Origin of the sequence: [Mycoplasma] cavipharyngis, from assembly GCF_042984175.1 — a bacterium.
In the GTDB taxonomy this organism is placed as follows: domain Bacteria; phylum Bacillota_I; class Bacilli_A; order Mycoplasmatales; family Mycoplasmoidaceae; genus Mycoplasma_N; species Mycoplasma_N cavipharyngis.
In genome coordinates, this window is the sequence record NZ_CP155569.1 from 576,715 (window position 1) to 634,385 (window position 57,671).

The window sequence follows — 57,671 nt, forward strand, 5'->3', positions numbered from 1 at the left end:
TTGATAAAGATCTAATCGATCAATTTGAAAAAGTGGATTTTGTTTAAGATCATTAAGTTTAACTTGATCTTTAGTTGTTATTAATGGTTGATTAAAAATTTCACCAGACTCATTGTTATCCAAAATTTGTTGAAGATCACTTTTTAATTTACCACCACTTGGATCAAAAATTCCTAAACAAAAACGATCTTCAATTACTAATTTTTGATATTTTCTTTCAATATCAGTTGTTGATTCGCGAATAAAAGCTAAATCACTATTAGGATCGATTTCTAAAGATTCTTTTAGTGTAACTTCTTCGATTTGTTTTTTAATATCATTAATTGTGTTATAAACTTTAAAATCAGAAATTGATTTATTTTGAATTTCAGAATCTTTTTGTAAAAAAACAATTAATTTTTCATTTAAATCATTATTTTCATTAATTTTTTTGATAACAATAGTGCGACCAACAAAAACAATTTCGACTTGATATAAAATTAAAGGAGCATTAATTGCTTCTTTTTTATAAGGAGTAATACCTTTAAGAAAATAACGTGCTAAATATAAGTTTCAAGTCCCACGATCTTTTTCAATTTCTTGGGCTTTTTTATTTAATGATTTAAATTTTTTTTCTAAATCTTGTGAAGTCTTTTTAATCGAATTAATAACTTCTGCTTTATCAATAGCACTAAACTTTCTTTCTAATTTTTTTAATCGATATTTAGCAACATCAATTTGATATTTATCAAGAACACTAAGAAAAGATTGAAAATCTCTAGCGGCTTTAAGTTCACTTTCTAATTTAGTAGTATTAGGTAAAGAAGTGATTTTAACTTCTGATTTATCTGTTTCAAAAAAAGCAATAAGTTCTTCTTTTGATGCAAATTGCACCATTGAAAAATGTGTTGAATTAAATGGTGTAAAAATTGAAGAATCTCTTCTATCTACACTAACTAAATTGATTAATTTATTTTTTAAACTTGAATTCTTTGCAGTGGTATTCATTAGTTTATTTTTCTTACTAAAATTTTTGATCAAATTAAAATTTATTAAAAACGCTTTAAATCTTCTAATAAGATAATCTTTAAATTATAAATTTATTTATTGATTTTTTTATATTTAATGTTAATAAAACAACGACCATTTTAAAAAGCAAATAGTCGTTGTTTAAGAGTTCGTTTTATTGTTATAATTGCTACATTATAAACAATACGATCAATATTATTGAGTTTAAAGACCCAATTTCATCATTAGATGCTAGTATTTGTTTTATTTCATTGATATGTACTTATCATCTTACACTAATAAAATATTAATAAAAAAATTATCTTTTTTCATCCAAAATAAAAACCAATTTGTATTGCTAAATAATTCTGCTTTAAGACAGTATCTAATAAAACTAATTTCAAACGAATTATAACTATTATTAATATTATAAGTATATGATTTAACTAAACTTAAATCATTTGATGAAAAACTAACAATTAAATTTTGATAATCAAATTTTAATTTTAATTTTTGTTCACTACTATTAATTGAAAAATCAATATTAAATAAAAAATTTAAATGTTTTAATATATTATCTTTTGATAATTTTTTGATTCAAATTCAATTTCTTCTTCTGCAGCATTGTAAATATCAATTTTATTTTGAACATCGATTTTTTCAACGAACCAACCTCTAGATAAACATTATTGGATAAATTCTTGTATTCTATTTTGACCATTTACTTCTTTTAGAGTGATTATGATGCCAAACTTAAGATTTGCACCATCACCAAAATTTAATCTTTCTTTAGTTTTAATACTTACACCCCATAAACCTTCTTCTTTGATTTTTTTGGTTTTTTTATTCGACCTGAAGATGTCGCTATATTTTCGCGAATATGTTTTACATTGTCTCATTTTCTATATTGTTTACGTGCTGCTTTTTCATGTAATCAAAATTCATCTTCATTCATCGAGTTAATTTGTTTATTATCATTGATTGTATTAATAATAATATTGCCATTTCTTATTACTTAATCTTCCAAAATAAATATCCATTTCAGTGTTTGTATAATCCACTCCTTGATTTAAAGAACATTTAAGAAAATAACATAAAATCGCTTTTGAAATAAATGGTTGTCTTTCTTTGTGGATAGGAATAGGAATATTGTAATTATAAGTATCATATTTTTCAGAAATTCCACTAATAACAAATTTTATTTCATCAAATGAAGTTTTAATTATTTAATTAATATGTTTAAGAACAACGCCATATCCTATTAATTGTGGATTGTGTTCATTATTCTCTCAACCTGTGGTTGAATCGATTATAACTGCTTTTGCTGACTCTCTTTGTAAATCCTAATACTTCAATAAAATAAGCAACTTTTCTTGTAATCCATGGAGCAGCAAATGATGTTTCTGAAATTCAAGTTTCTCCAAGTGGTAAACAAGCTCTTATTTTATTAGAATCATCTCCACCATAATAACTTACATCAGGTTTAAGAAAAAAAGATAATACTAAACCCTTTCTTGAATAATCAACAAGTTTATTGTTAAAATCTACTGAATTAACAACTAGTGAATTAATAGAATCTGCTGGTGATCCAATTTTCTCAATTTTTGAATTTTTAAGTTTATTTGTATCAGCTGTAATAAATATGATGTCATTTTCATATTGAAGTTGATCTAAAAGCGCTGCTTCAGGAGAAATAAAATTAGAATTAATTTCCATTGAAGAACCCAATGATAAATTTCAAACTTTAATATCTCTATTAGTTTTAATTATTTCTTCAATAGCTCTTAAAACTGTAAATGAACTAAATTTATCAGCCTTTGCAACACTAAAATATTTGATTTTAAATCGATCACATCCATCATCAAGATCAGGGTTTAAATTTGGTCCATCAACAATAATAGATGATACCATTGTTCTATGTTCATAATCTTTGTCAGATAATTGAATTTGTTGATCAAGCATATTTTTAAACTCAACTCATTTTGAAAAATATACACTATTATCAAACATAGTGTCTATGACACCAATAGTTGGTTCATTATGAGGGTCTGAAATAGAAAAAGTTACATCTTTTCCTTTAGGTGATTGATAATTTTCAATGAGTGAAATATCACTTAGAGCCATTGAAATTAAGTAAGGAGCTTTTAATTTAAGTATGCTATATTGATCAGGAGTAAGCAAAAGAGTAGTTTCACTAATAGTTCTAATACTTGAAAAATTTATATTTAATTGTTTCATTATTTCACTAGTTTTAGTACCTGTGTTATAGATAGTTATAATAGCATTATCTTCTAAATCTCTAACCTCTTTTTCAACATCAATTTTTTCTAAATAATATCCATCTACAACAATATTAACAAATCTAGTTTTTGAAATTTTTAACTCACTTTGGTTTTTGAAAAGTTCCTTATATTTATTGTTATTAATATCAGATAAAATATCACAAGTAATCTTTTCACCAAAATTTTTAGTGATGATTCAAATAACTATTTCAATATTTTTTATTGCATTATTTAAAACTTCAGAATTTAGACAATAACTTATAATATGTTTTTTAATTTTATCTGGTGCAAATTTTACTCCAACAATCGCACATTATTATTAGTCTTAAGCGTCTTTTTCAATAATTCCTTTGATTCTATTACTTTTAGCTACAACATCTTTATGATATGCACTTACAAGTGGCTTTATTAATAACTTTTCTTTCTTTCAAAAATTATTAACCTTTTTCAAATCTTCTTTTAATTTAATTAAATGTTCAACACTAACATATTTATCTTTTGAGATATTTGAAGGACCAGGTATTACTTGAACTTTTTTATTCAAATTTTTCTCTTAATTGAAGAATTTGATTCAATATCAATTATTCTTTCAAATCTCTTGATACCTTGCTTTTAGAAACACCTGTTATTATTTCAATTTCTCTGATTGTAAAACCTTGGTTTTGTAAAGTTTTAAGATCTTTAATGTTATCTTTAGATACGTTTGTATATAATCTTTTTATATAATCATATCCATCTTTAGGATTACTAAATGCTAGTGATATTTTTATAAGATTTTTTAAATCTCTTGGATAAGGAATAGTTTCCATTAAGGTAAAGCAATAATTTTTTAAATAAACGAATATTTCTAAGTAGTGTTTTTAAATTTAGATAGATAATTACTTAAAATAATTTCTAATATATCTATTTAAATCTTTACGTGAGTATCGATTAAAATCAATAACATAATCAAATCGACGTACTAATGCCTTTGCAAAATGTTGATAAAATCAGTTGTGGCTATAAGAATGATATTGTTATTTAATGAATCTAAACCTTTTAATACTGAAGTAGTTGCTCTTCTCATTTCTCTATGATCTTTTGAATTAGTTCTATTTAGAAGTTAATGAATCAATTTCATCAAATAAGATCACTACTTTTTCAGGAGTAATTAAATTATTAATTTCATTAAATAATTGAGTTATATTTTTTGCTGTTTGACCTAGTTTACTATCAATTAATAATGAAAAATCAACAATAAAAAGATCACTTCGCAATAAACGTGCTATATGTTTAGCACTTTTAGTTTTTCCAGTTACAGGGGCTACTTGAAATAAAAATTTATTTACTCCTACTTTATGTCCAACAACATTAATAATTCCTAAAATATTTGATTTTATCATTTCAAGAATCAACAATGATTCTCCATTAACTTGTGTTTTTTTATTAAATGTTAAATTTTGTTCATTTATTTGTCGTACAAAAGTATTTGCACTAGAAAATAGTGACATTACATATTCTGCTAATTGATAATCACCTGATTTATAAAATGATTCTACAATTTTGTATGCTTCATTTCTAAATCCAAAATCATTATCTTCAGTATGGTATTTGATTAAATTAATCACATTAGCTTATTTCATTTAAATCCACTCTTTATTGTTTTATTTTATTAATATATTCATATTGGAGAAAAAAAATAAATTTTGGGACAAATTTAAAAATAAAATTATTAAAAACATTTTTTTAACAACATTAATATGAAGATAAGATAATTATCATTTTTTAATAAAAATAATTATGCTAATTTAATTGTTTTAATTTTCTTCTACTAAAATCACATCTATAAATTGTATGTTTTTAACAATACACTTTTTTCTATCAAAGTGTTTTAAAGACAAAATAAACAAATAATAAAATTTAATCTAATTATGATAAATCGCTTAAAAAATAATTCAGATTCATCAATTGTTTAAGAAAAAATTTTCTGCTTTAATTTAATCTCGACATTTAAGAAATATCTTATTTGAATATAATAAAGTTTATGGTTAAATTATTGACAAATTTAGATCAAGCAAAACCAAAAAAAATCTTAAGAAATTTTTTAACAAATGTAATTAAACTCTTTACTAACTTTAAAAGCAATTACTAAAATAGAAGAAATTGTGTATTTAATTTATCTTCAATTTAAAATAATTTCTAAATTTATAAAAAACTAAATAAATAATTGTTGCAAAAATTTATTTTTTTTCAAATGAAATTAATTTGATTTTTCTTTTAAAATCTTAATTAAAAAATTTCAATTATTTATTACTCATTCTAAAATAAACTTATTTTGTTGTTGATAATTTTTCTTATTAGTTTTATTAATAAAACGATAATCAAACATTTTAGCAATTAATAATTTCAGATTGTAGTTAAAATTTTTAGATTTAATGATTTTATCCAAATCATTATCAGTTATTTCGTGATTAAAAAGATAAAAATTTTCTTTACCAATTGCAGTTAAGGCTTGAATATATTGTTGTAAAAATCTTTTTGGATTTTTCTTAATATTTTTTAATAAATAATGATTTAATTCATGATTAACTTGAAAAAAATTAAAAAAAATTCTTGATCGATTTTCAGTTCAATATTTATTATTTCTAAAATTAGATATTGCTTGAATCAGATATTTTAAAGTTTGACTATTTAGATTATTAATTTTAAATAAATTAAAACTATTAGATAAATTTTTAGAACGGGACTGATGAAAATTATTTTTTGAATTATTATAAATATTACCTAAAAACTTAGGGTTATCATACAACCAATAAGAGAGATTTTTAAAATTATCATCTTTTTCAAGAAAACGATTAAATCGATGCAATCGTCCTAAACCAAATCAATATTTTAAAAAGATTTTATAAAAAGAAAAATTTCCTACTGAAATAAAATCAATAAAAGCTTCTGCTTTATTAGCATTCATTTTGATTCGATTTAAAAGACGATCACCTAAAATTTGTTTTTGATTAACAATTTTAAAATGATCGTTTTCATTTTCGACTTGATTAATTAATTCTTGATTTGATCAATTAATATCAAAAATTCTACTATACCGACCATAATCATTTAATAAATGATCAAAATTTCATGAAGGATTTAATGATATTCATTCATTAATGACTTTCTCTTTAGTAAAAGAATTAGCTTTTAATGATAATTTTAAAAAAAGATCTTGAGCAATTTTTTTCTGACCATAAACTGTTGGATGAATGTCAAATAAATTTTCAGCATATTTTTTAGCATGAAACATTCAATCTTTTGTATCATTAATATCAATCCAACTAACATTAGTGTTTTCAGCAGTATTTCTAATGATTTCAAAATTCAATTTATCAAGAAAAAATTGTACAATTGGTTTTTGATTGGTAAAACGATAAATTAAAGCGTTATTTTGAATTAAATCTCTTTGTAAATAAGGATCTAAATAATTAATTGTAGAATTAAAATATTGACTAATTTTTTGATTAATTAAATTATTAATTACTTGATTTATCCCATTAAGAATTTGTAATAAAGGTAGTGGATAATCAACTAAAACAATTCTAGCATTCTTATTAATTTTTTGAATGTTAGTAATTAATCGTTCATAATTTTTTTGAATTAAAACAAATGTATTATTAATTTTTTTAAATAAAGCATTAATACTATTAATTCTAGCTAATTGATCTAATTTAAAATAATGAGTTAAATCATTCGCACCTAAAGAAATAGTAATTAAATTAGCCTCACTAATCTTTTCAATTAATTGAGTAAAATCGTCTTTTTGAAATCTTTTAAAATATGTTGCAATTCTTTTATGGTATGGATTGGCTTTAAAATTATTTTTATTTTTAACTCGATTAAAAAAATCTAACCGTCTTTGTAAATTGTAATTTAAAGGTTTATCGTTTAAAAAATATAATCAATCATTAATTTGTGATCCAGAAATTGCTAAATTTGTAAAATCTTCTAAAACTAATGAAGGAGTATTATTTAAATAATTTGCTAAAAATGATGGATAACTTCATCCAGTTACTGTTTTAGTTTCACGATTAAACGCACCACTAGCTTCAACCCCATTTAAATCAGCATTATATCCTGAAGCAATTGAATCACCAATTGCAACATATTTAATACGTGTTAATAATGGTTTTTGATTAACTTGGTTTGCTGAGTGAACAATTAATTGATTACTATTTTTTAAAGTTTGATTAATTTTAGGTAAGTAATTGTCAACAACAACACCTAAAATTATTCGTGAAAACATCAAAAAAAGATTAAAACTTAATGACAAAAACAAAGTTGCTAAACTGATTAGAATAGCAATTATTGACAATTTTTTCTTTGATTTAATTTTTGACATTTTTAAATAATTATAACTATTTTATCTATTAAATATTTGATTGCATCATTTATTATTACATTATTACTAAATTAATTGTTGAGAAAATATTTTTTAATTTTAAAATTTTATTATATAATTAGAATTTGATTTATTATCTAAATTTACTATTAATTAATAAATAATTGAAGTGGTTCAATAGACCCCCCATATTAGTTGAAAAATACCGTTATGGGTTATTTTAAATTGTTAAATATTTTTTTAAAATAGATTTTTAAAAGAATTTTAGCTATTGTTTAATATTGAAATACTTCTACTGTTTTCTAATCAAACAGTAGATTTTCTTTTTTAATAAAGTAATTTAGATCAATAACAAGAAAATTAATTTAAATTTGAATCAAATGGAGTCAATTTGGCCCTACCAATATCGATTAAAAAAAACATCCCACCAAAAAAACGTGCATTAACTAACAATCAGATTTATCATAAAAGATTGATTTTGATTAATTCTAATGGTGAAAAGATTGGTGAAATAGCAACTAGTGAAGCTTTAGAAATGGCACAAGCTCAAGATTTGGACTTAGTTGTCATTAATGAAAGATCAAATCCAGTAATTGCTAAAATTATGGATTATGGTAAATATTTATACGAACAAAAACAAAAATTACAAGAATCTAAAAGAAAATCTAATTCTATAAAAGTTAAATCGATCAATATTAAACCACAAATTAGCAATCATGATTTGTTATGAAAGTCTAATCAAGCAATTAATTGACTTAAAAATGGCGATCGAGTTCAGTTTGTTATTAAAACTTATGGTCGAATTGCAACTAAAACTGAGCTAATTTATCAAACATATGAAAAGTTTGCTAAAGCTTTAGAAGAATATGGTGTAGCCCAATCAGAACTAAAACGCATTAGTCCAGTTATGTATGAAGTGTATTTTGTTCCAATTAAAAATAATGTAAATAAGAAAGAGAAAAATAATGTCTAATTACAAAATGAAAACTAAAAAAGCATTTGCAAAACGTGTTTTAGTTACTGGTAGTGGCAAATTAAAACGAAAACAGTCATTTCGTAGTCATTTAGCCCCTAATAAAACTACAAAACAAAAACGACAATCACGTAAATATGAAATTTTAAATAAACCACAAATGAAACGTGCTTATCAATTGTTACAAAAATAATTTCTATTAATCTAATCAATTTAATTTTAAAAAAAGGATATTTTATGCGTGTTAAAGGCGGATATAAAACAAGAAGAAGACGAAAAGCTGTTTTAAAACAAGCAGAGGGTTTTTGAGGGAATCGACATCTAAGTTTTAGAAATGCTCACCAATCATTAATTAAAGCAGCACAATATGCTTATCGTGATCGTAGGGTGAATCGTCGTAATTTAAGAAGATTATGAATTCAAAGAATTAATGCTTCAGTTCGTAGTTTGGGATATTCATATTCTCAGTTTATTAATGAATTAAAAATTCAAAATATTGAATTAAACCGCAAAACTTTATCAGAATGAGCAATTAATGATTTTGCAGCATTTTCTGCTTTTGTAAAAAATGTGATGGAAAAAAAATCGATTTAAATTAATAGTTTTTTAAAATAAAATGTCAAAAATTATTACTTGAGATTTAAGTCCTTTATTAATAGAACAAAGTAAATTAGATTTGTATATTCATACTAAAAAAAATACTAATTATCAAATTACATGACACCAAAGATTAGTTGCTTTATTTGTTGAATTAAACGAATTAGCTAATGAAACTAAATGTTTTAAATATTGATCTAATAATAAAAAAATTGATCTAACTAAAGTTTTAGAAGAGTATATTGATAGTTTGCATTTTTGTTTGTCACTAATTTTATATTATCAATTACCTTCTCAAATAAGTTTTCAATTAGTAGAAAAATTAGATGATTCACAATTATCTGAAAAATTTTTAGAACTTAATTTGTCATTGCAAAAAACTACTTGTGCAACTACTTTTAATAGTTGATTGCAAAAATTTTTAGAATTATCATATCAATTAGGTTTTGATCAAAAAAAAGTATTTGATAAATACTATGAAAAATGTCAAATTAATTTTTCAAGACAAGATAATAATTACTAATTAATTATCAAAATATGTCAAAAAATAATTTAGATGATTTAACACCAAAAGTTTGATATAAAAGTTTGATATATAAAGAAGATATTATCGAATATAAAGTAATTTCATCAATTAAGTATAAAAAAATTACAATTAAACATGATGAAAATTTTCAATTATTAGTTCTTAGTCCTTATCATGTTCATGAAAATTATTTAGAAAACTTTGTTAAATGCAACATTGATAAAATGATGCGAGCAATTGATAATGCTAGAAAAACTCATTTGCTTGATTTAAATCATAATCAAATGTATATCTTTGGCAAACGTTATAAATTAATCAGGCAATTAACTAATAAAAAAAGTAAAATTATTTTAAAAAATTTAAATAGTGATCAAATCTTTTTTTATGTTGGACAAGCAATAGGTAATAATCTAAAAAAACAACGTCAATACATTTATCAACAAGTTAAAATTTTTAGTTCAGATTATTTAAAAAAAAGAGTTTATTATTTTTGTGATAAATTTAATTTAGAAGTTAGTGATGTTAAGATAAAAATTTTAAAACGCAAGTGAGGTTGGTGTTCTGCTAAAAAAGTCATTGCTCTTAATGCTTTATTGATTGCTTTTGATCTTGATGTGATTGATCATGTCATTTGTCATGAACTAGCACACTTAACTCATTTAAATCATTCTAAAGAATTTCAAACATTATTACGTCAATATGATCCTAATACTGATAAAATATTAAAAAAAATTAAATTTCAATTGGATTAAAAATTAAAAAAATATGGCAAATTACATTAACGCTAAAGACTTACGTGCAGGTCATACTATTATTTGAAAAAAAGAACTTTATCAAATTTTAGATCACAGTTTTAATAAGACAGCAATGCGGGGTGGGATTGTTAAGTGTAAAATTAAAAACTTAATGACTAATGCAATTACTGTTCAAGAATTTACTGGTGAAAAATTAGAACAAGCAATAATTGAAAAATTCAAAGCGATTTATTCTTATGAAAGTGATCGTGATTATGTTTTTTATAAAAGTGATAACTATGAAGAATTAGCTGTTCCAAAAAACTTATTAGAATGAGAAAAAAATTTTTTATCAGATAATTTAGAAGTTAATGTCACTACTTTTGAAAACAAAATTTTAGGAATTAATTTACCTGAAGTTGTTCCTGTAGTTGTTGTTGAAGCTGAAAGTGCTGTTCGTGGTGATACTGCAACTGATCTTACCAAAAAAGCTTGATTAGCTTCTGGTTTAGAAATTATTGTGCCTCAATTTATTAAATCAGGTGACATCATTAATATTTCAACAACTGATGGTAAATACAAATCACGTTAATAATTGAATAAATAGAAATTAAAATTTTTAAAAAAAGAAGGCAACATTAATGAAAACAAAGATTTTAAAATTTTTAAAAATTTTAATTGCACCACTAATCTTACTTTATATTTTTTTCAGTCTTGTTTTTGCTGTTATTAGTGGAAGAAGATATGTCATTAAATTTAATAAGGGTGATCAACAAAACACTTCTAAGCAAGTAACAAAACGTTATAGCACTGTTTATAAAATTATTAATTCAATATTATTTTTTAAAAACATTGAAGTTGAAGTGCAAAATCTTGATGTTGTTCCTAAAACTCCTGTAGTTTTTTTAGCTAATCATAAATCTAAGAGTGATCCTTTAGTTTTATATAAAATAATTTATGAAAATAAAAAATATCCCTTAAATACTTTTGTTGCCAAAATAGAATTAGCAAAATCAAAAATTGGTTATATTCTTGATTTAATCGATGTTGTTTTTGTTGATCGCAAAAACCCTAGACAAGCATTAAAACAATTAGAAGAAGTTGCACCTAGAATTTTAAAAAACAATCGTTCTTTATGTATTTTCCCAGAAGCAACTCGTGTTCCTGGAGATCAGTTAGGAACTTTTAATCCTGGAGCAACATTACCTGCTTATCAAGCGTTTGTACCAATTGTCCCTGTTACGATCTATAATAGTGAAGGTCAATTTTTAGATAAATCAACCCAAAAGCAAACTTTTAGAAAACCTAAATCTAATAAAATTATTGTTTATTTTCATAAACCGATTTCTACACAAAAATTTATTAATTTAAATAACCAAAAATGTATTGAAATTGTTAAACAACAAATTCAAAAACAGTATAACAAAATTGCATCAAGTCAAAAACAGCATCAATCTAAAGCCAAAAAATCAGATCATCAAGAAGTTATTGATGATTTTAAAAAATTAATTAAATCCAAGAAAAAAAAGTAATTATTTGATCATTTCATGAAACAATATTTAGATTTAATTAGAAAAGTTTTAAATGAGGGAACTTTAGTTACTAATCGAACTGATATTAAAACATATGCTACATTTGGTGGTCAAATCGAAATTGATTTAAATCAAGGTTTTCCTTTACTAACAACAAAAGAAGTGCATTTTCATTCAATCTTAGTTGAATTATTATGATTTATTAAGGGTGATACTAACATTAAATATTTAGTAGATCATAATGTTCGTATCTGAAATGAATGACCTTATCAACAATATTGTCAAAAAACTAATTTAGAAAAACTAACATTAAAAGAATTTGTTGCAAAAATTAAAAATGATCCAAAATTTGCTGCTCAATATGGTGATCTAGGTCCAGTTTATGGTAAACAATGACGTAATTTTAATAATGTTGATCAACTGCAAAAAATAATTGATACAATTAAAACTCAACCGAATTCACGAAGAATGATTGTTTCTTCATGAAATCCAAGTGAAGTTGATCAAATGGCATTACCACCATGTCATTGTTTATTTCAATTTTCAGTGATTAATAATAAATTATCATGTCATTTATACCAACGTAGTGCTGATGTCTTTTTAGGTGTACCATTTAATATTGCATCATATGCTCTTTTAACTCATATTATTGCTAATATTTGCGGATTAGAAGTTAATAAGTTAATTCATAGTTTTGGTGATTTACATATTTATCAAAATCATCTAGAACAATGTGAAATTCAATTAACACGAAAACCAAAAAAATTATCCCGATTAGTAATTAATCGCAAAATTAAAAATTTATCTGATTTAAATATTGATGATTTTAAAATTGAAGATTATCAACATCATCCTAAATTAATCGGAAAAGTAGCTATTTAAATGTCAATTAAATTAATTTGATGTCAAGATTTACAATTTGGTATTGGTAAAAATAATCAATTGCCTTGAAAAATTCCAGCCGAAATGGAACATTTTCGATCTACTACTTTAAACCAAATTGTTGTTATGGGACGAAAAACCTTTCAATCAATTGGCCAAGCATTAAAAAATCGCACTAATATTGTTTTAACTCGTGATCCAAATTTTATTGCTGAAAATGTTGAAGTTTTTCATGACATTCAATCGGTCTTAAAAAAATATCATAAACAAGATTTATATATTATTGGTGGAAAAGAAATTTATCAAAATTTTTTCAATTTTGCTGATGAATTAATTATTTCTTGTTTACCTGATGCTTATCAATGTGATACTTTCATTGATTTTGATCTTAGTTCCTTTAGTTTATCACATACAAAAAACTATGATGGTTTTAGTGTTAATTATTATCATTATGCTAAAAAAAATAATGTTTTAGAACTAACTTTAAATGATTTTCATGGTCCATTAGATTTATTGTGAAGTTTGATTCGTGAAAAAAAATATGATATTTTTGATCTTGATCTAAAAAAATTAATTGAACAATATATTACATTTATTAAAAATCAACTAAATTACATTAATTTAGACATTGCTGCTGATTATTTATTAACTGCTACTGAATTAATTAGTTTAAAAACTAAAATTATTTTTGCTAATGATCCTGATGCTACCTTAGCAGATATTGATGATTTTTTAAAAGAAAAAGATTTATTAATTGCTAGGTTATTAGAATATAAAAAAATTCGTAAAGGAATTAGTTGATTACGTAAAAAACAACGTGATCGAATTAATGTTTTTATTAAAAAGCCTGATTTTATTAATCAATCAGAAGAAATAATTAATGAAAATTTGTATTTACCAAAAAATCTTGATGTCTATCGTTTAAAAAAAAGTTTAGAAATTGCTCTTGAAAAAATGCAAATGCGTAATTTTAAAAAACGACAATTAAAGATTCAAGAACTTTCAATTGATCAAATTACTTTAGAACTAGAAAAATGATTAATTAATAACAAATTATCCCAATCAACTTTTCATACTTATTTAAATAGTTTATCTGAAAATAAACGCAATTTAAAATATACCATTGTTGTTTTTTTAGTCATTTTAACTCAAGTGAAAAATCAGTGTATTACAATTGATTTAATTGATAATGACATTCATTTTACACTTACTGAAAAATGGGATTTAAAATATGAATAAAAAAAAATCAAAAAAAAATCAGTTTGATCCAAATAATGGTGAAATCTCATTAGAAGAATTAATTAGAAAAAAATTTGAAACAACTGATTTAGAAATTATTGATCATATTAAACCATTAAATGATCGATTAGATGCTATCACAAATGATTCAGCAATGAATCAAGCAAATGATAATTGTGATCAAGCAACAATTGATCAAACTGATCATCAAAATAATCTTAGTGCAGAAGCAGAATTAAATAATCAAGTATCTAATTCGATTGTTTTTAGTTTAGAAGAAACTAATTTGCATCAAAAAATTGTTGAAGCAGCTTTGTTTACAGTTGGTTCATCTGGATTAAAAATATCTGATCTTAAAAGAATTTTAAATAATCAATCAATTAATAGTGATTATTTACATGATTTAATTAAAACAATGCGTCAAAATTATTTAACAAATCCAACTTCAGGAATTACAATCGAAAAATTTGATGATGTTTATAAAATGACAACTAAATCAGATTTACATTATAATTTGAGTAAATTAATTAAAACTAAATTACACTCTGCTTTAACTAATAGTTTAATGGAAGTGTTAGCAATTATTGCTTATAATGAGCCTTGTTCTAAAAGTTTAATTTTTAAAGTGCGCAACATTGATCCAAGTAGTAGTATTGATAAATTAATTAAATTAGGCTTGATTTATCAGTACAAACGAAGTGATACACCTGGAAAACCGTGGTTATATAAATTAACAAATAATTTTTTTGATGTATTTGGGATTAAATCAAGAAATCAATTGCCTAAAATTAATAATAACTTAATTCAAACATTAGATCAAGATTTGATTGAAAATAGTGAAATTGAAACAAATGAAAAATTTTTTGATATTAATCGAAAAACTAATTTTAATATTAACAATAATTAATTTTAACTTATAAATTATAATTAATATTATTGTAAAATTATAAGTTAATAAAAGTCAAGACGAAATAATATGAACATCATTGATAAAACTAAAGTTGAAATTGTATTAAATAAAGACGAAAATAAACCAATTAACTCAGAAGCTAAATTATCAGCAACCAATTCTGATTTAACAAATAAACCTGAAAAAAAAGGATTTTTTAGTCGTCTTAAAGAAAGGTTCAGTAAACTTTATAATGATCAAATTCCTGGACCCATTTCTGATGCTGATACAATTAAAACTAATAAAAAAGATTATGAAGATAATTCTAAATTACAAGAAATTCTCGATGATCGCAGTAGTTCACAACGTTTTAATAAAGAAATTGTTCAACGCAATAAAAAACGAGTTAATGATAGTTTAAAAGATACACAATCAACTAGTCAAAAAAATAATTCAAATGAAACTTATCAAATTGGTGGTCATGGTGTTCAAAGTGAAAATTTAGATGAAATTATTGATGAGTATGAAGAAGTTCAAAATCAGAATAAACAAACTTTAGATTCCAAAGAATTTTTTGAAAAAGATCCTGATGTAATTCCTTCATTAGAAGTGAAAAATGATAATGTTTCATCTATGGAAACTGATAATTTTGATATTGAACCAAATAGTTCAAGTGATAATTTATCTTCTGTTAGTGATCAAAATGCTGATCCAATTAGTTCTATTAGTTTTGAACCTGAAGATGATTATTCAGATCTTTTAGATAATTTAGAACCTGAAACAACTGAACCAGTTAAATTAAATCCAGATCAAAACTTAGTTAAACAATCTTTAAAACATGATTTGATCGATGATAATGTTGAAAAAATTCAAGAAACAGTTTTTGAACCAGAAACTAATGATGATTTTCTAACATCAGATCAGCTACTTTCTGATACAACTGTAATTGATCAAGAACCAACAATTGAAATCCAAAACGCTCTAGTAAGTTCAAATGAACCTAATAAATCTGATGATCATGTTTTAAAAAATCAAAAAGAAATTGATTTATCTCATAAAAAAGATGCTACTAATGAAGAGATGCAATTAAAAGCTGATTTATTAAAATTAGAACAAGAAATTAAAAAAATTAAACTAGAATTGCAAGCTGCAGAAAGTCAAACAAATTCTAAACCTAAAGAAAAAAAATTATTTGATGATTTAGAAAATATTACAGATTCATCTTTAAATCCTGATGATCAAAAAGGAAATTTAGATTTTATTCAAGATAGTGTTACTCAAAATTTATTAGATGGTGATCAATTGTTAGAAAATTTTGATGTTCAAAAATTAGAAGCACAAGAAAATCAAGAAATTGATCATAAAAATCGTCTTTATGATCAAGAAAATGATTTTAATTTAGTGCAAACTTTGAAATTAAATCAAAATAAAGGTCCAGTTGAACCTAAAGAACCTGCTATTAATTCAAATTTAAAAGCACATTCTAATTTAAAAACAGTTCAAAATACTAATACAAAATTATTAATTAAAATTAAAAAACGTTTAAATGTTACTTAATTAATTCGTTTTTAGAAAAAAATCTTGTGGATAAATTAGCCTTTATTATTGATGATAGTATTATTAGCAGTGAAAATCCACTGCCTGAACATCATTATTCCATTGCAATTACATTAACTGAAAATAATGCTGAATCAACTGAATATAATTATCATAATCCTATTAGTTTTGCAACAATGAAAACGAAAATTAGTAATAATGTGCAATTTAAAACTAATGCCATCATTCCTGGGGATGGTTATAAATTGTTGCAACAGTTAATCAAGAAATATGAAAAAATTGTCATTTGTGGTATTTCTTCAGAAATTTCTTCATCTTATCAATCGTGATTGCAAATATTAGAAAATTTTGATCAAAATAAAAATCAAATTTTACTACTAAAAAATCAAGTAATTGGTGAAACTTTATATGATTACACATTAGAAGCCTTAAAACAAGTTGAAATTAATGATGATTGAAATATCATTAAATCAGTTTTAAATCCAGTTTTAAATTTTAGTGGCATTTTATTAATTCAAGAATTAGATACACTTTATCGTGGTGGTCGAATTTCATTAATTAAATCAAAATTAACCAGTTTATTAAATTTTAAAATTTTAATTCAATATACTAATGGTAAAATTTCTTATTTTAATAAAGCTAAATCATGAGATAAAACATTTAAAAAAATTCATCAGTTTATTACAAATAATCTTTCAGTTAATTTATCTAAACCTAATAAATTACATATTTTAAGTAGTTTTTTAGATTTAGAAGAATTTAATAAAATTAAACAACAATTAATCGTTTATTTTCCAAATACAACTTTTAAAATTAGTGAAATGCCTAAACCAATTTTAGCTCATGTTGGTATAAATGCACTAGCAATTACTCAATAAAAATTTAAACTAATTTAGTAAATTAAAATCAACTTTTTTTAAAGTTAATTGCATTTAATATTTTTCATGAACTAATAAGATTTTTACAACAATACAAATCACAAATTCGCAATATTTTTTTAAAAAATTATTGCGATCTTTTTTTTTTTTTTTTTTTTTGTAAATAATTGAAATTATCTAATCTTAAACAATGATTTTTCTAATTTTAAACTAAAGCATAAATTATCATAACAATTTAAAGATCAATTGTATTTCGTGAAATCCAAATATAATTTAACAAATTAAAAAATTTTGAGATTAAAAAGGGCTCAATAGTTGAAATTATTGGTTCTTTAAAATCAAATAATTACATTTGTGATAAAAACTATAAAATATGATTATGAAATAGTTGTTAGTAAAATTTTAACGATTAATGATAAGTTTAACTAAAATATTATGAAAATTTCAACTCGTAAGCTATGAAAAAGACGATTTAGGTTTATTACTGATAGTTTTGTTTATAAAGTAGTTAAAGATTATATTTGATTTTTCCAATATTGCTTTCATGTTTTATTCTTTACAGCTTCTCTTAATATTCCAGTTTTTGAAGAAGATATAGACTATACCAACAGATATGTTAAACGTTATCGTTATCGTATGATAATTAGAAAATGAATTAAAATGAAATATTCACCAAAATTACTTTTTAAGTTAGTTTGAGCAATAAAACCAAAAACTTTAGATATTTGAAGACGTTATTTGTATTCTTCAGAACAGTTTATTAACGATTATGAGGACGATAATATTAAAAAAACAATCTATTATCAAATTTTTATGACTTTTAAAACCGAGTATCGTGTTTTAAAGTATTTAGAAAGTTTTGGCTGAGAAGTTAGTAAAGCTAGAAGTTTTTATGACCAGTTTCACCAAATCGACTTATTTGCCTTGAATAAAAACAATCAAGATTGTGTAATTCAAGTGAAAACTAAGTTATATCAGGATTTAAAAGTGGATAAAATGTTAAAATATGCTAAAAAACACAATTGTATCCCTTATTTAGCGATTGTTAGTGCTGATCAAATCATAATAGAAAAACTAGATTGTTAAAATAATTTGTTTACTTGAAATCAAAATTAATATCTATTATCTGCACGAATTTCAAAAAGAGTAATTGATGTGTATTTTGCTTGTTGACCTTTAGGATAAGTAATAATAAATTCTTTAACAAAATCTCTAATATGAAATGTTCATGCTACTTTACCATTTTTAAGTTCACTAGGACGAGGACTTAATGTTATTCTTTTACCATCTTTATCAATATAACTTGGTTTTAGATTGGCATTTTGATAATAATCTTTTTCATTTTTTGTAAAAACAGTTATGTAATCAACATATCGTGTTTTTTTAGAAATTAATTTATAAACAATATCTTTGTTTTGTCTATTAGCATATCAATAGTTACGTCCATTACCATCTAATGCTCATGAAGCATTATATGTATATGGAAATGAATAGCCTTCTGAACTAGCTTTAGCAGTTCAAAAATTTCGAAGATCATAACTAACAATTACATCTTGAACTTTATCAAGTATTGTTGTAAATCTTTCTTCTTTATTATTATATTGAGCATAATAATGAAGATATATTACATCTTTTCTATTTCTACTACCACTAACAAAGCGATCTAATCTTAAATTATGAGTTGCAAACATTTGTTGAATTTGAGAATCGTTCATAGTGATTCTAGCAATATAATCTGCTGGTAAACCATTTAATTTAGTAATTGCTGGATCAGTTTTAATAATATTATCTAGTTTTTTAGCATAGTTTTCTTTACTTAAAATACTAACTTCTTTTTTAGTCATTACTTCATTACTAAAATTATGATCATCAGCAACTACTAATCATGATTGATCTGGTTTTTGCACTTCTAATTTTTTTAAAATTAATGTTTGATCTTTAGTTTCATCTAATCCAGATTGGCTATTACTAATTGTATATAAAACACTATTATCATTTTGTACAGTTTGATTAAAAGTTTGATAAATTTTTTCAATTACATTTGAATTAGATAAGTTGTTTTTTTGTCAAAAAGTAATTCTGTATTTTAAATTATTTTGATTAACAAAATTTTGTTCAACTACAAAAGAAGCTTGAAATGTTGCTTCATTAAAATTATCAAATTTAACTAATTTAGCTTTTAGAGCAAAATTAAAAGGAAATGAAGTTTTATTTTTAGTAGTTGAATCTAAATCAATACCACTAGTGTTAATTTCTTGATTGTAATTTAATGAGATATTTTTAGAATCTAAAATTGAATTATCATTAATGTTTTGTTGTAAATCAATAATTTGATAATTAGTATTTAAATTCAAATCACTAATTACAAATTCTAAATTTTTACTTGTTTGATTATTAATAGTAATTTTTTTAATTGATGAATCATTTAAAGAATTAGTTTCAGTTTCATTATCATTAATATTTGTTTGATGATTGTTTTCTTTGTATAGCAAACTATAAGAAGTGTTTTTAGTTTCATCATGAGCAATTTTTTTCAAACTAACTTTAACTTTAGCACTACCAACATATTTTTCAACTATGATGTGATCTATTAAACTAAACTCAACTACTAATTGTTCTTTTTGTTTTTGTGAGAAAACTAGTTGATCATGATCATCATTTAAAACAGTGTTTTTAGTTTTTAATTGATTATTTTCACTATCTAATGAATCAATTTTAGTATCAGTAAAAACAATTTTTTCTAAAAAATAAGATTGATTCACATCTAAATTTTTTAAGTTAAATTGATATTGTGTTTGATTAATTGTAATTTTTTGTTCACCATGAACTACTAATTGTGACTGATCATTTTTTTGTTGTTGACTAATTGCAAGTGGTTCTTGATCAGTAGTAACATAATATAAGGTTGGATACTTATTTTCAATTTTTCTAAAAAAAGCATTAGTTTTAGCATTATTAGTAAAATCAAGTGTTAATTTAACATTTTTAATATTAGTTTTATCAAGAGTTGCATGAACCATCTCTGCTAAACTTGTAGTAGAATCAACTAAATTTGGAGTTGGATCTAGTGATGAGTTTGCAGGTTTTGGTTCATTAGAATCTGATTGAGTTGGTGAATCTATTTTAACTGGTGGTTCAGGTTTAGGTTTTTTAGATTTTGATTGTGTTGGTGGATTTAGTTTAGGTTGGGCTTGAGATTTAGTTTGATTGCTTTTATTATTAGCATTTTGATTTTTACTATCAACTACTGCTGTAGTAGATGGTGAATTTATGGTTGATGAATTTTCAGGTTCAATAACAAAACTTAAAAAAGGAGAACTTGGAGCTTTATTAATATTTTGGCCTTCTTTAACATATTGAACTTTATATTTTTTATTAATAATTAAATTTTTAATATTAAGATTATAAGTTTTTTGACCGTTTTTTAAATTAATTTCATTAGTCACTAATTGACCACCAGTTTCTGGAATAAAAGCTAATATTACTTTAGCATTATTTTTTATCAATGGTGAATTTTGATCAAAAACAGCTTCTAATTTTCTTTTATTTTGATCAAATGTAATTTTTTGAAGCAAATAATTATTATTAGTTGCTGATTTAATATTTAAAGTTAAAGGTAAAGCAATAGCAATTGATGATGTTGTTAATAGACAACTACTAAGACCAAGAAAGAATTTCAAACGAAATTTTTTACTACTAAATTTATTTTTAAAACTCATAATATTTTTTAAATCCTTTCTAAATTTTTTAATCAATTTAGATCATTAAATCAAGATTTTTCTTCATAAGACAATTAAAGATGATTGATTATTATCTAATTAAAAAATGAGATTTTTATTTGAAAAGTAGATCTATTATAAAAGATTAAATATTTTAATATTATTCTTAAATAAAATTAATATTTGGGATAAATTCTTATAAATTAATAATCAAAAAAATCATTTTAATTATTAATTGAATTATCAAAAATTAATTAATTTTTTAGATTTAAAATAAATATTTTTTAACTAAATTAACAAAATGATTTTTAAATTAACAATAAAAATATTTACTAAAAAAAATCAGTTTTAAAGTTATGATTTCAGTTTTAAATTTTGGATTGCATTTTTAACATTTTTTCAATAATTTAATGTTTTAATTTCATATGGACTATAAAGATCATAATGATAGAATATATGGTTTTTAATTTTAGTTGGTAAATATTGTTGTTCAATATAATGATAAGGATAATCGTGAGGATAAAGATATCCCTTAACTCCTAATTTAATTGCTGATTGATAATGATTATCATGTAAATGTTTAGGAATTAAAAAATTAGGATTAGATCTAATGAATAATAAAGCTTCAGATAAAGCTTTTGAACCTGAATTAGATTTAACACTTAAAGCCATATCAATAACAATTGGACCTAATAAATTAATACATTCTGGCATTCCAATTTTAATTGCATTATTAACAGCATTAATAACACGATTGCAAAGGTTCATATTAGCTAAACCGATATCTTCAAAAGCACAAACAATTAATCTTCGTGCAATCGTTTTTAAATCACCAATTTCTAATAGTTTTGCTAAATAATATATTGCAGCATTAGGATCACTACCACGAATTGATTTTTGCAAAGCTGATTTTAAGTTATGATATTCATTATTATCATCACTTGTAATACAATGACTTAGTCCTAAAATTATTTGTAAATTTTCATCATTAATTGTTTCAGGATACAATAAATTTAATTTGGAAATAGTATTTAACAAAAATCTAATATCACCATTAACATGACGTGATAAAACATTTTTTTGATTTGTAGTTAGATTTGTTAAACAATGCTTTTCTGCTATTAATTTATTAATAAAAATTAAAATCTCATCATCACTAATTGCTTGAAGTTCAATTAATTGTGCTCTAGATCTAATTGCAGGATTAATGACAAAAAAGGGATTTTCTGTAGTTGTTGCAAATAAAATAAATTCTTGTTTTTCTAAAGCTGATAAAAATAAATCTTGTTTGTCAACATGAAGCAAATGAATTTCTTCAACAATTAAGACACGTTGATTAATTGGTTGTAATTGTAATAATTGAATTTTATCTAATAATTGTTTTTTAGTTTCTAATGAACTTTGAAAAATAATCGGATTAATATTTAATTCATTACAAATCACTTTTGTTAAACTACTTTTACCAGTTCCTGGAGGACCAAAAAAAATTAAAGAAAATATTTTTTCTAATTGAACCATTTTAGTGATTAATTTATCAGATCCAATTAAATGGGTTTGACCAATAATATCGCTTAATTTTTTAGGTTGTAATAATTCAATTAAATTCGTTTTATTCAATTTAAATATGCTTTCACAATAAAATTTTTTATTCTTCTAAAATTGGAAAAAAGATTTTATTTTTTGGTGTATCTAAAATATAAATCATATTTAATTGAATAATTTCTTCAGGATAATAAGAACGTTTAGAAATAGCTAAATTTTCTTGTCCCATATCATCTTGACGATCAATTCATTGATGATCAATATTATTAATTTTTAAATTTTGAAAAATAATAAATTGAAATAAACCCCTTCAATTATGATCAGCTTTTTCAAAAAAAATTTCATAATGTTTTTTATGATTATAACCAATAGTAAAACCAATAATTTGGTTGGTTGTGATTTCTCTTACAACAATTCCTGACATTGTTGTTAGATCAATGTGGTTTAATAAATTTTTTAAAAAAATGTATTCATTTAAAGAAAATTCTTCATCGTTTTTAACAATAGATTTTCACGCAAAATCTAAAATATCATTTTGATCAGTTGTTAAATTAAATTTATTAACTGTTACTAAATTTTGATAATGGTTTAAAAAATAATTTAAATGATTACGTTTTTTTTGCATTTTTTTACCTGAAAAAGTTTTCAGTTTTTCTAAGTGATATAAATAATTAGCATTTCATTTATAGACTACTTCATAATCTAAATTTTCTTTTAATAATTGTAATTGTTCTTCATTAACACCTTCAATTGCAGTAGCAAATTTAATTGGATACATTTTTTTTAATTTATAAAAATTACAATATACTGCATCAAAAACACTAATTTTACTAGGATCAAAAATTGGCATTAAAATGAAATGATCACCATATTCTAAAATTTGTGTTACTCGTTTTTGAATGGCATCAATATCATTGGAAATAAAACGATTGAATTTTAAATCAAAAAAAATTATTTTAAAATCATCATAGGAAACAATTTCAAAACGAATTTTAATACCATAATATGATAAACCTAACAAAGTTAAAGCAGAAAATTTACAATTATGATTAATTTGATCCATTTCGTTTTGCAATTTTTTATAAGTCGCTCAATTTAAACGTTCCATAAACACTAAAATGATAAGTTACCGAATGGGTTTTGTCCTTTTTTCAAATTTTTTACTAATGTATCCAATTGTTTTTTAGACTCATCTCATTTTTTTAATAACTTATTCAAATCATCAGGCAGACAACCTGAACCTTTGATAACGCGAATTTTACGACTAGCATCTTTTTTAAATAATTTAGGATTACGTCGTTCTTTTAATGTCATAGATGACATAATAATTTCTCATCGTTTCATTTTTAGTTCAATATCATTAATACGATTTTCAGATAAATTAATTTTATTATTAGGCATCATTGCTAAAATCGAATTTAATGAACCAATTTTTTTAATTTCACGCATTTGTTGCATCAAATCTTCTAAATCAAATTGACCATTTAACATTCGAAACAAACTTTTTTTAGCGCGATTAGCATCCGTATTTTCTTGAGCTTTTTCAGATAAAGTAACTAAATCACCCATTCCCATAATTCGATCAGCAATTCGATCAGGATGAAAAATATCTAATTGTTGGAATTTTTCACCTGTACCTAAAAATTTAATTGGAATATTTAAAGTTGCAACAATTGATAAAGCTGCACCCATTCTAGCATCAGAATCAGCTTTAGTAATAACTACTCCTGTTAAATTTAGTTTTTTATGAAACTCTTTAGCAGTTTCTAAAATATCTTGACCAGCCATAGCATCAACAACAAACAAAATTTCTTGAGGTTCAATAATTCTTTTTAAATTAGTTAATTCTTGCATTAATGCTTCATTAGTTTGCAATCTTCCTGCAGTATCAAAAATAAAAGCATCAAATTTTTTATGATCTTTTTCAGTTAAAATTTCTTTAGCAGTTTGCACAGGATTTTGAAAACCTTTTTCAAAAAAAGCAACATCAACTTCTTTAGAAACAGTTCTTAATTGTTGAATAGCAGCTGGTCGATAAATATCTAAACCAATATTAGCAACATTTTTTTGGTGTTTGTTTTTTAAAAAATAAGCAATTTTTCCTGTTGTGGTAGTTTTTCCTGATCCGTTTAAACCAACCATCATAATTTTTAAAGGACGTTTTTCAATTTTTAGTGGATTAGTATTTCGTCCTAAAATTTCAATTAATTTCTGACGAATAATTGATAATAAAACTTCATCTAATTTAACATTAGTTTGTAATTGTTTTTGTGATAAGACTTCAGATTTTACACTATCTAAAAATTGTCGAATTATTTTTAAATTAACATCAGCGTCTAAAAAAGAAATACGAATTTCTCTTAAAATAGGCGCTAAATCATTTTCAGTAATTTCATTTTTTAATAATTTATTTTTTAAATGACGACTAACAATTGATTGAATTGCTGTTTTAAAAATCATATTTTTCCTAATAAAATTTAACTAAGGCAAAATTTTTCTTGCCTTTTTGTAATAAAACATAACCATTAATGGCATGATTTTTTGAAATAATAAAATTAGTATCATTAATTACTTGATTATTAATTTTAATACCAGAAGATTGAATTAATTTACGTGATTGCCCTAATGAAGCAACTAATTTAGTTGCTACTAACAAATGAATTAATTGTGTTGCTTGATTAATTTTAACTGTGATTAAATTGTTTTCTAAAATAACAAATTCATCAGTTGTAATTTTTAATTCTTTATTATCAAATAATAATTTTGCCATAATTTCACATTGTTTTAATTCATTTTGATCAAACAAATCCAAAATTATAGCTTTAGCTAATTGTCTTTGTGCTAAACGTAATTTCAAATTTTCTTCATGTTTTAAAATAATATCATTAATTTCATTTATTGATAAAAAAGTTAGAGTTAGTAAATATTTTTTAACATCTTGATCTGCAGTTTGTAATAAAAATTGATAAATTTCATTCGGACTAGTTAAACTTTGATCAAGAAATAAGGCATTATTTTCTGATTTACCAAATTTATTACCTTGATAATCTGTTAATAAATTAAAAGTAATACCAACGATATTATTTTGTTTAGTCACTAATTTGCGAATAATTTCAATTCCAGTTGTAATATTACCTCATTGATCTGATCCACCTGCTTGAATACCAACATCATATTTTTGATTCAAACAGTAAAAATCTCATCCTTGTAATAATGGATAAGTAAATTCTGTATATGATAATCCTGTTTTTAATCGTTCAGATAATGCTTCTTTTTCTAGTAGATAATTAACATTAATTAATTTACCAACATTACGTAAAAAATCAATTAAATACATTTGTTGATAAAATTCTAAGTTATCAACTATTAAATCACAATTAGTATATTTTTTTAATTGTAACTTAATTTTAGCACCATTATTACTAACTTCATCTAATGTTAATAATTTACGTTCACTTTTTTTAAATGATGGATCACCAATTAATCCAGTAGCTCCACCTAAAACAGCAACTGTTTTGAATCCAAAATTTTTAAAATGCTTTAAAATACACATTCCAACATAATTGCCTAAATGCAAAGATTTTGCTGTTGGATCAAATCCAATATAAATTTTTTTATCATTAATTAAAGCATTAAATAATTTATCATAATTGGTACAATCAGCAATTAAATTTCTAATTTTTAATTCTTCAATTAGTAATTTGGCTTGAGTTTCTAATAAATTCATGTTTATAGATTTTAGTGATAATTAAAACTGTTATTGCAACAATTTTTGACTTTTTTACTTAAATTTTTCAATATCATAATTTTCCACAATGTTATCAACTTCTGCACGAAATTTAGTTGGTTTAATAATTTTATTATTTTTAAATTTCTTAATTTCTTTAGTTTTACTAATGCCTAAAAAATTTTTTAAAGCAATAAATAAAATTAAAATTAGCAAAATTATTATTGAAAATAATGCTAAATAATAAAAAGGAGCATAATTGTAAATAAAAATATTTTGAGTTTGACTATTTCCTTGTTGAGTTATAGTTGTAGTTGTAAAAGTTCAAAATAAATTTGATCTAAAATCTAATTGATATTGTCTAAACACTGGAGCTGATAAAATAGCTAGAAATATAATCCATAAAAACAAAAAATAATAAGGAGGAAAAAAACTAGAAATTTTACTCATCATCTTTTTAAATCAAGTTCATTTTGATTGATTAATCATTTTTAAATTTTGATCAATTGATTTTGTATTTAAAAAATTAATCATTCACAAAAAGAAAAATCTAATTAAAACAAAACTTAAAAACGTGAAAACAAACTGAATAATTAAAGGATTTAATTGTCATAGTTTAATAGTTGAACCAATATTAAAACTTACAATAAATGTTCTTTGTATTGCTCGATTCGCACCATCTCAAATTCGATTAGCAAATGTACCATCAAAACTAATACTTTTTGGTACTTCAAAAATAAAAACAACTAAAATTAGTGAAAAAATAATAATAACAATAAAACTAATTAATCGAAATAAATCATAAAATCTTTGAAAATATGAAATAAATTTATTGTTATTAAATTGGTTTTTTTTAATAAAAGTTGATAAATTATTATAATTTTGTTTTAAATAATAAAATAATTTAGTTTCGTTAAATTTTTTCAAAATAATGATTCACTTTCACTTGTTAATTAATTATTTAATTATTTATAAACTAATTAATTTTACTATGAAATTAATTTTTTATCTTTGCTTTTTTTCTTAAAAATGTAAGTTTTATAAATTAATGATGCTGATTGCTTAGATGTTGCTAATAATTTACAAGCACTTTTAAGATTAATATTGGATTTTAGTAATTGATCAACTTTAATTACAATTTCCTGATCAGATAAACAAACATCTAAGATGTCTTGCTTAGGAATAATTATCACAAATTCACCTTTTAATTCAATTTGAGAAATTAAATTAGAAATTTTATCATAATAAAAAGTTTCATGAATTTTTGATAATTCACGACCAACACCAATCACAATATCTCCAAAAACATCTAATAAAATATTTAATCCGGTTATTAAATAATTTAATGGTTCATAATAAACTATTGTACTAATGTTTAAAATTGGTTTTAGTTGATTCAATTCAATTTTGCGTTGAATTTTTTTCTTTGTAAGAAAATTAGCAAAGAAAAATTTACGACTATCAATTCCACTAGCTACTAAAGCATGAATTAATGCACAAGGTCCATTAACAATTTGAATTGGAGCATTAAGTTTTCTTAAAGTTTTAATTAAATCAAAACCAGGATCACTAATAACAGGATATCCAGCATCTGAAACTAAAACACATTCTTGTTTTTCTAATAATTGTAAAATTTTTTGAGTTTTTTCTGTTTCATTAATCTTATTAAAACTAATTAATTTTTGATTAAAGTTTAAATTGAGTAAATTTAGTAATTTTTGAGTTACTCTTGTATCCTCACAAATAATTAATTTAATTTTGCTTAAAATTTTTTTAGCTAAATCACTAATTTCTTCTAAATTACCAATTGGTGTTGCAACTACATAGAGTTTGTGATATTTATTCATAGTTAATTGCTTGTTTAATTTCTGCTAAACTTAAACTAAGTAATTGTAAATTTTTAAATAAATTTTTATGATTAAAATAAGGAATTTGAAAATAATCACACACTTTTTGACGTTTTAATTTAGTTGTTAAATTTAAATCTAAATATTGATTTCAACTAATTTCTTGACTATTATTTTTACTCATTTTTTGATTTGCTAAAAAATCAATAATTTTTGTTTTGAGTTTAATAATATCAACTTCAGCAATTCCAGTTTTAGTTTTTTCTGGATTTAAATCTTTTTTTGAAAAATGACAAACTTGACAATCTGGGATTTGTTCTAAAATTCTTTTTTGAATTTTTTGACCTTGATAATCAGGATCTAATAATAAAATAACATCTCTTTTTGCTTTAACTTTTTTAATTAAATTTAAAGTTCGTCATGTTAATGCTGATCCATTAGTTTCAATTGTAGCAACATCAAAAAAAGTTTTTAATAAATTAGTATCAGTTTTGCCTTCAACAACAAAAACACAATCTAATTTGATTTTAAGCTTCATTACTAATTAAAATTATTTACTAAATTTTTTTACGATATTCATCATAAACACTACTAATTGAACCATGATCATTAATATAAATTTCAATTAGTTTTTTATAAAACTTTGATAAATCAACAATTTTTAGTTTGGGAATTGTTAAATTATAGACATTATTAATCGTATTAGTAACATAAATTCGATCAATGATATTCTGTTCACATGCATCACAAAAATTATCGCCATTTTGATAACTAAATAAACCATGAGTAGCTAAAACCATGATTTTTTTAGCGCCCTTACTTTTTAGTGTTTTTGAAGCATTAATAATTGTTTGACCAGTATCAATAATATCATCAACCAAAACACAATCTTTATCAATAACATCACCTAAAACATTTTCTACTTGAACAGTATTAGGGCTTGGACGTCTTTTATCAATAATTACTAATGGAACTTTTAGAATGTTAGAAATTTCTCTAGCTCTTTTAATTCCTCCATAATCTGGAGAAACAATACATAAATTTTTTAAATCACAATCTTGTTTTAAAACTTCAACTAATAAATAAGTTGCTTGTAAAGTATCAACTGGAATATCAAAAAAACCTTGAATTTGATTAGAATGAATGTCCATTAATAAAACACGATCAACACCTGCTACTGTTAGTAAATTAGCAACTAATTTGGCAGTAATTGGCTCTCTGCCACTAGATTTACGATCTTGACGAGCATAGCCATAATAAGGAATAATTACATCTATTTCTCTTACTGATGCTCTTTTTAGAGCATCAATAGTAATTAATAATGTCATTAAATTATCATTAACAGGATGATAAGTTGATTGTAATAAAATCACTTTTTTATTGCGAACAGAAATTAGGGGGCGACAATAAATTTCACCATCTGCAAAACGACGGATTTCAATTGGAGCTGGTTCAACATTAAATTGTTCACATATTAATTTAGTTAATTTTTCACATCCTTGTAATCCAAAGATTAAAAAATTATTGTTGTTATTCATTTATAACGTTTTATTTTTTCTTATTTATAAAAATCAGTTGATAATTATAACATATTATAAAAGAGATGTTTTTTTTAGTATTGGCTTTATTTTTAATTAAATAAAAATTTTAAAATTGAATGATTTAATTTGTATTTTTGATAAAAAAAGATTAGAATATTTATTGGAGTCTTTTTATAAAAAATATCAAAGTTAATTAACTAAAAATAATTATTAATTAAGATTGATCTAACATATTACAACAAAATAAAAAATTAATCTAATTAAAAAATAAAAATTTAATATTTTTATAAAATAATTAACCAAATTAAAATATTTTTAATTAAAATTAAGTTCCATTAAAATTAAAAGACTCGATTTATTATTGATTAAAAATTAAAATTATTAATCAATTTACAAATTAATTGATTTTTCATTAAATTTAATGAATATATTAAAAATTTAAATATAAAAATAAAAAATAGAAATTAAAAGAAAAAAATAATTATGAAACAAACTAAAATTGCTTTTCTTGGATGTGGCGCAGTTGGAATGTCGTCATTATATGCAGCCTTACAACAAAATTTAGCTAGTGAATATGGATTATTAGATGTTTTTGCTGATCCTAGAGATGGTAATGTCTTAGATTTTCAAGACGCTTGTTCATTTCTTCGTGAAGGTAGTAATGTTAAAGCATATGATTATCATGATCTAAAAGATGTTGACATTATTGTTATTTCAGCAGGTTTACCACAAAAACCAGAACAAACTAGATTAGAATTAATTGAAGATAATCGTAAAATTATTGAAGAAATTGGTCGAAAAATTAAATCAAGTGGTTTTACAGGTATTACCATTATGGTTTCTAATCCAGTAGATTTAATGACTTATCATTACATTAAAGCAACAGGTTTTGATCACAATCGAGTAATTGGATCAGGAACAGTTCTTGACTCTTCACGTTTAAGATATTTTATTGGAAGTGATTTAAATATTTCTCCAATTGATATTCAAGGTTATGTGATTGGTGAACATGGTGATTCTTCATTAGTTGCTTTTAGTGCCATTTCAATTAATGGAATTCCACTAAGACACTTTAAATCTAAATATAATGATAGTAATTATGAAACTGATTTAGAAACTCCAATTCGTAGAAAAGCTTATGAAATTATTAAACGTAAGCGGGCTACTTTTTATGGTATTGGTGGTGGTGTTGCTAAACTTATTAGAGCGATTGTTTATGATAGTAAACAAATTATTGCTTGTGGTCCACTTTTACATGGTGAATATGGTTATCAAGACATTGTTTTTGGAACTCCATGTGTAATTGGTGCTAATGGAATTGAAAAAATTCTTGAATTACCTTTAAATGAAAAAGAAAAAGCTAAATTAAAAAATTCAGTTGAAGTTTTAAAAAGTTACTTGATGAAATAATCTTTTTCTTTCAAATAACTAATTTTTAAATAAAAATAACTGCAATTAATTTTGTGGTTATTTTTTTTTTTTTTTTGCAATTATTATTTAAGAATAGATCTAATAAAATATATTAAAAACTAATCAATTAATTTAATTTTAATCAAACATTATGATCAATAAATATCACAACCACCAACAATTAATCGATGATCTAAAAAATGAGTTTTATCAAAAAGTACATGAATTAAAATTTGATAAAACCGAAATGAAAAAAATTAATAAGGCAATTCAATTTGCTGAAAATGCTCATTTTGGTCAAAATCGAAAAAGTGGCGAACCTTATTTGGCTCATTTAATTATTACTGCAACAAAATTATGTGCATGAAAAATGGATTATGAAACGATTTGTGCGGGTTTATTGCATGATGTAATTGAAGATACTGAAGTTACTTATAATGATTTATTATTAGAATTTGGTTTTGACATTGCTGATATTGTTCAAACTGTTTCTAAAGTAACTCAATATTCCAAACGAAAACGTGATGGTGTGATTAGTAACAATCAAAGTAATGTTTATATTGTCCAAGTATTTCTATCGCTATCAAAAGATTTAAGAGCGATTGTTGTTAAACTTGCTGATCGGACTCATAACATGGAAACAATTAATTTTTTAAGTTATGAAAAACAGCAATCAATTGCTAGAGAAACATTAGATATTTATGCCAGTATTGCTGGAAGAATGGGAATGTATAACATTAAAACCCAATTAGAAGACATGGCATTTAAAATTATTGATCCCCATTCATACTCACTGATTTATAAATATTTACGAAAACTAGAATCAAACTCACAAAATCAATGAGATCGAATTCGTTCTCAAATTAAAAATATGTTAGATGTTGAAGCAATTGAACATAAAATTGAACATCGAATTAAAGGAATTTATTCAATTTATCGTAAAACTGAAAAAGGATATTTAATTGAAAATATTCATGATATTTTTGCAATGAGAATTATTGTTAAAGATCCTTTACAATGTTATTTAGTTTTAGGATTAATTCATTTAAATTTTATTTATATTGTTAATGCTTTTAAAGATTTTATTTCTTCACCAAAATGAAATTTATATCGATCAATTCATACAACAATTATTGTCAATCGTTTTTTAATGGAATTTCAAATTCGTACTGAAGAAATGCATGAAATTTCCCAAATGGGTTTAGCAGCCCATTGAAAATATAAAGAAGGTCGTGATTATTTACCATTATCTAAAAAAATGATTGATGAATTTTTACAAGGTCGTGAAGCTTCTGTAGAAGTAATTAAAGAAATTTCTAAAAACGAATTATTTGATGTTTTTATTTCTAATGATAATCAATTTTATGTATCAACAAGTAAAACAACAATTTTAGATTTAGCTTTCAGATATAACTTAGAAAAATTTCCTTATTTAGCAAATGCTTTTTTAAATGGTGAAATGGTATCTTTTGATTCACGTGTGCATAAAGGTGATGTAGTTCATTTTAATTATACTAATATCACAAAAATGGAAGAATCATGAATTCGCTCTACACAAAACATTCACTTAATTAATCATATTGAAAATTTTGTGAAAAAACGCAATATTAAAATTCAAAGTAATATTGACAAATTTTGATCTAATGTGCAAAAATATTTAAAAATTCCTGAAATTAATGAAAACAACTATAAGAGAAGACTAAGTTATTTAGGTTATAAAAACATTAATGATTTTTTAGAAGAAATTTCTAAATCAGAATTAGATTCAGAGATAATTTACAATTTATTTTCTAATAATAAAGAAGTATGACAAAAATCTTTTGGAATCATTAAGAAATTTTTTGCTCAAAAAATATTTTTAAATACTTATTTTGAACCACCAATTGGAATTTTTCCTGACAAAATTGTAATTACTGATTGTTGTTCTAAATTTCCTTATTTGCACTTAATTGGTGTTTTAAAAAATAATATTTTAAAAGTTCATCGTTATGATTGTCCTAAGGCAAATTCTAATCAAGGTAAACGCGTTGTTATTAATTGGGATAAAAAATTATTATCATCAGATCCAAGACAATTTAAAGTTAAAATGAAAATTTTTGGTAAATTGACTCAAACAATTACTAATCAAATTTTACATACTATGTTACAACATAAAGTTTTAATTCTAAAAGTTGATGTTGAACCAAGTTTAAATGATCTTGATTTTAAAGCCAATGTAATTATTAGAATTAATGATCATAATCAATTGAGTCGTTTAATTAATAATTTGAAAATTAAAGGTTTTGTTAAAGACGTAGAAATTATTTAGTTGAAATTAAATTATTAAATAAAAAAACAATAAATGAAAAACTCACTTATTGTTTTTTTGTTTTTATTAAATATTAATAACATGGCAGGCGTGATAGGAATCGAACCCACAACACATAGTTTTGGAGACTATTGTTCTACCATTGAACTACACGCCTATATGTATCATATAATAACCATATTATAAATAAAAATATTTAGAATTGATTTTAATATTAAAATTTTCAAAATTAAAATTTACTAAAATTAAAACCCAAATCATTTTCAAATAAATTTTTATTTCTTGATACTAAATTAATTCCTTTAGTACTTAAAGTTCTTCCTTTACTTGATTTAAATAAATATTGAGCTTTTATCAAATAAGATTCAATTTTTTCTAATATTGTTTTTTCATCTAAATTAATCGCTTGAGATATTGACTTTAATCCCGCCGTTCTTGCTGGAGCATCATACAAATATTTTAAATACTTTAAATCAACTACAGTTAAACCATTAATTAAATAACCTGATTCTCTAACAATTCTAACAATATCAATATTATCTGTAGTAACAATATGATTATTAATTTGATTGATAATTTTATTAGCAATTCTAGGAATACCACGAGAATTTTGAATAATAATATCAATATCAGACTCTTCTAATTTGAAATTATATTCTTTTACACTTTGTTTAACAATTAGTTTTAATTCATCATAATTGTAAGTATCAATAAAAAAAGTGTAATTAAAACGATCTTCTAATGCTTTAGTTAATTCTCCTAAATGAGTTGTTGCACCAATAATTGTTATTTTTGGTAATTTCATTCTAATAACTTTAGTATTATAAGTTTTACCGATCACAATATCTAAAACATTATCTTCTAAAACTGTATAAAGAATTTCAGCAATATTACGATTTAAACTATGAATTTCATCAATAAATAAAATTTCTTTTTCTTTAATACCACTTAAAATCGAAACTAAATCAGAAACATTTTTTAAATTAATTGATTGAATAATTTTAATTTTTGTTTTTAATTCATTAGCAATTACTAATGCTAAAGTTGTTTTTCCAACTCCAGCTGGCCCATAAAACAAACAATGATCAAGTGATTTATTTAATTTTTTACAAGCTTCAATTGCCACTTTAATTGATTTAATAAGATTAGGTTTGCCAATAAATTGATTTAATTTTTTAGGCCTTAATTTTGTATCCATTGCAATTGAAAACTTAAATGATTAATTAGTTTCTATAGATTGATTTAATTCATTTTGGCAAATATTTTGGTTACTAATGATTTTAATGCATTCAGCAACAGCAGTACTAATATCAATGTTTGGCTCTTTATTATTAGATTCAAATTTGTTAATTGCTTCTAAAATATCTTCTTTGTTATAACCTAAAACACTTAAAGCTTCATTTAAATCACCAATTGAATATTTTTCATCTAAAGAATTGAAATTACTATTGTCAGTTTTTTTATCATTTGGATCATTAGTTAAATAAGTATTGAATAAGGCTGAACAAATATTTTTTGCTAAATTAGTATTTAATCCAGGCAAACGAGCTAATTCTTTTTCATCATTACGCTTAATTAAATTAATAATATTTCTAGCACCATTTTTTAAAATATTAATTGCTGTTTTAGGCCCAATTCCTTGGACGTTTTGCAACATATTAAATAAAATTTTTGATTCTAAATCCTTAAACCCATAATATTCTTTACTAATGAAATTTTTATTATTCATTCTTAAAATTTCACTAATATAAATTCTTTTAGTTGCGTTTAATTCAAAATCATTAGGATTAGTAATATTTATATGATAACCCACTCAGTTAGATTCTAAAATTAAAAACTTAGAATTAACATAACAAATTTTTCCAACAATATAATTAATCATAAATTATTTCTCCATGAATAGTAGTGTATATATTAAATAGCAAGTAAATTAAATTTACTAGTTATTTTGATTCATTATATATATTATGAAAAATTTGAAAAAAAGCAGAATTTTTAATTGATAATTTTTTTAAAATTTAGTTTTAACTAAATTTTTAGAAATTTTGATTGAATCTTCTCTAATCGTTTTAATCTGTTGAAAAAGTTTCTTTTTGGAAATATTAGTTTTAGTAATCGATTGATAATTTGCTTCTGGATCTAAATTAGAAGATTTAATTAGTTGTGATATTTTTTCTGACATGCATCAGTATTCATGAAATAATAAATTAAATTTGAAATTGAAAAAATTAGTTAAAAAATCAACTTCAAAATTTTTTTTTGCAATACTATTTTGAATCTTTTCAAAATCATTAGTTTGATAATTTAATGATTTTAAAATTGTCATTTGTTCATGATTATTTTTAAATTCTTGTTGAATAAATTTATCAGTTAAAAAAGAATTTCACATTACTTGATTATCAATATTGACAAATGATTCTTCTTTAATTAAATAAAAAAGGGTAAAAAAAATTTTGCGATAATTTTCAGCTTCAGAACTTTGAAAAAAAATTCCTTCAAATTTACAATCTAAATTATTTTTGAAAATAATTTTTAAACTTAATTTTTTTTGATTTAAAAAATATAAAAAAATTTTTCTACCATATTTTATGATATTTTCATAATAAATAGAATTGTTTTTAATTGGTGTTTTTTCAATTTGTAATTCTTCTTTTGAAGATCAATTAGGATCATAACTATTAACAAATTGATTGTTGATAACTAATTTTTTAATTTGGTTATCTAAATAATTAAAATCATTAAAATTCTCATTATTATAATTTGACAATTTTTGATTTAATGCACTTTTTTTTACATAGGACTCTTCACAATAAAGTGCGTCTAAATATTGTTCTTTTTTGTTGTTTCAATATTTGTTTAATCTTTTATCATTAAAATGATCAAAAATTAAAAAAATGTTTTCAATTGATTCTTTTGCATATTCAATCGAAACTAAATTTTTAAAATTAATTTGATTGTTATTAATTTTAAAAAAATAATTTAGTGCAAAAAGACAAATTTTTTTAGCTTCATCAATGTTTAATCATTCACGTTTTTTACAATCTTTAATGAATCAATCAAAATAATTAATTGGTGTTTTTAATAAAGTTAAATTTTTTTGATCATTTTCTAAAATAATTTCATCAATATCTTTTAATTTTTTATTAGTTGGATTAATTAATTGCGAATAATCAATTATTTTTACTTCATAACCCTTTTCTAATAAAATGTTAGCTACTTTTTCACTAAAATTTTTACCAGCAAGATCATTATCAAAACCAAGAATAACTTTTTTGAATTTTTGGTTTTTAAAATATTTTTCAATTAAATTAATTTGAAAATCTGATAAATTAGTTCCCATTGTTGCTACAACATTAAAAATGTTGATTTTAGTTAAAGCAATAACATCCATATAACCTTCTACTAAATAAATTTCATCATATTTTTGATTATTTTGATACAAATGATTTAAGTTATATAAAACTTGATTTTTCTTAAAAACATCTGATTCACGACTATTTAAATATTTAGCAACATTTTCATGATCTTGAAAAATTCTTCCTGCAAAACCAATAATTTCATCATCTTGATTGATAATTGGAAAAACAATTCTTTCACTAAAAAAATCAGTAATATGATTATTAACAACATTAATTAAACCAGCAGTTTTAAGATCTTGAATCGTAAATTCACTATTATTAATTGTTTTATTTTTATTAATTAATTGTTCAACAACTGATAAGTTATTTTCAATTTTAGGAGCATAACCGATTTTAAATTTTTTAATTAAATTTAGATCAATTTGTCTAACTGATTTTAAGTAATTTAAAACATTTTTATCAGTTGCTAAAAATTCAATATATTGATCAGCAATAAATTGATTTAATTGATAGATTTTTTCAAATGGTTTAGATTGATTTTTTTGATAAATTAAATGAGCATATTCTTCTTGATTAATTCCAGACATTTGAAGTGCTTGAATTAATGCTTCATGATATTTTAAATTTAAATGTTTTATTAAAAAATTAATTCCATCACCACTAACAGAACAAGAAAAACATTTAAAAATATTTTTAGTTACTGATACATGTAAGGAAGGATTTTGATCAGAATGAAACGGACACAAACCAACATAATTATTGCCCTGTTTTTTTAAATTAATATATTTTCCAATAACATCTAAAATTTTTACTTTTTTAATTAAATCTTTATTGAAATTCATATTTTTATCCTGTTACTATCATTTATCATTAAAATGGATTTAATTGTTTCATTAAAAATTTTTTAAAATCAAAATAAGAAATTCGATCTTGTTTCATACTATCACGATAACGAATTGTCATTGAGCAATTATTTAAATCAATTTTGTTAATATCATCTCTTGTTTCATCATACGTATTAAAATCAATTGTAAGACAAAAAGGAGTACCAATAGCATCATTTCTACGATATCTTTTACCAATACTGCCTTTTAAATCATATGTAATTGAAAAACCGTGATTGATTAAATCATATCAAATTAATTTAGCTAATTGCTCTTGTTTTTTAGTTAAAGGTAAAACAGCAACTGAATATGGTGCTAAATAAACAGGTAATTTTAATAAAATTCTTGAATCTGTATCACTAATTTGTTCTAATTGATAAAAATTAGTGATCACAGCTAATAACAAACGATTTAATCCTACTGATGGTTCAATCACATAGGGAATAAATCTAATTTTATTTTGATCATCAAAATATGATAAATCTTGATTAGCCATAGTTTGATGATTTTTTAAATCAAAATCAGTACGATTAGCTAAGCCTCACAATTCAGCTTGACCATGAGCAAATTGATATTCAATATCAATTGTGCGATTACTATAATGTGCTAAATTATCTGGATCAATTTCATTAATAAAAATTTTATTTTCATCTAGTTTTAATAAATTAAAAAGAAAATTTTTAATTTTAGTTAATTGCTTTTCAAAAATAATATTAGCATCTTCTGGTTTACAAAATCATTCAAGTTCCATTTGTTCAAATTCTCTTGTACGAAAAATACTATTACCAATCGTAATTTCATTACGAAAGGCTTTACCAACTTGAGCGATCGCAAACGGTAATTTTGCTCGAGTAATTCTTTGAATCGTTTTATAATTGATAAAAATATTTTGAGCAGTTTCTGGTCTTAAAAAAAATCCATCATCATTTGATTCATGATCAAATTTTGCTAATGTTTTATACATTAAATTAAATTTACGTACTTTTGTAAAATTTTTTTTATTGCAATTAAGACATTGAATTTTAGGATCATTATTAATAATTTGATTAATTTCTAAAGGAGTTTTATTTTCAATATTGTGATAATTAAAATTATTTAAAAAATGATCAACCCGAAAACGATTTTTACATTCTTTACAATCAATAAGTAAATCATTAAAATTTTCTAAATGTTTCGATGCTTTTCATACATCATTTTTAACAATAATCGATGAATCCATTGGATAAACATTTGGATCACGTTTAATAAAAAAATCTCATCACAAATCACGAATGTTATTTTTTAACATTGTTCCTAATGGCCCATAATCTCAAGCATTTTCTAAACCACCATAAATTTCACTATTTAAAATAATAAAACCATAGTTTTTTAAATAATCAATAATTGATTTATTAAGATTCTGATTCATTTTATATTAGATTCTAATTCCTGTTAATTTTTGATAAACTTTTTTCATGAATGAACAAACTAATGAATTTGCTATTTGATGATTATTCGCTTTTTCTAAATCATTTTGATTTAAAAATAAAAATAATAAAAGAGCGTCATTACTTCATTTTGGTGTATTTGTTTTTTTTGAACATAAATTACATAATAAGCCATAATTATCTAATGAAATTGAAGTGATTTTTTGCTTTGTCTGACATAAATTACAATGACGATAATTTAATTGAAAACCAAAAATAATTTGTGATTTAACTAAAATGTAATTAATGATTAAATCATCGTCATATTTTTTTAATTTAATTATTTCAATAAATTTTTGATAAATTTCAAATAAATTAATATTTGGATTTTGATGATTAATTTTTTCAAATAAATTATTTAAAAAAATGACCGATTTATTATTAATCAAATCTTGATCTAAATTTTCTAATAAATAAACTTTTTTAAGTTTTGATAATTTATTTTCCATTCTAGCTTCAAAAAAATGAATTTCAATTAAGTGCCCAAAAAATAAATTGCGTGAGTTTTTACTATTGATTTTTCTTACTCCTAATGCTAGACAACTAAAAATTTTTTCATGACTAATTAATTTAATAATTTTATCAATATCTTGATATTCACGTTCAGATAATAAATAACCATTAACAATTTTTTCTGACATACTAAATATATTTATTAATAAAATTTTTATTATTTCTTCAATCTTTAGATACTTTAACAATTAAATTTAAAAAAATTTTAGCATCATATATTTTGCTTAATTTTTCTCTTGATTGAATTCCAATTGCTTTAATTTTATTAGCATTTTTTCCTATGATAATTCTTTTTTTGGCTTCAGCTTCACATATAATATGCGCTTCAATTGAAAATAAGTTAGTATTAGATTGATATTTAGTATCTTCAATATGAACATGAATCCCATAAGGTATTTCTTGATGTAATAAATTTAATGTTACACCTCTAATTGTTTCAGAAATAAGAAAATTATCATTATCTTGATTTTCAAAATCAATTTGCTTTTGATGCGATAAACCAAAATCAATTAATTCTAAAAATTTTTTTATAAAATTAGGATCATTAATTCCTGTTACAAAGTGATTATTAATATTTAAATACTGACTAATTTCTTTTAATTTATTTTCCTTTTTTGCTTGAATTTCTTCTGGTTTTAATAAATCAGACTTTGTAAAAATAACTACTAATTTATTTGATGCTCTTTTATTTAATTCATTCATAAAAAATATTGCTTCTTGATCGATCTTATGAGTTAAATCACAAATATAAGAAACAACATCAACATCTTTGAAATTTTTATATATTTGCTGATTCATAAAGATATCTAACTGATTTTTAGTAAAATGAAATCCTGGTGTATCAACAATTAAAATATGATAAGAATCATCTTGATAAAGAAATTTAATATCTTTTCTAGTAGTTTGTGGCTTTTTATTTGTTAGAGCAAATTCATATTGTGATATTTTATTAATAATAGTTGATTTGCCAGCATTAGCAATACCACATAATAAAACTTTGCCTTGTAATTTTTTCTCCATAAATTGATTAACTTTTATTAAACTTTAAGCAATAACATTAATAAATAAAATTAAATAAATAATTAAACCAGAAATGATAATAACTAAACTAGCAGCTGAAGATATATTTTTAATTTTTTTAGCATTAATCCCATATTTAAAATTAATTAAATCAACAATATTTTCAATTGCAGTATTAATAATTTCAACAACAATCATTAAGGCATTTACTAAAATTAAAATAATTCAATGAATTAAACCCATTTTATAATAATAAATGCCTGCAATGACATAAGAAATCACAATAATAATAAAAATTGCAATAAACGATTTTTCTTCTTTGAAAACAGTATAAAGTCCCTTAAATGCATTTAGTGCTTTTAAAAAATAATTTTTAATACTGTTATTTGTTGATTTATTAATTTTATTCATAAATTTTATCTAAAATTAAATCTTGAAAAGAGAACATTTTTTTTCGATCTTCTTCAGTGATGTGATCATAACCTAAAAGATGTAAAAATCCGTGTAAAAACATGAATGAAATTTCTCGATTCAATGTTGTACCATAAGCCTTTGATTGTGCTACACATTTATCATAACAAATAAAAATTTCGCCCAATAAATTTTGATTAAATTCTAAATTTAAATAACTAAAACTTAACACATCAGTTACTTTATCTTTATTAAGATATTTTTTATTTATTTCTTGAATCATATATTTAGAAACAAAATTTACTTCAAAATAAAAATCTTCTTTAATTTTTAGAATTTTTGATATTTCATTAGTAATAATTTCAAAATTAGACATCATTTTATCAGTAATGAAGTATTGATTTTTATTAAATATTTTGAATCGCATATTAGATCGTTTACATAAAATATATTAACTTGAATAGTATATTATAATATTTTAACTAAAAATTTCTTTTCAATAATAATTCTGTTTTAAATAATATCTAATTTCAGTAAAAGTTGGATTAATTTCTATATTTTTGATTTTAAAAAATAATTCAACACTTTTTTCATTAGTGATTTTACGAATAATTTTAGCTTGATATTCATCATTATCTTTTTTAAAATAAAAAATATTTTTATCAATCATATTTTTTAAATATTGATATGATTGATTGGAAAGATTTAATTTTTGAAATGTTTGAAAATTTTGTAAATAATTAACTTCATATTTTTTAATTTTTAATAAAAAGCCTGATCCAATCAAGGCTGATAAAAATATAAAAAATAAAATCAAGATATTAGTTTTAAAGTTTTGCATTATTTTAATCACCTTTAATAATAATTTTTTGTTTGAAAAAATCAGCAATTGCTAAATCATGTTCAGTACAAATTAAAAAGTTGTTTTGCGCAATTTTATCAATTAAAGTTTGAAAAATAATGTTTTTAATTTTTTTATCAATATGACTAGTTGCTTCATCTAAAATTATTAATTTATTTTTCAATTGTAATAATAAAACTAAATTAATAAATTGCGCTTGTCCTGAACTAATGTTTTGAATTTTTAAATTATCTTTAAGTTCTAAATTCATTAATTCACAAACTGTAATAATTAATTTCTTTTCATCATTTGTTATATTTTGAAAAATTTTTGATCAACTAAAATCAGGAATATAACTAATGTTTTTTTGATAAATCACATTAGCATTAAATTTTTGAGGATGAAAAAAATTAATGTCAATGTCATTAAATTTAATGTTGCCAATTGTTGGTTTTAATTTTTGACACAATAATCCATACAAAGTGCTTTTTCCTGATCCACTTGGACCTTGAATAAAACAGTTATTTTTAATTTTTAAATTTAAATTTTGAAAAATCCTTTTTCCATCACAATAATAAGATAATTTTTCAACTTTAATTTCATTGATTTTTTCTCAATCTAAGCCATCTTTTTTCTGATTAGCAACATTTAGAAAGTTTAAGTATACTTTTTGAGAAAAATTAAAATCAATCGTATAAAAATAAAAATCAACAAGTTTAGAAAATGATGTATTGATATATCCATAAAAAGTAGTAATAACAATTAAACTACCAAATTGGATTTGATTTTTAATTAGCAAATATGCTCCAAAAGCATAAAGCATTAAATTAATTAAATTTGTAACAAAAGCATTAATTTTTTCAAAACAACCATTAGATAATGTTCATTTATAATCAAAAATCGATAACATCGCTGTATTATTTTTGATTCCTTTTAATAAATGAATTAATTTGTTTTGATTAATTTCTTCATTAAAAAAACGTTTTAGTTCAAAATAATTTTCTTTACTTTTATCTTCAAGAAATTTAATTTTAGGATATTGTTTCTTATTAAATTGATATGCAAAAAAAGTATAACAAATTTGAGTTAATAAAGATCCAATAATAATTAAAATAATTCTTCAATCTAAAATTGCTATAAAAGTTGATAAATATAAAACACTAATTAAATGAATTAAAAAACTATGATAATAACGACTATAATATTTACTAATAACTTCAATATGATAATTTAATAAAACGAATTGATGTTGTGAAACTTTGTGAAAAAAATCATTATTTTTATTAGCTAAATGATTTAACAAATCATTAGAAAGATTTTTATAGTAATTTTTTCTTTGATTTGTTTCAAGAATTTCAATCATAAAATTACCAAAACCATTTGCCAAATAACCAAAAACTGCAATAAAAACAATTGTGCCTAAATTGCTAATGTCATTGGACCCAATGACATTATTAAATATCGTTTTAATGAAATAACCAGAAATTATTGTTAATGCTAATACAATAATATTAATAATAAAAATTTTAATTAATGCAATTCAGTTAATGTTAATTTTTCGTTCAATATAAACATTTAGTAATTTAGCATTATTTTTTTGTTTTTTGATTTCAATAAAAATATTGGCATAATATTCTTTTAATTGTTGATAACTAATTTTTCTTTTACCAGAAAGTGAATCATAAATAGTAATCTCATTATTATTTTTTTTAGCAATTACATAATGATTACCAGATGGGAAATTTAATAATAAAATAAAATAATCTTTTGTTTGATAATTAACAAAATCATCAAAAGATAGTTCGTATGAATCTAGACAAATACCATATTTTTTATTCATTTCTTCTAGATCTAAAATGCTCATGCCACTTTGAGTTAATTTAGCATTACTAATCAATTCTTCTCTACTAATTTCTTTATGATAAAAAAAATTAATTAATGATTGTGTCACACAAATACCACAATCAAAAATTTCTTGTTGTCGATAAATTTTCATTTTTCCACCTTCAACAATTTATTAAATAAAAAAATTGTAAAAGCAGAAAAAATTAATTATCAATATTAATAAAATAAAGATAAATTATATAATTGGCTGATTGATAAAATAATTGTTCTAAAATTTTTTTTAATTCATCAACTTCTTTAACTAAATTTATAACATTTAAACTATTATTTTTAATTTCATTAAGCAAAATATCATTAACATTAAATGCAATTTTTAATAATTCTTGATAATTGTCTAAATGATAGTGAAGGATTTTTTCAACTTTATGTTCTGATTCATGGCTTAAATGATTTTGATAAATTTCTTTTTTTTCTGAATATTGCGCTAAAAAAACTAATGTTAATAAATAACTTTTATAAATTAGTTTTGGCTGCATTAATTTTCAAAAAATTTTAGGATTTTTTAAAACATCTTCAGATTTATTAATTTTAGTAATTTCTAATTTTTGAAAAACTAATACAAGAGCAATAAATAAAATTAAATTCAAAAAAATTTGATCATAATTATTAAAATCAATTTTGCAATTTTTTAAATTTTTACCAATATAAACTTTAATAAATGATTTAATAAAACGCAGATTATTTCTTTTCATTTTTTTTGATCTTTGGTTTTTTTACTGATAGTTTTTCACATAAAAATTCTAAAATTTGATTTAATAATTGATAGTCCATACGCATTGGTCCTAAAAAACCAATTTGGTGTTTAGCACCACTATCATCTTCAATTTCAGTAGCTGCTAAAGTTACTCCTTCAATCGAATTATCAAAATTAATTAAAGTTTTACCAGTTTTTTGATGATTAAAATTAATTTGACTAAAAATTGAAGTATTTTCAAGCAAATCAAGTAATTTTTCTAAATCAATATCATGATTTTGAACTTCTGGTTTAGTTACTAGTGATTTTACGTTATAAACTTTAGGTTTATTAATGTAATAATTTTGTTGAATTTTTAAAATAATTTTTTCAATTACTTTTTGAAAAATAAATTCATATTGATGAACTTTAGAACGAATTATTGTATCTAATTTATGAATTTCATTAATAATTTGATTAATTGGTAAATTAATTAATTTTTCATTAAAAATTCTTAAACACGCTGAAATATCTTCATATTGTACTTGATTTTCAATTTCAATAAATTCTTTAATAACATTTGCATGTGAAGTAATTAAAAACAACATAAATTGATTTAATGAAATGTTAACAATATCAATTCGTTTTAAAAGTTCATTTTTATCTGTAACCTTATTAACAACAATTGGTAATTGAATGAATTTTTTTAAAATTTTAACTGTTTCATTAATCGTAACATCAATTGATTCACTTCGTTTATTAAAAATTTGATTAATTTCACCATAAATGTTTTTAAATTTTTCACTATTAGAGTCCATTAAATGAGTTACATAAAATTGATAACCCATTTTTGTAGGAACTCTACCAGAAGAAGTGTGTTCTTTAACTAAAAATCCTGATTTTTCTAATGAAACTAGATCATTTCTGATTGTTGCTGAAGAAACTTCTTTTAAAAGATTTTCTTTTAATTTATTACTTGCAACTGCTTCAGGATCTTCAATATTTGCTTCAATAATATATTTTAAAATTTTTTTTTGACGATCTGATAGATAGTTGATTGCTAGTGGATTTTTAACAGATTCATTCATAGTTTAAAAAATAATTTAATAATTATAATAACTTATATTATATAAATTTAAAAAGCATTTTTATTTTAATTTTGATATAATAGTTTCCTATTTTATTCTTAATGTTATTTTTAATGATTAATATTAAGTTATAAAAATTAGTCATATATATTAAGAAATTCAATTAATAAAATTTAAAAATGTTGTTTTTTAATAAAATCAAAATTTCTTTTTTCAAAGGGATTTTGAATTTTTTTAGTGATCAAATTATTGAGTATTTAATTTCTAAAAATACTTATGATAAAACAAATTTTAATAAAAAAAATGCAATAAATTCCTATCAAAAACTGATTGAAATAAAATCAAATGATTTTAAAGAAAAGGAAATTCGTAATTGAAGAACGTTGCTTTATATTAATGATATTCCTAATTATCAATTAGCTAAAGAAAATAATATTATTGGTAAAATTTTAGGTTCTTCAAGAACAAATATTTTTTTTATTATTAAAGCATTTAAAATTAAAAACATTTGAGTTGATACTTTGAATAAAAATGAAAAAAACGAGATCAATATCTTTCATTTTTTTCATAATATATCTAATCTTGAAAATTTGATTAATGTTCAAGCTGCTAGAATTTTTATTTATGACATAATTAAAAATAACAATAATATTACTGCAATTTCAATTGATAAAAAAAGAACTGAAATTTTATCTAATTTAGAAAAATTATTACTTTTCTATGGAACAAAATATTTAGAAATATTTACAATTGATACTTTATTACAAAATGATGAAAAATTAATAAAAAATTTAGGAAGATTGATTTTTTTTATTGGATATGATCAAAATTTGTTATTGAATTGTGATCGATTAAAAAAATACATTAATTCTATTATTGAAATTAAAACAAAATTAATTGCTCCAAAAAATCTTTTTTTTGATAATCAATTATTTAACCAAAACAAATTAGATACAATAATTTATCAAGGATTAGAACTAATTAATCTTAATTGTGAATCAATTAATTGTAATGATCTTCTAGATTATGTTCATTTAAGAATTTATAATTATTTTATTAAAAATTAAGAGCACAAATTGATCAATTATGTTTAAAAAAATCATATTCAGAAATGAAGCAACAAATTATTTATAAGAAGTTTATTTTTAGAATCAAATCATATTTTTTTGATCGTTTTTTCAAAAAAATCTTAGTTAAACATTTTAATCAAAATTGAGATGATAATTTTAATTTAGCTAATAGATTAAAATATCAAAAACAATTAGAAAAAATTAAATCAGAATTAAATAATTTTGATCAACTATTATTAAAAACAGCTTATCATTGAAAGCCATGTGAAATTAATTTGTTGCCAATTGCAAATTGAAAAGATCCATTATATTTAAATCAAATTGTTAATTTTGAAGGTGAGAAAACAATCAATTTGATTAAGGGTGAAAAAAATTCTAATTTGGAAATTATTAGAAAAGTTTTCAATCTTAATGATATTAATATTGAAATTAAAAATGATAAAGAAAAACAATTCTTTTTAGTGTCATCTAATTCTTATTCAAATAAAAATAAATTAGAAAAACAAAAACAACAAAATTTTAAAAATAATGATATTACTAATATCAATTTTGATAATCGTAATTTTGAAATGAATTTTTATGCTTTAAAAATTTTTTTTACTGAAATTATTAGTAAACCTAAAAAAAATATTAATGAAAAAACAATCATTAAGTTACATAAAAAAATTATTAATAATTTAAATAAAAAAATTGTTGCTTTTGGCAAAATCTATTTCAAAAAATATTTATCAAATAAAAGAATTGATCAAAATTTAGCAAAATTAATTGGTACTTTAATATTTCGATCTTCAAGTGGCCAAAATGTTTTTGAACATTGTCATGAAGTTGCAGAAATGGCACAATATTTAGGTTATAAATTAGGTTTAGATAAATCAAAAATTAAAATAGTTAAACAAATCGCTTTTTTTCATGATATTGGTAAATCTTCAATTGAATATAATAATCATGATTTGGAAGGTTATAAAATAATTTCACAATCAAATTTAGATTCAGAAATTAGTGATAATATGGTTTTATTTGATAAAAAAAATAAACTAAAAGATTCTGATAAAACAATTTCTTATCTAATTGCTAGAATTCTAGATTGATTATCTGCTAGTAATTCTCGTTCGCTAAATTCTGAAATATGTTGGAATAATTTTGAAACTATTATTAGTCAACATTTAAAAAAAATTGATTGAATTAATACTTTTGATATTTCATCTCGATCTAATATTTTAAACATATATTTAAATTATGATTTTAAAGATCTTTATAATCGCGATTTTTGTCAAAAAGAAATTATTAAAATTTTAAATAATGTTAAGTTTTATCGTAATTTTCCTGTTAAATTTTATTTATCAAACAAAAATAAAAATAACAATAGTAATATTTATCACCAATTCAAATACACTCGTTAAAAAATAAAAACTTTTCTCTTAAGCATAAATAAATTATGAAATAAGAAAAAAGTTTTTAGTTTGGTTTAAATGATAAAACTGAAAATTACTTAATGAGAACAACAGTGACTGTGATCTTTGGTATGACATTCACAATCACATTTTTCATCACTACTATCTTCATGATTTGAGCAACAATGTTTTACTTCAGAAGAAGAACAACAGTGAGATTTACAACTACAACATTGACATTGATCACAGTGACAGTGATGTTGATTATTACAACATGAGTTCATTAATTAAACTACTTTCTCAATTAATTTGATCAATTAATTTTTATTTTAAATAATATTTTTTTAGTAATTGGATTAAAAATTAATTATTTTAATTTTATTATTTTAAAACTAATTAAATTAAACTAAATTTCAATTAAAACAATTACTAATTTTATATTTTATAATAATTTTTTAAGAAATAGTAATAATTTAATTGATAAAACACTATTTTTAATTTTGAATAATTAAATTTTAACGTTTTTCTTTTTGATAAACTAAGCCTAATGCTTTTGGTGCATTAGAATTTTTAGAACTAAATGCTAATACAATAATAGTAATTAAATAAGGCATAATAATAAAAAACGAACTATAATTTTCAAGATATTTTAATTCACCAACACCTGTTGATAAAGTTATTCCACTACCATATAAAAAACTAAATAATAAAGTTGCAATTACAATTAAAATAATTCTTCATTGACCAATAATTAAAATTGCTAAACCTAAAAAACCTAAACCTTTAACATTAGCAGCAAAATTAGTACCAACATAATTCATAAAAATTGCTCCAGCTAAACCTGATAATGCACCTGAAATTAACGTACCAAATCATTTATATGAATTAACATTAATACCAACAACAGCTGCAGCATTAGGGTTTTCACCAATTGATTTAAATCTTAAACCTCATCGACTTTTATTTAAAAAAAATCATGCAATGACAATTACGATTAAAACAAGAAATAATTTTAAGGAAATTAAATTTTGAAAATCTTCACCTAATGCTAATTCAGGAATTAAAAAATTAAATTTATTTGATGTACCAGCAATTTGTAACAAAATTACAGCAATCCCAACTCCTAATAAATTCATAGCAATTCCTGCAACAATTTGATCAGCCTTTAATTTTATTACTAAAAGATTTTGTAAAATGGAAAATAAGATACCAAAACAAATCGCAATGAAATATAAAACAATTTGGATCAAAGGACTATTAGTATTAAACAATTGAGCAGCTAAACCAAAAAATGCTGCACTAAAAATCATATTACCATTAACAGCAATATTAACAATGCCTACTTTTTCACTAAATAAAGCAGCAATCGCAGCTGTTACTAAAATACAAAAAAATAAAATGCTCGTACTAAAAATTTCAGTAAAAATATTCATTGATTTAATAATTGCTTTCTTAATTTTCTATGAAATTAAAACCTTAATTTTATTGATTTCTGAGATTTGATTTTCAGTTAAAATTTTCTGATAATTAAGTTGTTCAATTTGATCTAATTTGATTATTTTAGTTATTGGTTGTTTTTTTAATTTCATTCAAGAAACAAAAAATTTGATTTGTCAATAAAGCGATAAGATTAAACGAACATCTTGTTTATAAGTTTTAAAAATAATTCTTTTTTCTTGTTTTCAAATATGATAATTTGATTTAATTTGCTGTTTGTCAAAATAACCTAAATTACTTAGTTGATTATGAATTTCATTTTTTTGATCTTGAATTTGATCTAAAAATGCAATTTGATCTTCTACTGCAGTTAAAGCTTGATATTGATCTCATTGGATCTTTTGTTGTTTTTTTAGATTTTTAATTAATGAAGCGTTCGCTTTTAATTTTTGCTGATTTAATTTAATTTCATAATAATATGCTAAATAACGTCACCAACACAAACGATAATAAATTGGAATTACACCATAAAGTTGTAAATGCCAAAACGTTTCTCATTTTTCTAACTGATTTAAAATTAAAACTAATTTATCATGATTGGATTTAACATTTTTTAAATTTTCTTTTAAATCTTTTGTTTCTAATAACAATTTCGCTTTTTCTTGTTTTGATCAATAACCATTTTTTGATTGCCTTAATAAAAATAAATTGCCAAACAATTTAGAAATTAGTAACAATAAATTTAATTTTTCAAAAACTGCAGTCATTGCTACAAAATAAATAATTAAACCAACAATAATTGAATAAGTATTAGCATCTAAATTTTTGTTTAATTCTTGAATTGATTGTAATCCAGATGAACCCACATTAAAAACACCATAAAAAAAGCTACTAAAAATAATGCCTAATGGTGAATTATAAGCCAACATTGTAATTGCAATCGAATCAAAACCAATACTAATTGGTCCACTTAAACCTGCATAACTGAAATTTTTTTGAAAAATAACATAATATAAAAAACCAGAAATACCAGCTAATAAACCTGAAAAACTCATAATGGCAATTGTTAGTCAACGTTCATTAACCCCAGCATACTGACCTGCTGTTGGTGATAATCCCACCATTTTTATAGCATAACCATATTTTGTTTTTTTCATTCACAAATAAGCTAGAATTGCAAAACCAACACAAAGAAAAAAGACAATAATATAAAATGATAATTCATTATAAAAAGGTAATAAACTATGAGTTTTAGATTGGGAAACACTAGATTCACTTTCAAAACCACTACCTTGTCGAAATAAAAATTTAGTAAACTCATAAACAATTCAGTTTAATAAAATTGTACTAACAACTTCATTGACTTTTAAAAAAGCTTTTAAAATGCCAACTAATCCAGCAATGAAAAAGCCTGAAATACAAGCGATTAAAAAAGCAACAAATAATTGTTGGTTATTAACTAAAATATTGCTGTTATTATTAGATGCTAAAGTACCAATATATAATGTTGCTAAAGCACCTGAAAGCATCATTTGTCCTGAAATTCCAATATTAAACAAACCAGCTTGAAACCCAATCCCAACTGCAATTCCAGTAAGAATATATACGATAACAATCAATAAAAAATTACTTAAAATCCGACTAGAAACTGTAAAAAAAGCAATATAAACAATAAATGGATTATTACCAGTAAAAGAGATAAAAAGACCAGAAATAATTAAACCAAAAATAATTGCTCAAAATAAATTGTGCGCTTTTCTTCTTGTACTAACATTGTATTTATTAGCTCATTTTTTTCAAAATTGATTAATTGCTTGATTAAATTTTGAATTTAAATTTTGTAATTGGTTCATAAAATATTAATAATTATCTTATTCTTTAGCAATTCCAGCCATCATTAAACCAATTTGGTGACGATCAATTTGATCAATAGGAATTTTATTTGATAAGTGCCCTTTATTAATCACAGCTACATTATCTGCTAATGCTAAAACTTCATCTAATTCATATGAAATTAATAAGATCGCTTTTTGTTGCGCTTTTTCTTCTAATATTGCTTGATGAATGTTTTCAATTGCACCAATATCTAAACCACGTGTTGGTTGACAAATTAATAAAATTTGATGCGGACTAATTAATTCACGACCAACAATTGCTTTTTGTTGATTACCACCTGATAAAGATCTTGCAATTGCATAACCATCTTTTCCACCTCGAACATCATATTTTTTAGCAATTTTCTGATAAAGTGTTTGCAATTTTCTTTTATTAATAATTTTGTATTTAACTAAAAATTTATCTGCTAAACGTCTGATAATTGTATTATCTAAAATACTAAAATCTAAAACTAAACCATACTTATGACGATCACTTGGAATGTATGAAAGTCCTGCTATTCTTCTTTTTTGAATTGATTTTTTACTAACATCTTTTAATGTTTTAGTTTCAGGATCATAAAAACTAATTTTGCCATGTTTGGATTTTAATAGTCCACTAATAACAAATTCAATTTCTTCTTGACCATTACCTTCAACTCCAGCAATTGCTAAAATTTCACCCGCTTTAACTTCTAAACTAATATTATTTAAAAATTTAATTCCTTTAGTTGAAACATTTTCTAATTTTAAAATTGTTGGTGCAATAGCAGCAGTTGAATTTTGTTGATGATGATCTGCTAATGAACTGGTTTTTTTACTAATTAAATCAGAACCAACCATTGCTTTAGAAATGGTTGATAAATCTACTGAAGCAAAATCATCAATTTTTAAAACAACATTGCCCAATCTAATTACTGCACCAGCATCAGCAACTTTTTTTAATTCTTTTAATTTATGAGAAATAAAAATTACTGTTTTTCCCGCATTTTTAAATTCAACCATTGTTTTTAATAGCCCATCAATTTCTTGTGGGGTTAAAATAGCAGTTGGCTCATCAAAAATTAAAATTTCTGAATTGCGATATAACATTTTAATAATTTCTACTTTTTGTTGTGTTCCAATAGTAGCATCACCAGTTTTTTGGTGCAAATCAAAATGTAAATGATATTTATTTTGTAATAACTTAATTTTTTCAATAGCAGGTTTTTGGTATAAGAAATTATTTTTATGATATTCTGATCCTAAAACAATATTTTCTAAATTACTAAATTGATCAACTAATTTAAAATGTTGGTGAACCATACCAATTTTTAAATCATTAGCAATATTAGGATCCTTAATTTCAACGCGTTTACCATTAATTTTAATATAACCAAAACTAGGAGTATACAATCCAAACAGAATCGACATTAAAGTCGATTTTCCAGCACCATTTTCTCCAATTAAAGCAAAAATTTTACCTTTTTCAATTGCTAAATTAATTTTATTATTAGCAACAAATCCATCAAATTCTTTAGTTAAATCAACAAATTCAACAGCAAAATTTTTTTCGTTCATCATTATTTTTAATTTGAATCACATCTAAATTATTAATAATTGTAACAGGTTAAATAATAAGATTAGTAATGAAATATTTTTTTTAGTTTAATCAGTTTTAGAAAATTAAATTTCAAAGTTGATTATTGCTAACTATTAAAATTTAGTAAAACTTATTTAAAATAGTATAAAAAATAGTATAATGTTAGAAGTTCAATAAATATTGAATTTGTCTCAATAAAAAGGTTATAAATTAAGTGGTTTTAATATCATTTATTAGAACAAACTTATTAAAATTATTAGTTTAATTTTCATTTTATCATCCTTAGCCTATTGCGTCATTATTATTACATTCAAAATATGATATCAAATTAACGGGCGAGAACCCAGAAGGAAACCATTTTAAAAAATATGAGTCAATATGAAATCATGTTGGTCGTTAATGGTGAATTAACTCAAGAAGAAGCAAATAAATCAATTGCTAATTTAACTAGTTTATTCACTGAAGATAATTGTCAAAATTTGACACAAACTGTTACTTGATCAGATCAATTAGCATATGCTATTAATAAAAAAACGATTGGACATCGTTATTTACTAAATTTTACAACTACTGATCAAAAATCAATTGCTGAATTCAATCGATTAGTTACAATTAACAAACACGTTTTAAGACATTTGTTAGTAAATGTGACAAAAAATTATGCTTTTAAAACTTTAGCTAATCCTAAAAAAGTCAAATCAGCTGAATTTCGACAAAAAAAATATCAAGAATATTTACAAAACAAACAACGTGAAGCGCTTGCTAAAGAGTTACGTGAAACTCAAAAGGCTAATGTTGTTGAAGCTAAAAAACGCGAAATTCGCGATTATAAAGGTTTAGACACCCAATCAACAACAACTAAATCTTTAGAACAAGAAGCGATTTTAAAATCAAATTCATCTAATGATGAATAATTAGTTTGATTTCTATTAAATTAAAAATATGTTACCTAAAGTTTATTTAATTGGCAATTTAGCCCAAGATCCAAAATTTGGAATTACTAATAGTGGCATTAAATATGCTCGTATTTGTGTTGCTTGTTCAGGATTAGCAACTAAAAATAACACTCAGCCACAATCTAATTATTTTCATATGACTGTTTGAAGAAAGACGGCTGATTTAGTTGAAAAATATTTAAGTAAGGGCGATGGGGTGTTTGTTGAAGGTAATTTATCAGTTCGTTCATATACTAATAATGAAAAACAAGTTGTATATATTACTGAAATTAATGTTAGTCAATTACAAATTACTAATCGTCGTTCTAACACTAATTATAGTAATGTAACGATTGATCATAATTACAATAATAGTTCGATTAATGAACAAAACTTTGATAGTTTTAGTGTTCCAATTGATGATCAACAAATTGTTAATAAAACTAAATTACATTTTGATCCTGATACTGAAGATGATAATAACGATTCTGCTATTTATGATGAATTATTTTCTGATCAAAATAATAATTAATTAAAAAAATGATTTAAAAAGAAAAATATAAGTTTATGCTAAAAAAACCAAAACGTAAAAAAAAGTCACCTAAAAAAATTTGTTTATTATGTAAAAAAGGTCAATTTTATATTGATTATAAAGATATTGAACTTTTAAAACGTTATTTAAAACCAAATAATAAAATTTCAGGAGTTCGTACTACTGGTAATTGTAATTCACACCAAAGACAAATTGCCAATGCGATCAAACGTGCGCGCATTGTTGCTTTTTTACCTTTTGTGATTGAATAATTGTTTTTAATTTATTACCTATTTATTTAATTGCTTATTTTGATAAAAAGATAGTGAAACGATTTTAAAAAATTGTTAGGATGAAAAATAAATTAATCAAAAATTTTTATTTTATTATTATAAAAAATACTAATAACTAATTTATAAACAAAATATAAGACAAATTGATAAAATCATATTAATAAATAAAAAATTAATCGTTTTATTTCTAATTAGACATAAAAATTAATGCTAATTAACATTTTTTTCAATTTAATCATTAAAGATCATGAAACCTTTAAAATGAACCAATATTTAATTAAACTTTGTTTTCTAACTAATCTTATTGATATTTTAAATGCTTGGTTCAAATCAGTGCATAATTGCTTATGAATTTAATTAATATTAATCAACATCCTAATGATGAAAAGCAAACGATTAATTTTAGTGATATTATTCAAGCAGAAAAAAATATTTTAAGTGCATTAATTTATGAATATTCATTAGTTGCAACAACTGATTTATTAATGCAAATTAATTACAATATTTTTGAAACAGAATATGCTAAAAAAATTTTTTTAAGCATTAAAAATTTAGAAACAAATAAAATTACAGTTAATATTAGTACTGTAACTAATGAATTAAAAAGTTTTTATAAAGTTAATGATCCTCAACTAATTAAAAATATTGCTTATTTATCTTCAATTAATCCAGGTATTTTTATTTTTAGTTTAGCTGATGAAATTAAAATTTTACAAACATTTCAGTTAAAAAAAAGAATTGATCAATTATGTTTAAAAATTAAAAATACTAATGTTACAATTGATTCAATGCAATATTTATCTCAAGAGTGAGTCAGAAATTTTGAAGAATTAACAGCCAATCAATTGCAAAAAACTTATTTAACAGCAAATGATGTAGTTCAAGATTATGAAAATTTAGTATCTCAAGCATTGGCTGATAATAATATTAGTGATCGTTTTCTAAAAACTGGATATGCCATTTTAAATCGAAAAATTAAAGGTTTAATTGGTGGTCAATTATTAATTTTAGCAGCAAGACCTGGTGTTGGTAAAACAACATTTGCTTTAAACATATTAATGAACAACTTAAATTTTTTAATGTTTAATGCTAATCCAACAAATTCTAATAAACGAGCAATTGGTTTATTTTCTTTAGAAATGAATCAAGAATCATTATTAGAAAAAATGATCGCCATTCATGCTAACATTCTTCTTAATGATGTTAAAAAACCATTAGAAGGTTTATTACTTAGTGAAGATAAAAAACGATTAATTAATTTATCAATGGATCAAATTAGAAATAGCAATATTTTATTTTGTGATCGAAGTGATATTACAATTAATGAAATTATTGGTTTGATCAAATCATGAAATCGTGAATATGATTTGAAATTAGTAATTGTTGATTATTTGCAATTAATTAATGTTACTCGTGATCAAGCACCAAGTAATTATAGTGCTCAACAAAAAATTGCTCTAATTTCTCGTAATTTAAAAACATTAGCAAATGATTTAGACATTCCTATTTTAGCATTAGCCCAATTAAACCGAAAATCAGAAGAGCGTAAATCTGATGATCGTGAACCTGTTTTATCAGATTTACGTGAATCAGGATCAATTGAACAAGATGCTGATATTGTGATGTTTTTATATCAAAATGATAAAAACACTAGCAGTAGTGATGAAAATCAAGATAATCATAAAAATTATCTAGATCCTGAAATTACATTAAAAATTGGTAAAAATCGTCATGGTGAAGTTGGTCAAATTAAATTTATTTTTCATAAAGCAACTGGTAGATTTGATGATGTTATTTAATTTAATAATCAATTTAATTAAATTTAACAATCCTAAAAATTAATTTTAGTAAAATTAACAACTAATAAAAAAATACAAATATGAATTCTCGTTTTTTAAAAAATCGTTCTAAAATCTTAATTGGTTCAATATTAACCTTAATTAGTTCCTTATTATTATCAGCTTGTGGTCGTTCTGGAGGGCTTGTTAGTCGTCCAGTTGACACTATTTTGTTTTATCAAACAAAAGAAAACCAAACAATAAAAAACCATCAATATCGTCTAAGAATTAATTATGGTAATCCTAATGATCTAACTGGTTATTTATATTATGAAAATCCTGAAGATGAAAATAATCCAGGTAATGTTTCAGAATTAAATAAAATTACTGATCCTGAAAAAAAATTAAAAGCTAGTTTTTTTACTAATATTGTTTCAGGTGCACTAAAGTATCAAAAATATGCTATTTTAGCTCGTTCTGATTTATTGAAAACTTATTATACTTATTCAACCAATAAACAATTGAATAATACAATTGAATTAACTGATAAAAATGCAATTGAAAAATATTTAGTGCAACAATCTACAATTGAAAATCTAACAGCAAATGACAATGCTTTTGCTTCATTTCAATTTGCTTTTGCTATTTCTAATATTTTAAAACAAGGTAATGGTTTTTCTGGTCATCCTCAAGCAATTCAGTTTGACATTGATTCAATTTATTTTAACTTAGGTGATTTAAGTGCTATTAAATTTCAAACTTTTGATAAAAAATCATTTGTTGTTTATCAAAAACCAACAACTTCTAATTCTACTCAAAATAACAGTGATAATTTAATTGAAAAAATTTTAACAATTAATAATCAAGCACAAAAATTTGTTAAATTCAATGTTAAATCTTCAAGTTATAATTTCCGTTTTAAAAGATATGATAATAATCAAATAATAACTTCTAATGTGATTGAAAATTATTTTAACGCTCAAGGTAATAATAATTTAATTCCAAAAAAATTTCAAAAATTTACTAATACTAATTTTAATATTAGTTTAGCAAATTATGCTATTTGAGCTAATGTAATTGATC

The 57,671-nt window shown here is 22.5% G+C and carries 52 protein-coding genes and 1 tRNA gene (2 of these 53 only partly in view); 22 read left to right on the forward strand and 31 right to left on the reverse strand.

The window, feature by feature from the left end; translation table 4 throughout:
* The 6 genes from MCAV_RS02315 to MCAV_RS02340 form a co-directional block, all read right to left on the reverse strand.
* On the reverse strand, positions 1-987 hold the start of the coding sequence (locus MCAV_RS02315; protein WP_391591522.1) for an AAA domain-containing protein. The gene continues 2,826 nt to the left of window position 1, outside the view; 987 of the gene's 3,813 nt are visible here — the first part of the coding sequence; it begins with the start codon at positions 985-987; the stop codon falls past the left edge of the window.
* Between the two features lie 1,281 nt (positions 988-2,268).
* The gene (locus tag MCAV_RS02320) at positions 2,269-3,111 is read right to left on the reverse strand and encodes a S8 family peptidase (RefSeq protein WP_391591523.1); all 843 of its coding nucleotides are present in this window, start codon (positions 3,109-3,111) and stop codon (positions 2,269-2,271) included.
* A gap of 483 nt (positions 3,112-3,594) precedes the next feature.
* Positions 3,595-3,813 (reverse strand): hypothetical protein, encoded by a 219-nt coding sequence (locus MCAV_RS02325; RefSeq protein ID WP_391591524.1) that lies wholly within the window; start codon positions 3,811-3,813, stop codon positions 3,595-3,597.
* Between the two features lie 37 nt (positions 3,814-3,850).
* A complete protein-coding gene (locus tag MCAV_RS02330) occupies positions 3,851-4,078 on the reverse strand; it encodes a hypothetical protein (protein ID WP_391591525.1) in 228 nt (75 codons plus the stop codon).
* A gap of 282 nt (positions 4,079-4,360) precedes the next feature.
* On the reverse strand, positions 4,361-4,876 hold the full coding sequence (locus MCAV_RS02335; RefSeq protein ID WP_391591526.1) for an AAA family ATPase: 516 nt from the start codon (positions 4,874-4,876) through the stop codon (positions 4,361-4,363).
* A 632-nt stretch (positions 4,877-5,508) separates the two neighbouring features.
* Entirely contained in the window at positions 5,509-7,539 is a 2,031-nt protein-coding gene (locus tag MCAV_RS02340) for an SGNH/GDSL hydrolase family protein (protein ID WP_391591527.1), read from the reverse strand.
* A 487-nt stretch (positions 7,540-8,026) separates the two neighbouring features.
* Between MCAV_RS02340 and infC the strand changes: the two genes are divergently transcribed.
* The 13 genes from infC (at position 8,027) to MCAV_RS02405 (ending at position 18,528) form a co-directional block, all read left to right on the forward strand.
* Positions 8,027-8,608 (forward strand): translation initiation factor IF-3, encoded by a 582-nt coding sequence (gene infC / locus MCAV_RS02345; RefSeq protein ID WP_391591528.1) that lies wholly within the window; start codon positions 8,027-8,029, stop codon positions 8,606-8,608.
* On the forward strand, positions 8,601-8,801 hold the full coding sequence (gene rpmI, locus MCAV_RS02350) for a 50S ribosomal protein L35 (RefSeq protein WP_391591529.1): 201 nt from the start codon (positions 8,601-8,603) through the stop codon (positions 8,799-8,801). Before infC ends, rpmI begins: the two co-directional genes overlap by 8 nt.
* Positions 8,802-8,845: 44 nt before the next feature.
* Complete coding sequence (rplT, locus tag MCAV_RS02355) at positions 8,846-9,202, forward strand: 50S ribosomal protein L20 (protein WP_391591530.1); 357 nt, start codon at positions 8,846-8,848, stop codon at positions 9,200-9,202.
* Positions 9,203-9,224: 22 nt separating this feature from the next.
* A complete protein-coding gene (locus tag MCAV_RS02360; protein ID WP_391591531.1) occupies positions 9,225-9,728 on the forward strand; it encodes a dUTP diphosphatase in 504 nt (167 codons plus the stop codon).
* Positions 9,729-9,742: 14 nt separating this feature from the next.
* A complete protein-coding gene (locus tag MCAV_RS02365; RefSeq protein ID WP_391591532.1) occupies positions 9,743-10,483 on the forward strand; it encodes a M48 family metallopeptidase in 741 nt (246 codons plus the stop codon).
* Between the two features lie 13 nt (positions 10,484-10,496).
* Positions 10,497-11,057: an elongation factor P gene (gene efp, locus MCAV_RS02370; protein ID WP_391591533.1), complete on the forward strand. Its 561-nt coding sequence runs from the start codon at positions 10,497-10,499 to the stop codon at positions 11,055-11,057.
* Between the two features lie 49 nt (positions 11,058-11,106).
* On the forward strand, positions 11,107-11,997 hold the full coding sequence (locus MCAV_RS02375; protein ID WP_391591534.1) for a lysophospholipid acyltransferase family protein: 891 nt from the start codon (positions 11,107-11,109) through the stop codon (positions 11,995-11,997).
* Positions 11,998-12,012: 15 nt separating this feature from the next.
* Positions 12,013-12,879, forward strand: a complete 867-nt coding sequence (gene thyA, locus MCAV_RS02380; RefSeq protein ID WP_391591535.1) for a thymidylate synthase — start codon at positions 12,013-12,015, stop codon at positions 12,877-12,879.
* Positions 12,880-14,118 (forward strand): segregation/condensation protein A, encoded by a 1,239-nt coding sequence (locus tag MCAV_RS02385; RefSeq protein WP_391591536.1) that lies wholly within the window; start codon positions 12,880-12,882, stop codon positions 14,116-14,118.
* Entirely contained in the window at positions 14,111-15,025 is a 915-nt protein-coding gene (scpB, locus tag MCAV_RS02390) for an SMC-Scp complex subunit ScpB (RefSeq protein WP_391591537.1), read from the forward strand. Before MCAV_RS02385 ends, scpB begins: the two co-directional genes overlap by 8 nt.
* Before the next feature lie 69 nt (positions 15,026-15,094).
* Positions 15,095-16,564 (forward strand): hypothetical protein, encoded by a 1,470-nt coding sequence (locus tag MCAV_RS02395; protein WP_391591538.1) that lies wholly within the window; start codon positions 15,095-15,097, stop codon positions 16,562-16,564.
* Between the two features lie 26 nt (positions 16,565-16,590).
* Positions 16,591-17,442, forward strand: coding sequence for a DegV family protein (locus MCAV_RS02400; RefSeq protein WP_391591539.1), 852 nt, complete (start codon positions 16,591-16,593; stop codon positions 17,440-17,442).
* Positions 17,443-17,877: 435 nt separating this feature from the next.
* On the forward strand, positions 17,878-18,528 hold the full coding sequence (locus MCAV_RS02405) for a hypothetical protein (RefSeq protein ID WP_391591540.1): 651 nt from the start codon (positions 17,878-17,880) through the stop codon (positions 18,526-18,528).
* A 26-nt stretch (positions 18,529-18,554) separates the two neighbouring features.
* Here MCAV_RS02405 and MCAV_RS02410 read toward each other — a convergent pair whose 3' ends face one another.
* The 9 genes from MCAV_RS02410 to MCAV_RS02450 form a co-directional block, all read right to left on the reverse strand.
* The gene (locus tag MCAV_RS02410; RefSeq protein ID WP_391591541.1) at positions 18,555-21,161 is read right to left on the reverse strand and encodes a hypothetical protein; all 2,607 of its coding nucleotides are present in this window, start codon (positions 21,159-21,161) and stop codon (positions 18,555-18,557) included.
* Positions 21,162-21,515: 354 nt separating this feature from the next.
* Positions 21,516-22,778 (reverse strand): AAA family ATPase, encoded by a 1,263-nt coding sequence (locus MCAV_RS02415; RefSeq protein ID WP_391591542.1) that lies wholly within the window; start codon positions 22,776-22,778, stop codon positions 21,516-21,518.
* Positions 22,779-22,806: 28 nt separating this feature from the next.
* Positions 22,807-23,811 (reverse strand): phosphatidylglycerol lysyltransferase domain-containing protein, encoded by a 1,005-nt coding sequence (locus MCAV_RS02420; protein WP_391591543.1) that lies wholly within the window; start codon positions 23,809-23,811, stop codon positions 22,807-22,809.
* Between the two features lie 5 nt (positions 23,812-23,816).
* Entirely contained in the window at positions 23,817-25,163 is a 1,347-nt protein-coding gene (ffh, locus tag MCAV_RS02425; RefSeq protein WP_391591544.1) for a signal recognition particle protein, read from the reverse strand.
* Positions 25,164-25,170: 7 nt separating this feature from the next.
* Positions 25,171-26,430 (reverse strand): tyrosine--tRNA ligase, encoded by a 1,260-nt coding sequence (gene tyrS, locus MCAV_RS02430; RefSeq protein ID WP_391591545.1) that lies wholly within the window; start codon positions 26,428-26,430, stop codon positions 25,171-25,173.
* Between the two features lie 54 nt (positions 26,431-26,484).
* Positions 26,485-27,357, reverse strand: coding sequence for a hypothetical protein (locus MCAV_RS02435; RefSeq protein ID WP_391591546.1), 873 nt, complete (start codon positions 27,355-27,357; stop codon positions 26,485-26,487).
* A 62-nt stretch (positions 27,358-27,419) separates the two neighbouring features.
* Positions 27,420-28,277 (reverse strand): 16S rRNA (cytidine(1402)-2'-O)-methyltransferase, encoded by an 858-nt coding sequence (gene rsmI, locus MCAV_RS02440; RefSeq protein WP_391591547.1) that lies wholly within the window; start codon positions 28,275-28,277, stop codon positions 27,420-27,422.
* Positions 28,270-28,815, reverse strand: a complete 546-nt coding sequence (gene rnmV / locus MCAV_RS02445) for a ribonuclease M5 (RefSeq protein WP_391591548.1) — start codon at positions 28,813-28,815, stop codon at positions 28,270-28,272. The genes rsmI and rnmV overlap by 8 nt, the downstream gene beginning before the upstream one ends.
* Before the next feature lie 19 nt (positions 28,816-28,834).
* Positions 28,835-29,815, reverse strand: coding sequence for a ribose-phosphate diphosphokinase (locus MCAV_RS02450; protein WP_391591549.1), 981 nt, complete (start codon positions 29,813-29,815; stop codon positions 28,835-28,837).
* Positions 29,816-30,301: 486 nt separating this feature from the next.
* On the opposite strand from MCAV_RS02450, the gene MCAV_RS02455 reads away from it, so the two are divergent.
* Both MCAV_RS02455 and MCAV_RS02460 read left to right on the forward strand, forming a co-directional pair.
* Positions 30,302-31,228, forward strand: a complete 927-nt coding sequence (locus MCAV_RS02455) for an L-lactate dehydrogenase (RefSeq protein WP_391591550.1) — start codon at positions 30,302-30,304, stop codon at positions 31,226-31,228.
* Between the two features lie 151 nt (positions 31,229-31,379).
* Positions 31,380-33,536, forward strand: a complete 2,157-nt coding sequence (locus MCAV_RS02460) for a RelA/SpoT family protein (protein ID WP_391591551.1) — start codon at positions 31,380-31,382, stop codon at positions 33,534-33,536.
* An 82-nt stretch (positions 33,537-33,618) separates the two neighbouring features.
* On the opposite strand, the gene MCAV_RS02465 is transcribed toward MCAV_RS02460, so the two are convergent.
* From MCAV_RS02465 to hrcA, 13 genes are all read right to left on the reverse strand, one after another.
* A tRNA-Trp gene (locus MCAV_RS02465) sits at positions 33,619-33,693 on the reverse strand.
* Positions 33,694-33,765: 72 nt separating this feature from the next.
* Positions 33,766-34,734 carry a Holliday junction branch migration DNA helicase RuvB gene (ruvB, locus tag MCAV_RS02470; RefSeq protein ID WP_391591552.1) on the reverse strand — a complete coding sequence of 323 codons (969 nt, stop codon included), beginning with the start codon at positions 34,732-34,734 and terminating at the stop codon, positions 33,766-33,768.
* Positions 34,735-34,755: 21 nt separating this feature from the next.
* On the reverse strand, positions 34,756-35,418 hold the full coding sequence (ruvA, locus tag MCAV_RS02475; protein WP_391591553.1) for a Holliday junction branch migration protein RuvA: 663 nt from the start codon (positions 35,416-35,418) through the stop codon (positions 34,756-34,758).
* A 129-nt stretch (positions 35,419-35,547) separates the two neighbouring features.
* The gene (gene dnaG / locus MCAV_RS02480) at positions 35,548-37,737 is read right to left on the reverse strand and encodes a DNA primase (RefSeq protein ID WP_391591554.1); all 2,190 of its coding nucleotides are present in this window, start codon (positions 37,735-37,737) and stop codon (positions 35,548-35,550) included.
* A 28-nt stretch (positions 37,738-37,765) separates the two neighbouring features.
* Entirely contained in the window at positions 37,766-39,187 is a 1,422-nt protein-coding gene (locus MCAV_RS02485) for a glycine--tRNA ligase (RefSeq protein WP_391591555.1), read from the reverse strand.
* Between the two features lie 6 nt (positions 39,188-39,193).
* Positions 39,194-39,886: a DNA repair protein RecO gene (gene recO, locus MCAV_RS02490; RefSeq protein ID WP_391591556.1), complete on the reverse strand. Its 693-nt coding sequence runs from the start codon at positions 39,884-39,886 to the stop codon at positions 39,194-39,196.
* Between the two features lies 1 nt (position 39,887).
* Complete coding sequence (era, locus tag MCAV_RS02495; protein ID WP_391591557.1) at positions 39,888-40,778, reverse strand: GTPase Era; 891 nt, start codon at positions 40,776-40,778, stop codon at positions 39,888-39,890.
* A 24-nt stretch (positions 40,779-40,802) separates the two neighbouring features.
* Complete coding sequence (locus MCAV_RS02500; protein ID WP_391591558.1) at positions 40,803-41,189, reverse strand: diacylglycerol kinase; 387 nt, start codon at positions 41,187-41,189, stop codon at positions 40,803-40,805.
* A complete protein-coding gene (ybeY, locus tag MCAV_RS02505) occupies positions 41,182-41,616 on the reverse strand; it encodes an rRNA maturation RNase YbeY (protein ID WP_391591559.1) in 435 nt (144 codons plus the stop codon). The genes MCAV_RS02500 and ybeY overlap by 8 nt, the downstream gene beginning before the upstream one ends.
* Positions 41,617-41,667: 51 nt before the next feature.
* Entirely contained in the window at positions 41,668-42,030 is a 363-nt protein-coding gene (locus MCAV_RS02510) for a hypothetical protein (protein WP_391591560.1), read from the reverse strand.
* 4 nt (positions 42,031-42,034) lie between these two features.
* On the reverse strand, positions 42,035-44,026 hold the full coding sequence (locus MCAV_RS02515) for a cysteine peptidase family C39 domain-containing protein (protein WP_391591561.1): 1,992 nt from the start codon (positions 44,024-44,026) through the stop codon (positions 42,035-42,037).
* A gap of 52 nt (positions 44,027-44,078) precedes the next feature.
* The gene (locus MCAV_RS02520) at positions 44,079-44,627 is read right to left on the reverse strand and encodes a hypothetical protein (protein WP_391591562.1); all 549 of its coding nucleotides are present in this window, start codon (positions 44,625-44,627) and stop codon (positions 44,079-44,081) included.
* Entirely contained in the window at positions 44,614-45,696 is a 1,083-nt protein-coding gene (gene hrcA, locus MCAV_RS02525; protein ID WP_391591563.1) for a heat-inducible transcriptional repressor HrcA, read from the reverse strand. The genes MCAV_RS02520 and hrcA overlap by 14 nt, the downstream gene beginning before the upstream one ends.
* A gap of 224 nt (positions 45,697-45,920) precedes the next feature.
* Here hrcA and MCAV_RS02530 point away from each other — a divergent pair, with 224 nt between their 5' ends.
* Together MCAV_RS02530 and MCAV_RS02535 are read left to right on the forward strand one after the other, a co-directional pair.
* Positions 45,921-46,763 (forward strand): hypothetical protein, encoded by an 843-nt coding sequence (locus MCAV_RS02530; protein WP_391591564.1) that lies wholly within the window; start codon positions 45,921-45,923, stop codon positions 46,761-46,763.
* Between the two features lie 44 nt (positions 46,764-46,807).
* Entirely contained in the window at positions 46,808-48,166 is a 1,359-nt protein-coding gene (locus tag MCAV_RS02535) for an HDIG domain-containing metalloprotein (protein ID WP_391591565.1), read from the forward strand.
* 506 nt (positions 48,167-48,672) lie between these two features.
* On the opposite strand, the gene MCAV_RS02540 is transcribed toward MCAV_RS02535, so the two are convergent.
* Genes MCAV_RS02540 through MCAV_RS02550 form a run of 3 tightly spaced genes read right to left on the reverse strand, consistent with a single transcriptional unit; the run spans position 48,673 to position 53,031 of the window.
* Positions 48,673-49,590, reverse strand: a complete 918-nt coding sequence (locus MCAV_RS02540) for an ABC transporter permease (protein ID WP_391591566.1) — start codon at positions 49,588-49,590, stop codon at positions 48,673-48,675.
* Positions 49,591-49,617: 27 nt separating this feature from the next.
* Entirely contained in the window at positions 49,618-51,447 is a 1,830-nt protein-coding gene (locus MCAV_RS02545; protein ID WP_391591567.1) for a hypothetical protein, read from the reverse strand.
* 18 nt (positions 51,448-51,465) lie between these two features.
* On the reverse strand, positions 51,466-53,031 hold the full coding sequence (locus MCAV_RS02550) for an ABC transporter ATP-binding protein (RefSeq protein ID WP_391591568.1): 1,566 nt from the start codon (positions 53,029-53,031) through the stop codon (positions 51,466-51,468).
* A gap of 387 nt (positions 53,032-53,418) precedes the next feature.
* On the opposite strand from MCAV_RS02550, the gene rpsF reads away from it, so the two are divergent.
* The 5 genes from rpsF to MCAV_RS02575 form a co-directional block, all read left to right on the forward strand.
* Positions 53,419-53,964: a 30S ribosomal protein S6 gene (gene rpsF, locus MCAV_RS02555; protein ID WP_391591569.1), complete on the forward strand. Its 546-nt coding sequence runs from the start codon at positions 53,419-53,421 to the stop codon at positions 53,962-53,964.
* A gap of 28 nt (positions 53,965-53,992) precedes the next feature.
* The gene (locus MCAV_RS02560; protein ID WP_391591570.1) at positions 53,993-54,517 is read left to right on the forward strand and encodes a single-stranded DNA-binding protein; all 525 of its coding nucleotides are present in this window, start codon (positions 53,993-53,995) and stop codon (positions 54,515-54,517) included.
* Positions 54,518-54,552: 35 nt separating this feature from the next.
* A complete protein-coding gene (gene rpsR / locus MCAV_RS02565; protein WP_391591571.1) occupies positions 54,553-54,789 on the forward strand; it encodes a 30S ribosomal protein S18 in 237 nt (78 codons plus the stop codon).
* A gap of 368 nt (positions 54,790-55,157) precedes the next feature.
* Complete coding sequence (locus MCAV_RS02570; protein WP_391591572.1) at positions 55,158-56,609, forward strand: replicative DNA helicase; 1,452 nt, start codon at positions 55,158-55,160, stop codon at positions 56,607-56,609.
* Positions 56,610-56,689: 80 nt separating this feature from the next.
* Positions 56,690-57,671: the 5' portion of a hypothetical protein gene (locus MCAV_RS02575; protein ID WP_391591573.1), read on the forward strand. 530 nt of this gene lie beyond the right edge of the window; 982 of the gene's 1,512 nt are visible here — the first part of the coding sequence; its start codon is at positions 56,690-56,692; its stop codon lies off the right edge, out of view.